This window comes from Nocardioides sp. GXQ0305 (genome assembly GCF_050880345.1).
Classification (GTDB): domain Bacteria; phylum Actinomycetota; class Actinomycetes; order Propionibacteriales; family Nocardioidaceae; genus Nocardioides.
In genome coordinates, this window is sequence record NZ_JBNYXG010000001.1 from 111,266 (window position 1) to 167,416 (window position 56,151).

Below are 56,151 nucleotides of genomic sequence, written 5' to 3' on the forward strand. Positions count from 1 at the left end.
TGCTGCTCTTTCTGGCCTTCGGGTCGCTGGTGCTGCCGGTCAAGGCGATCGTGATGAACGCGCTGTCGATCACCGCGTCGTTCGGCGTGGTCACCTGGATCTTCAGCGACGGCAACCTGGAGGGCCTGCTCGACTTCACCTCGCAGGGCTTCCTCGACCTCACCAACCCGATCCTGATGCTGGCCATCCTGTTCGGGCTGTCGATGGACTACGAGGTGTTCCTGCTCTCCCGGATCCGGGAGCAGTGGGACGCGACCCACGACAACGACCTCGCGGTCGCGACCGGCGTCCAGAAGACCGGCGGCATCATCACCTCGGCCGCGCTGCTGCTGATGGTGGTGATCGGGGCGTTCTCCTTCAGCGACGTGCTGTTCATGAAGATGATCGGCGTCGGCATGCTGGTCGCCATCGCGATCGACGCGACCGTGGTGCGGGCACTGCTGGTGCCGGCGACGATGAAGCTGCTGGGCGAGTGGAACTGGTGGGCCCCCGGCCCGCTCCGCCGTTGGTGGGAGCGCTACGGCTTCCGTGAGGAGGCGCGACCCGTCAGTCCAGCAGGTTCAGATGCGGGTGAGCCGTCACCAGTGCAGGTTCCCGAGCTGCAGAAGTGACGGCTCGGCGGGTGTCGAACCTGCACAAGTGACGGGTCGGCGATTCACACGGGTTCGCCCGACGGGGTGGCGGGCCGGAGCAGGACACCGGTGTGGGCCGGGAGCCGGAGCCGGTCGGCCACGACCGACCCGACGGCCAGGTCGGCGCCGGGAGTCGCGAACGCGACGGCGTAGGTCACCCCGTCGGCGAGCGGCAGCTCCACCGGCCGGTCGCCGAAGCACGCGGCGACCACCACGGCGTCGGGGCCGGCACCTCGCCGCACCAGGAGCCACCGGTCCTCCTCGTCGACCTCGGCCGACGTGGCCCGCAGGTCCGGGTCGGTGAGCGCGGGCAGCGTCCGGCGCAGCTCGGCCAGCGCGCGGTAGACGCCGAGCAGGGTCCGCCCGCGCCGGGACGCCGGCTCGGACCAGTCGAGCTTCGACGCCGCGAACGTCGCGGGGTCCTGCGGGTCGGGGACCTCCACGTCGCCCCAAGCCATCCGGGCGAACTCGCGCCGACGTCCCTCGGTGACGGCCCGGCCGAGCTCCTCCTCGGGGTGGTCGGTGAAGAACGCGAACGGCGTCGAGGCGCCCCACTCCTCGCCCATGAACAGCATCGGCGTGAACGGCGACGCCAGGGTGACCAGGGCCGCGACGGCCAGCTGGTCGTCGTCGAGCTGGGCCGTGAGCCGGTCGCCGCGTGCGCGGTTGCCGACCTGGTCGTGGTTCTGGTTCGCGACGACCAGCCGCCACCCGGGGGTGCGGGGGTCGAGCGGTGCGCCGTGGTCGCGGCCGCGGAACGACGACCAGGTGCCGTCGTGGAAGAAGCCATCCTCCAGCACCTTCCCCAGCGCGCCCAGCGGTTCGAAGTCCGCGTAGTAGCCGTCGGTCTCGCCGGTGAGCGCCACGTGGAGCGCGTGGTGGAAGTCGTCGCTCCACTGCGCGTCGACGCCGAGTCCGCCGGCCTCGCGCGGCGTGATCACGCGCGGGTCGTTCAGGTCGGACTCGGCGACCAGGAACAACGGCCTGCCGACGTACGCCGCCAGCGCGGCCACCTCGGTGGCCATCTCCTCGAGCAGGTGCGTCTCCGACTCGTCGACCAGCGCGTGCACGGCGTCGAGCCGGAGCCCGTCGGCGTGGAGGTCGGTGAACCAGCTCCGCACCGAGTCCAGGACCAGCCGCCGCACCTCGTGGCTCCCCTCGCGGTCCAGGTTGACCTGGTCGCCCCACGGGGTGTCGCCGTCGACGAGGTACGGGCCGAACCGCGGCAGGTAGTTGCCCGAGGGCCCGAGGTGGTTGTGGACCACGTCCTGGATCACGCCGAGCCCCCGGGCGTGGCAGGCGTCGACGAAGCGCTGGTACGCCGCGGGGCCGCCGTACGGCTCGTGGACCGCCGACCAGAGCACGCCGTCGTAGCCCCAGCCGTGCTCGCCGTTGAACGCGTTGACCGGCATCAGCTCGACGAACCCGACCCCGAGGTCGACCAGGTGGTCGAGCCGCTCGGTCGCGGCGTCGAGGGTGCCCTCGGGGGTGAAGGTCCCGACGTGGAGCTCGTAGATCGTCGCGCCGGCGAGCGGTCGGCCGCGCCAGTGCTGGTCGGTCCAGCCGAACGCGGCAGCGTCGAAGGTGACCGACCAGTCGTGGACGGACCAGGCCACCCGGCGCGCGCGGGGGTCGGGGAACGGGCCGTCGCCGTCGAGCAGGTAGCCGTAGCGGCAGTCCGGCTCGAGCGCCCGGGGCGGCAGCGGTCCGGCCGGCCGCCACCAGTCGTCCGGGCCGCGCGTCATCGCGACCACCCCACCGCCGTCGCCGTCGACGACGAGCCGCACCTGGTGCGGACGCGGGGCCCAGACGTCGTACGGTCCGCGTCGTCGTGGCTGCTCCGGCAGCGCCACCAGGAGCGCGACCGGGCCGTCGGGGAGCAGCTCGCCCACGGGGACGCGGCCGGTGCTGCGCACCACCCGTCCGGACAGCTCGTCACGCCAGCGACCCGCCGGCAGCGCCAGCTCGGTGTCGCCCCAGCCGCCGCGCCGGGCGAGGCCGCGGGGGAGCCGGGTCACGACCGTGACCGCGCCGCCGCGGTCGAAGGCCAGCACGTGGTCGGCCGCGTCGCCGCTCGCGTCGAGGGCGGCGTACGTCGTGAACAGCTCGGGCCGGTCGCGACGCAGCCGCAGCGCCTCGCGGACCAGGCGCAGCTTGGGGTGGTCCGGGCGGTCCTGGGCCACCAGCCGCCGCCGCTCGTCGAAGTCGACCGGGCGCCGGTTGTCGGGGTCGACCAGGCTGTCCTCGCGCAGCTCGGAGCCCTGGTAGACGTCGGGCACCCCGGGCATCGTGAGGCCGAGCAGCTTCGCGGAGAGCGCGTTGCTGCGGCCGGCGTCGCCGACCTCGAGGAGCACCTCGTCGAGCACCGCCCGCACCCGGTCGTTGTCGAACGCCGCGTCGACGGCGGCGTGCACCGCCTGCTCGTACGCCGGGTCGGGGTCGGTCCAGGTCGTGCGGTCGCCGGCCTCCCGCATCGCCTTCTCGGCGTACCCGTGGAGGCGATCCCGCAACGCGGGGTCCTCCGACCACGAGCCGATCACCGCCTGCCACAGCAGGTTGCCGAACCCGGCGTCCGGCAGCGGGGACAGCTCGAGCAGCCGGTCGAGGGCGTGCTCCCAGACCTCCGGGACCTCGGCCAGCACCGCGATCCGCGCCCGGACGTCCTCGGCCCGCTTGGTGTCGTGGGTCGAGGCGGCCGTCATGGCGTGGGGGCGCTCGGCCTGGCGGGTCGCCATCGCGGCGTGGAAATCGTCCGGCGCCACCGCGAACTCCGACGGGTCGCCGCCGACCTCGTTGAGCGAGGTGAGCCGGGCCCAGCGGTAGAAGGCGCAGTCCTCGACCCCCTTGGCCATCACCATGCCGCTGGTCTGCTGGAACCGCTGGGTGGCGCCGGCGGCGCCGTCGCCGAGCACCGGGGCGACCGCGTCGAGGACGCCGGTGAGGTCGGGCCGGTGGCGCCGGGCGGCGGCGAAGGCCTGCTCGAGGTGGTCGCGGCCCTCGGGCAGGTAGGAGCGGTAGACCGGGAAGCAGGCGAGCAGCTCCGCGACGGCGTCCACGAGCGCGTCCTCGGTGACCTCGCCGACGAGCGGCCGCAGCTCCCGGGCGATCCGGCGGGTCTCGGTCAGCAACGTCGTGTCCGCCACCGTGCGCTTGGTGCCGTGGATCAGCGCGGGCCAGTCGACGGTCTCCCCGCGGAGCCGGTCCTCGAGCGCGCCCAGCGGCGCCTCTCCGGCGGGGTCGGTCAGCACCCGGTCGACGAGTGCGAGGGCGTCGTACCCGGTCGTCCCGGCGGTCGCCCACGCGTCCGGGAGCCGCTCACCCGGCTCGAGGATCTTCTCGACCAGGACGTAGGCGCCGCCGGTGAGCTCGGCGAGGTCGTCGAGGTACTTCGCGGGGTCGCGCAGCCCGTCGGGATGGTCGATCCGCAGCCCGTCGACGAGGTCGTCGGCGAACCAGCGGGCCACCTCCTCGTGAGAGCGCGCGAACCACTCGGGGTCCTCGACCCGGATCGCCGCGAGCGTGCTGATCGAGAAGAACCGGCGGTAGTTGAGCTCGGCGTCCCCGCGACGCCAGGACACCAGCCGGTAGTGCTGCCGGGAGTGCACCGCGTCGGCGTCGGTCTCCTGGGGGCCGGCGGTCCCGGGCGCCAGCGGGAACCGCTGGTCGTGGTAGTGCAGCTCGCCGGCCAGGAGTCGCAGGTGGTGGATCGAGCCGTCGTCGCCGAGGTCGTCGTCGCCGACGACGGGCACCAGGATCCGGCCGTCGCCGGCCTCCCAGTCGATGTCGAAGGCGTCGGCGTACGACGACTCCGGGCCGTGGGTGAGCACGTGCCACCACCAGGCGTTCTCCCACGGTCGGGCGATCCCGACGTGGTTCGGGACGATGTCGACCAGCACGCCCATGCCGAGGCGCCGCGCCTCGCTCGACAGCGCCGCCAGGCCCGCGGCGCGGCCGCGGCTCGGGTCGATCGCCGAGTGGTCGGCGACGTCGTACCCGTGCTCGCTGCCCGACTCGCTGGCCAGCACCGGGGACAGGTAGACCCAGTCGACGCCCAGGTCGTGCAGGTAGGTCAGCGTGCGCGCGGCGTCGAGGAGGTCGAAGTCCTCGGTGACCTGGAGCCGGTAGGTGCTCGCTGGGATGCGCACGGGCGTCATCCTCGCAGCCGCTCCGCGCCGCCCTGGGCGAGCCCCGGTTCTGATACAGCCTGTTCCCGATCCGGGGGTGGAGTCTCCCGACGTTTTGGAACGCTCTGTTCCACTACGTCGTCGGAGTGGGGGTGCCTTTCCGGCACCTCCTGTTCCACATGCCGGGCCCGGCCGTGTCACCACTGCCTGCGGCGGCTCACCCGAGCAGCAGGTAGCCGGCAGCGAGGAGGGGGCCGGGAGCGCAGACCAGCGCGGTGGCCAGGGCGGACCGACGGCTCGCGGGTCGGGTGCCCAGCAGGACGGCGTGGATCGCGACGCCGATCGGCAGCGCGCACGCGACGGGCACGGCAGCCGCGAGCTGGGCGGAGCCCAGCAGCCCCGCCAGGAGGGCCAGACCGGCGACGGCCACCCAGCAGACGGCTGCGAACCCGACTGCCAGCAGCCACCGCCAGCCGGGGATCGCTGGCCGCCGGCCGCCCGGCAGCCCGGACACGACCACGAACACGCCGGTCGCGACCAGCGCCGCGCCGGCGCTCCACAGCCACCACATCGCGCGCCACCGTGCCGGGTCCTCCAGCGTGCCGCACGGAGCGAGCTGGCAGGCGGCTCCGCCGTAGAAGACCTCCGGCTGGTTCGGTGCGACGAGCCCGGCGGCCGCCGCGAGCGTCGCGCCGAGCGCCCAGGTCGACCAGCCGAGACGGCTCGCCATCAAGCGCCGTTGCCGGACTGCGCCTTGATCGACGCCGCGACCGAGTGGTCGGGCTCGACCTCGGGGGCGGTGTGCTGGCGCAGGACGACGACGCTGCGTCCGGCGAGCTCGACGACCGCGCCGGCGGGGTGGGGGCGGTCGTCGCCGACCGCGTCACCGGTGTCGATGACGACGTCCCAGGCGGCGGCGTACTCCTCGGAGGGGAGGGTGGCCGACACCGGCTCGGCGCCGGCGTTGAACCACAGCAGGAAGTGGTCGTCGGTGACCGGGTTGCCCGTGGGGTCGGTGCCGGGGATGCCGTGGCCGTTGAGGTACATGCCGAGCACGGCGCCGCCGTCGGCCTGCCAGTCCTCGCCCTCCATCGGGGTGGCGTCGACGTCCAGCCAGACGATGTCGTTGAGCCGCGTGCCGTCGCCCGTGCGCACCGTGGTGCCGGTGAAGAACCGCTTGCGGCGGAACGTCGGGTGCTCGGCACGCAGCCGGGCGACGGCGGCGGTGAACTCCACCAGCGGCTGGTCGACCTTGTCCCAGTGCACCCACGACAGCTCGGAGTCCTGGGCATAGGTGTTGTTGTTGCCCTGCTGTGTGCGGCCGAGCTCGTCGCCGTGGAGCAGCATCGGGACCCCCTGGCTCAGCAGCAGCGTGGTGATGAAGTTGCGCTGCGCCCGCGCCCGCAGCTCCAGCACCTCGGGGTCGTCGGTCGGTCCTTCCACGCCGTGGTTCCAGGAGCGGTTGTGGCTCTCGCCGTCGTTGCCGTCCTCGCCGTTCGCCTCGTTGTGCTTCTCGTTGTAGGAGACCAGGTCGCGCAGCGTGAAGCCGTCGTGGGCCGTCACGAAGTTGATCGAGGCGATCGGCCGCCGGCCGGAATGCTCGTAGTAGTCCGCGGAGCCGGCGAGCCGGGAGGCGAAGGTGCCGACCGACGGCTCGCCCCGCCAGAAGTCGCGGACGGTGTCGCGGTAGGCACCGTTCCACTCGGTCCACAGCGGCGGGAAGCCGCCGACCTGGTAGCCGCCGGGTCCGATGTCCCACGGCTCGGCGATCAGCTTCACCTGGCTCACGACGGGGTCCTGCTGCACCATCTCGAAGAACGTGGAGAGCTTGTCGACGTCGTAGAACTCGCGCGCCAGCGTGGCCGCGAGGTCGAACCGGAAGCCGTCGACGTGCATCTCGGTGACCCAGTACCGCAGCGAGTCCATGATGAGCTGGAGCGAGTGGGGCTGGCGCACGTTGAGGCTGTTGCCGGTGCCGGTGTAGTCCATGTAGTAGCGCTGGTCGTCCTCGACCAGCCGGTAGTAGGCCGGGTTGTCGATGCCCTTGAAGCTCAGCGTCGGGCCGAGGTGGTTGCCCTCCGCGGTGTGGTTGTAGACCACGTCGAGGATCACCTCGATGCCGGCCGCGTGCAGCGCCTTCACCATCGCCTTGAACTCCTGGACCTGCTGGCCCTCGCCGCTGGCGGCGTACGCCGAGTGCGGTGCGAAGAACGACAGCGTGTTGTAGCCCCAGTAGTTGCGCAGCCCCTTCTCGAGCAGCGTGGAGTCCTGGATGAACTGGTGGACCGGCATCAGCTCGATCGCGGTGACCCCGATCTTCTGCAGGTGCTCGATGACCGCGGGGTGCGCGAGGCCGGCGTAGGTCCCCCGGTACTGCTCGGGCACGTCCGGGTGCAGCTCGGTGAGTCCCTTGACGTGGGCCTCGTAGATGATCGACTCGTTGTACGGCGTGCGCGGGTGCCGGTCGCCCTCCCAGTCGAAGTAGGGGTTGATGACGACGCCGAGCGTCATGTGGGCCGCCGAGTCGTCGTCGTTGCGGCTGTCGGGGTCGCCGAACGTGTAGCCGAACAGCGACTGGTCCCAGTCGATCTCGCGGGTGGTCGCCTTGGCGTAGGGGTCGAGCAGCAGCTTGTTCGGGTTGCAGCGCAGCCCGCGCTCGGGTTCGTAGGCCCCGTGCACGCGGTAGCCGTAGCGCTGCCCGGGACCCACCTCCGGCAGGTAGCCGTGCCACACGTAGGCGTCGACCTCGGTCAGCTCGATCCGCTGCTCGGTGAAGCCGCCGCGCGGCCCGACCTCGAACAGGCACAGCTCGACCCGCTCCGCGACCTCGCTGAACAGCGCGAAGTTGGTGCCGCGGCCGTCGTACGTCGCGCCCAACGGGTAGGCATTGCCCGGCCAGACCTGCACGGGGGACCTCGTTCCTGGTCGTGGGGGAGTGCGCCTGCTCATGTTGGATCGATCAAAGCCTAACCGGGGGGTCACCGACCGTTCGCACTGAAGTGCTGCCAGTCCTTCAGGCTGGTCCAGTCGCCACCCCACTCCCAGCCGATGTCGGCGAACGCCTCGACCACCGGACCGTCGGGAGTGACCATGCCCGGCCGGACCCGGTCGCGGGCCAGGTAGGCCGAGGCCCGCTCCGGGACGACCAGCCCGTCGTTCGCGTAGGGGTTCTGGAAGGTGTTGACGTCGACGGCGAGCCCGTAGGCGTGCTGGGAGTACGACGTGCCGCCGGTGACCGCCCGGCACACGAAGCCGCCGGTGCCGTTGCCGTCGCCGGTCGGGGGCGCCTCCTCGTCGATCGACTCGACGATCACCACCTGCTCCATCGGGAACCGCGCCTCCCAGAGGCGCCGGAACACCGTGTCGAGGTCGTCGACGGCCGCGGCGTTGACCAGCACCTCGCCGGTGTGCCGCTCGGCGTCGAAGCCCCGGAACGTCAGCCGCAGCCAGGCCAGCTGGTCGCGGGCGACCGGGCAACCGGGCTCCCACGTCGACCGGTCGACGACCCGTCGGGGCGCCGGCGAGACGATGCGTGACGCGTAGCCCCGTCCGGGCAGCATCGGCACCGTGTCGCGGAGGGTGAAGGCGCGGCGGCGCAGCTCCGGCGGCGTCGGCCGCACCACGCCGTACCCGTCCGGACGCTCGGGCAGCTCGCGCTCGGACAGCCAGCGCGGCGGCGTGCTGCCGGCGCCGTACGCCGCCGCGTCGAGCGTGCCGTCGGTGCTCTCCGGTCCGGTGCCGCGGGGCGAGGGGGCGAGGGTCGCGCCCGGGGCACGGTCCTGGGGGCTGGGCTCCGGGCTGGGCTCCGGGCTGGGCTCCGGGCTGGGCTCCGAGGTGGACTCCGCGGTGGACGAGGGGGAGCGCGCCTCCCGCTCCACCGGGTCCGCGCACCCCGCGAGCACGGCGCCGAGCAGCACCACCCCAGCCGCGGCGGTCCGGGCAGCGCGCGGAGTCCTCACGGCTCCGACGCTACGTGGTCAGGCCGCCGGGAGCGTCACCGTGAACGTGGTGCCCACGCCGAGCTCGGAGGTGACCCCGATCCGACCGCCGTGCCGGGTGGCGATCCGGTGCACGATCGACAGGCCGAGACCGGTCCCCGGCCGGGCCAGGGCCTCCGGGTTGGTGGAGCGGAAGAAGTCGCTGAAGAGGTGGTGCTGGTCCTCGGTCGAGATGCCGATGCCGTCGTCGGAGCACTCGAAGACGACGTGCTGCCCGACCCGCGTGAGCGCGAGCCGCACCTCCCCGCCGGGCCGGCTGTACTTGACGGCGTTGCCGACCAGGTTGCTCACCAGGCGGCACAGCTCCTCCCGGTCGCCGGCCACCGCGAGCTCCGCCCCGTGGTCGCCCAGCGCGATCCGCGGCGCGTCGGCGCCCGAGGTGAGGTCGGCGTCCTCGACGACCTCGGCGAGGATCGGCGCGAGCGGGACCCGGGAGCGGGACGGCGGCAGCGCGGCCGTCTCCATCCGGCTCAGGAGGAGCAGGTCGTCGGCGAGAGAGCGGAGCCGCGCCGAGCTGCGCTCCATGGCGGTCAGCGACCTGCCCACCGGCTCGGTGAGGTCCGCCATCCCCCCGAGCAGCTCCAGGTGGCCGGTGATCACGCCGAGCGGGTTCTTCAGCTCGTGCGCGACGGTCGAGATCAGCCGAGACCGGTGCTCGTCGAGGCGGGTGAGCTCGGCGATCAGCTGCAGCTCGCGGTCGTGGGCCCGGGTGTTGAGGATCGCGCGCCCGAGGTCGTGCCCCACCTCGAGGGCGGCCACGCTCTCGCTCTGCGTCCAGCGCGCCTCGCCCACGCGACGCGCGATCAGCATCAGCCCCAGCGGCTCCGGGCCGGCCCCGATGGGGGCCAGCACCAGCGCACCGGCCCCGTGCTGGACGAGGTGCAGGGTGAGCTCGGCGCGGTGGTGGGCGTCGAGCCGGTCGTCGCCCCACACCTGGCCCGGCTCCGCGATCACGACCGTCTGGTCCCGCCAGGCCCGGCGGGCCGCGTCGGTGGCCGCCGTCAGCAGGCCGGCGGGGAGCCGCACCGGGGAGCCGGGGTCGAGGTCCGGCGGCGGGTCGGTGTGCACCAGCACGGCGAGGTCGTCGGCGCGGAACCCGTCGGCCAGCAGCTTCCGGGTCTCGGGGAGGAGCTCGCGGTAGCCGAGGCGGCGGGACGCGGTCCGGACCACCTCCTGCGCGGTGGTGGTCAGCCGGACCTGCTGGCTGAGCTCCTCGCGCTCGATCGCGGTGAGGACGGCCCGGACCACCAGGCGCAGGTCCTCGTCGAGCCGGCGCAGCTCGCCGGGGGTGGGCCGCCTGCCCGAGTGGGGCTCGTCGAGGTACATCAGGGCCCGCAGCTGGCCGCGGTCGTCGACGATCCGCGCCACGAGCACGTCGAGGGCACGCCACTGGTCCGGCGCGCCCGTGTCCTCGATCTCGGGGATCCAGCAGTACGCCCGCAGCTGCTCGACCGCCTCGCGCGTCAGCCACTCCTGGGCGACGAAGGTCCACTCGCCGTACTCCGCGCCGAGGCCGAGCGTGAGCGCCATCGCGGAGAACGGCGTGGCCCGGCGCAGCATCTCGTCGTCGGCGTCGTCGTTGCCGGCGATCGCGACGAACTCCAGCATGTCGTCGGGGCGCAGCACCTCGATCTCGCAGGTGCGGAAGTCGGTCCGCCGGCGGGCGTCCTCGGCGATCAGCCGCAGCGCCTTGCGGGCCCCGTCGTAGCCCCAGCCGTCGTCCCGGGCGCGTGCGTTCGACAGCGACGTGGACTCGGTCATGGCGCGCGCTCCCTCAAGATTCGTGCCGCAAGGGTCGCACGACGTCATGCTCCGCGTGGCCGTTTCCCTCGACTCGCCCCTCGTGGTGACTCGCGAGTAACATCGGGCCCATGGAGCGCACGATCTACGACGAGGACCACGAGGCCTTCCGCGGCTCGATCAGGGAGTTCCTCGAGCGCGAGGTGGTCCCCCACCTCGACGAGCACGCCGAGTCCCACGGCCTGCCCCGCGACTTCTGGCTCGCTGCGGGCAAGCAGGGCTTCCTCGGCCTCGAGGTCCCCGAGCAGTACGGCGGCATGGAGGCCCGCGACTACCGCTTCAACGCGGTGCTGACCGAGGAGCTCGCCAAGGTCAACATGACCCTGCCGAGCTGTGTCGGCATCCACGCCGACATCGTGGCGCCGTACCTCGTCCACCTGACCAGCGACGAGCAGAAGGAGCGCTGGCTGCCGCGGTTCTGCTCCGGCGAGCTGCTCACCGCCATCGGCATGACCGAGCCGTCGGGCGGATCCGACCTCGCCGCGCTCAGGACCACTGCGGTCCGCGACGGCGACGAGTGGGTCCTGAACGGGTCGAAGACCTTCATCACCAACGGCGGCTCGGCCGACCTCGTGGTGGTGGCAGCGCGGACCTCGCCGGAGAAGAAGGCCAAGGGGATCTCGCTGTTCGGCGTCGACACCTCCAGCGCCGGCTTCTCGGTCGGGCGGGTGCTCGACAAGGTCGGCCAGGACGAGTCCGACACCGCCGAGCTGGCCTTCGACGACGTGCGCGTCACTGATGACGACCTGATCGGCGAGCTCGACACCGGCTTCATCTCGATGATGCAGTTCCTGCCGCAGGAGCGGCTCGGCTCGGCGATCACGAACCTCGCCCACGCCGCGCAGATCCTCGACGAGACGATCGCCTACGCCCAGGAGCGCACGGCGTTCGGGCAACCGATCGGCTCGTTCCAGAACACCCAGTTCCTGCTCGCCGACCTCGTCACCCGGGTCGAGGTGACCCAGGCCTACGTCGACCAGTGCGTGCTGGCCCACACCCGCGGCGAGCTGACCGCTGTCGACGCCGCCAAGGCGAAGTGGTGGACCTCGCAGGTGCAGAACGACGTCCTCGACCACTGCGTCCAGGTCTACGGCGGCTACGGCTACATGAACGAGTACCGCGTCGCCCGTGCCTGGCGCGACGCCCGGGTCACCAAGATCTGGGCCGGCTCCAACGAGATCATGAAGATGCTGATCGGGCGCGATCTGGGATTGTAGCCGGCCGGCTGCGGTTTCCCCGGCCGGCCGGGGAAACCGGAGGTTCGTGACCGAAGCAACGGTCACGAACCCGCAGACTCGCCCGCGAGCCCCGAGGAGCAACGACCGCCGCAGGTGTGCCTCGCCTTGCTTGCGGGGCCTTCCGGGTCGCAGGACGATCGGGGCATGACCGCCGACCTCACGCCGGACGGCGTCGACGCCGGTCCGCACGCGGGCGAGCCGCACACCGGGATCGGCAACCGGCTCAACTGGCTGCGCGCGGGGGTGCTCGGCGCCAACGACGGCATCGTCAGCACCGCCGGCATCGTGATGGGGGTCGCCGGGGCGACCAGCGACTCGACCACGATCGCCATCGCCGGGATCGCCGGCCTGACCGCCGGCGCCCTCAGCATGGGAGCCGGGGAGTACGTGTCGGTCAGCACCCAGCGTGACTCCGAGGAGGGGCTGCTCGCCAGGGAACGACGGGAGCTGGCCGAGGCCCCCGAGGACGAGCTCGCGGAGCTCGCCGGCCTGTACGTCGAGCGCGGGCTCGACGAGGACCTCGCGCTGCAGGTCGCCCGCGAGCTGACCGAGCACGACGCCCTCGCCGCCCACGCGGAGGTCGAGCTCGGCATCGACCCCGACGAGCTCACCAGCCCGTGGCAGGCGGCCGGGGCGTCGATGCTGTCCTTCACGCTCGGCGCACTCCTGCCGCTGCTGACGATCACGCTGACCCCGCCCGCCGTACGGCTCTGGGTGACGGTCGTCGCGGTCGTCGTCGCGCTGGCCGCCACCGGCTGGACCAGCGCACGGCTGGGCTACGGCCGCACCACCCCCGCCGTCGTCCGCAACGTCGGTGGCGGCGCCTTCGCCATGGCCGTCACCTACCTGATCGGCTCCCTGCTCGGCACCACCGTCGGCTGAGGCGACAACTGCGGTACTCCAGTGACGAATGGCCCCTGACCCGCCGGTCGGAGGGGCCGTTCGTCACTGAACTACCGTCACCACCCATGCGGATGTTCGTCGCGCTCCGCCCACCGGAGGAGGCGGTCGAGGACCTCGACGAGTTCCTGGCGGTACGGCGGGAGAGCGGGGCGTTCCGGTGGACCCTGGCCGAGCAGGTCCACCTCACGCTCGCGTTCCTGGCCGAGGTGCCGGACCGGAAGCTCGACGACCTCGTGGAGCGGTTGGAGCGGGCCGCCCACCGGCGGACGCCGACCACCACCCGGATCGCCGGGGGCGGCGCCTTCCCGAACGCCGGCCGCGCCCGGGTGCTCTGGGCGGGGCTGCACCTCGACGAGGCGGGACGGACCGAGCTCGGCCGGATGGCCACCGGCGCTCGCGCTGCCGCGACCAAGGCCGGGGTGGCCGTGGACGGCCAGCGGTTCCGTCCGCACCTGACCGTCGCCCGGCTCGGCCGGCCGGCAGAGGTGTCGTCGTGGGTGCGGCTGCTGGACGCCTACAAGGGCCCGGAGTGGACCACGACGACGGTGTCGCTGGTCGCCTCGCACCTCGGTCAGGGCCCGCGCAACCGGCCCCGCCACGAGGTGGTCGAGGAGTTCCCTGTCGGATGAATCACCCGGCGCGCGGTGAGATGTCTGTCCGCACACCGGGATGTCCCCTAGGTTCGGCTGCGTGAGGATCGCAGTGGCCAGGGAGTCCAGGGACGGCGAGACCCGCGTGGCGATGGTGCCGGAGCTGGTCGGCAAGCTCACCGACCTGGGCTACGAGGTCGCCGTCGAGCCGGGGGCCGGCACCCATGCCCTCATCGCCGACGAGGAGTACGCCGAGGCCGGCGCCGTCCTCGACGAGGCGGCGCTGGCCGGCGCGACGCTGGTCGCGTCGGTGCAACCGCTCGACCTCGCGACCGCCCGGCGGCTCCCGGCCGGCACCTCGACCCTGTCCTTCCTCCCGACCCAGCTCGAGCCGGAGCTGGTCGCGGCCTACCGCGACGGCGGAGTCACGTCGTACTCGCTCGAGCTGGTGCCGCGCATCTCGCGTGCGCAGTCGATGGACGCGCTGTCGTCGCAGGCGCTGGTCTCGGGCTACCGGTGCGCGATCGTGGCCGCCGGGATGCTGCGCCGGTTCTTCCCGCTCAGCATGACCGCGGCCGGCACGGTCCAGCCCGCGCAGGTCGTCGTCCTCGGCGCCGGCGTCGCGGGCCTGCAGGCGATCGCCACCGCCCGCCGGCTGGGTGCGGTCGTCCAGGCCTACGACGTCCGCGCGGCCGCCGCCGAGGAGATCGCATCGATGGGGGCCAAGCCGATCGAGCTCGACCTCGAGACCCTGGAGGGGACGGGTGGGTACGCCCGCGAGATGACCGACGACCGGGCCGCGCGGCAGCGGGAGCTGATGACGCCGTACGTCGCGCGGGCGGACGCCCTCATCACCACCGCCGCGGTGCCCGGTCGGGCAGCACCCCTGCTGGTCACCCGCGCGATGGTCGAGCAGATGTCTCCAGGGTCGGTCGTCGTCGACCTGGCCGCGGAGTCGGGCGGCAACGTCGAGGGCTCCGAGCCCGGCGAGGTGGTCCGGATCGGCAACGCCCAGGTGTGGGGCGGCCGCAACGTGCCGAGCCAGATGCCGGGCCCGGCGTCCCGGCTGCTCGCCCAGAACGTCGTCAACCTGGTCACCCTGATGACCGCCCGCGACGACGAGGCGGGCACATCCTCGTTCGCCCCCGACCCCGACGACGAGATCGTCGCCGGCGCCTGCGTCACCCGCGACGGGGCGATCCTGCACGAGCCCACGCGCCTGGCGGTGGAAGGAGAACGCGTCCATGAGTGAGCCCATCGTCTGGCTGACGATCTTCGTGCTCAGCGTCTTCGTCGGCATCGAGGTGATCTCGAAGGTCTCCTCGACGCTGCACACCCCGCTGATGTCGGGCGCCAACGCGATCCACGGGGTGATCCTGCTCGGCGCGATCATCGTCACCGCGCACGCCCACGGGGTGGCCCTGGTCGTCGGCCTGGTCGCGATCGTGCTGGCCGCGGTCAACATGGTGGGCGGGTTCGTCGTCACCGACCGGATGCTGCAGATGTTCACGCGGAGGAAGCCGCCCAAGAGCGCCAGCGAGAGCGGAGCCGCCGCGTGATCCCCACCTGGGCGCAGCTGACCTACCTGGTCTGCGCGGTCGCGTTCATCCTGGCCCTGAAGGGGCTCTCCGGCCCGCGCACAGCCCGCGCCGGCAATCTCATCGGCGCGGCCGCGGCCGTGGTCGCGTGCGCGCTGCCGTTCTTCTACCTGGAGCAGATGGACAACGTCCCGCTGATCCTGGCCGCGATCGCGGTCGGGACGGTCGGCGGCGTCTACGGCGCGCGTCGGGTGCAGATGACCCAGATGCCCCAGATGGTGGCGCTGTTCAACGGGGTCGGCGGCGGCGCCGCGGCGCTGGTGGCCCTGCTCGAGCTCGAGGTGGTGGTGGCCGAGGGCGCCGCGGCCGACGTGGGCTGGTTCGTCCTGGTGGCCACCGCGTTCACCGTCGCCGTGGGCTCGGTCTCGTTCGCCGGGTCGGTCGTCACCTTCGCCAAGCTCCAGGAGCTGATGACCTCGCGCCCGGTGGTGTTCCCGGGCCTCCCCGTCGCCTTCGGGGCGTTGCTGCTCGCGGCGGTGGGGCTGTCGGCGTACCTCGTGGTGGAGCCGGCGATGTGGGCGGGCATCCTGCTCGGCCTGGTCGGCCTGGGCTTCGGGCTGCTGCTGGTGCTGCCGGTCGGCGGCGCCGACGTACCGATCGTGATCTCGCTGCTCAACGCGTTCACCGGACTGACGGTCGCCGCCGGCGGCTACGTGCTGTCCAACACCCTGCTGCTCGTCGCCGGCACCCTCGTCGGCGCTGCCGGAACCTTCCTCACCCTGCTGATGGCCCGGGCGATGGGCCGCTCGGTCGCCAACATCCTGTTCGGGGCGCTCAAGGGCGGGTCGACGCTCGGCGGCGGCGAGGCGTCAGACCGGCCGGTGCGCTCGGCGGGCCCCGAGGACGCCGCGATCATGCTGGGGTACGCCGACCGCGTCATCATCGTCCCCGGCTACGGCCTGGCGGTCGCCCAGGCCCAGCACTCGCTGCGCGAGCTGGTCGACGTCCTCGGCGAGCGTGACGTCCAGGTCGACTACGCGATCCACCCGGTCGCCGGCCGGATGCCCGGCCACATGAACGTGCTCCTCGCCGAGGCGCAGGTGCCCTACGAGCAGCTGCGCGAGATGGACGACATCAACGCCGACTTCAAGGACGCCGACGTCGTGCTCGTCGTCGGGGCCAACGACGTGGTCAACCCCGCCGCCAAGACCACCCCCGGAGCCCCGATCTACGGGATGCCGATCCTCAACGCCGACCAGGCCAAGCAGATCGTGTTCATGAAGCGCTCGATGCGTCCCGGCTTCGCCGGCATCGAGAACGAGCTGCTCTTCGACGAGAAGACCACGCTGCTCTTCGGCGACGCCAAGGAGACGATGGGCAAGCTGCTCAGCGCCGTGAAGACGCTCTAGGCTCGCCGATTCTCCTGCGGCCGTGTCGGGACCAGCCCATACTTCCTGTGGACGAGGTCCGGACATGGGGAGGACCGAGTGTCACGGGAGACACCGACCAGCAGCGTGACGTCGCGCCTGCCGGTCCTGCGCAGGAGCCACCGGGTGGCGCTCCTGCTGGTCGTCGTGCTCGGCTCGTCGTGGGCGCTGCTCCGCGCCGCCGACACCGCGAGCGGGGTTCCCGTCGCCTGGCCGGCCGCCGGCCTGCTGACCGGGCTGCTCGTCGTCGTCGACCGGAGCAGCCGGACCGGGGTCGCCGCCCTCGCCGGCGCGCTGATCGTGGTCGCGCACCTGCTGGTCGGCGACGCCGCCCTGGTCGCCCTCGGCTCCGCGGTCTCGTCGGTGCTCGGCTCGTGGGTCGCCTGGCGACGGCTCCGCCAGGGGCTGGGGTCACGACCGGTCGGCCTCGTGGAGGAGGGCGACGTCTCGCGGCTGATCGCCGCCGCCACGCTGGGCTCGGCCGTCGCGGCGGCCGGTGTCGCCGGCACGCTGTTCCTCGCCGACGTCGGCAACCCCCTCCTGGCCGCGATCGCCACCTTCGGCACGCACGCGGCGGCCCAGCTGATGCTGCTGCCGCTGTTCCTCGAGGGGCCGGAGTTCGCGCCGTACGCACCGCGCAACGAGCGGCTGGCGCAGGTGGTCCTCGTCCTGGGCACGACCATCGTGATCTTCGGCCTCACCGCCGCGCCGCCGCTGGTCTTCGCCGTGATGCCGATGTTCGGGTGGTTGGCGTTCCGGGGCACGCTGCGCGAGGCCAGCCTGCTGCTGCTCGGGGTCGGCGTGATCGCCACCGTCGTCACCACGCTCCAGCTCGGCCCGGTGTACGCGCTCGGCGGCCGCTACGACCTCCCCGCCGAGCTGGTGGTCGGCTACCTCCAGCTCTTCCTGATCGACTGCGCCCTCATCCTGCTGCCGCTGTCGGTGATGACCACCCAGCAGCGGATGTCCGCCGCCCGCGCGCAGGCTCGCCAGCAGACCCTGGAGCGCCTGGTCGACTCGGCCACCGGCTCGGCGGTGCTGTCGGTCGGGAGCGACGGCCAGGTAGTGGTCTTCAACCCCGGCGCCGAGGCGATGTTCGGACGCTCGGCCACCGACGTGGTGGGCGGGCCCGCCGACCTGCTCTTCAGCGACGCCGAGCTGGGCCGGCACGCCGGCCGGCTCGGCTCCCTTCCGGTGTTCGCCGACCTGTGCGCCTCGTCGGTGGCCGCCGAGGAGGACCGCCACCTCTGGCAGGTACGCCGCCCCGACGGTGACGTCCGGGCCCTGTCGCTGGTGGTCACCGAGGTGCTGGACGAGCTGGGCGCACGGTCCGGCTACCTCTGCGTCGCCGACGACGTCACCGAGCGCGAGGCCGCTCACGCGGCGCTGGTCGCCGCCCTCGACCGCGAGCGCGCCGCCGTCGAGCGGCTCCAGGAGCTCGAGCAGGTCAAGGCCGACTTCGTGGCGACCGTGAGCCACGAGCTGCGCACGCCGCTCACGAGCATGATCGGCTACGTCGAGCTGCTCGAGGACGGTGCCGTGGGTGAGCTCGCCGCCGAGCAGCGGGCGGTGGTCAACCGGCTCGAGCGCAACGGCCGCCGGCTGCTCCTGCTCGTCGAGGACCTGCTGCTGCTCTCGCAGATCGAGGCGCGCGAGATGCGGTTCCAGCCGGTGGAGTGCGACCTGCGCGACGCCGCGCGGGCGGCGTACGACGCACTGGGGCCGTTGCTGGCGACCCGCCACCTCGACACCGTGCTGCGCTTGCCCGACGAGCCGGTCCGGCACGAGGGCGACCCCGAGCAGGTGGAGCGGCTGGTCCTGAACCTGATCGGCAACGGGGTGAAGTTCACCCCCGACGGCGGCCGCGTGGAGCTGGTCGTGCGGGAGCTCTGCGACCAGGTCGAGGTGGTCGTCCTCGACACCGGCATGGGCATCCCGGCCGACGAGCAGGACCAGCTGTTCACGCGCTTCTTCCGCGCGTCGACCGCGACGGCCCAGGCGATCCAGGGCACCGGTCTGGGGCTGACGATCGTGCAGGCGATCGTCGAGCGGCACGGCGGCCGGATCGCGGTCTCCTCCAGCGAGGGGGTGGGGACGACGGTCTCGGTCAGCCTCCCGAAGCGGGTGGCCGCCGAGGTCGGTCAGTCGGCGACGCCGTAGAGGCGGTCGCCGGCGTCACCGAGGCCCGGCACGATGTAGCCCTTGTCGTTGAGCTTCTCGTCCATCGCGCCGGTCACCACGGTCACCGGGACGGCGAGGTCGGCGAGCTCCTCCTCGACCCGCGCGATGCCCTCGGGCGCCGCGAGCAGGCACAGCGCGGTGATGTCGTTGGCGCCGCGGTCGGTGAGGAACCGGATCGCGGCGGCCAGCGTGCCGCCCGTCGCGAGCATCGGGTCGAGGACGTAGCACTGCCGGCCGGACAGGTCGTCGGGCAGCCGCTCGGCGTACGTCGACGCCTCCAGGGTCTCCTCGTTGCGGACCATGCCGAGGAAGCCGACCTCGGCCGTCGGCAGCAGCCGCATCATGCCGTCGAGCATCCCGAGGCCCGCCCGCAGGATCGGCACCACCAGCGGCTTGGGGCGCGCCAGCTTGACGCCGGTGGTCGGCGCGACGGGCGTGGTGATCTCCTTCGGCGACACCCGCACGTCGCGCGTGGCCTCGTAGGCCAGCAGCGTCACCAGCTCGTCGGCCAGCCGCCGGAACGTCGGCGAGTCGGTCGACTCGTCGCGCAGGTAGGTCAGCTTGTGGGCGATGAGGGGGTGGTCGGCGACGTGCGTGCGCATGCCGCGGAGCCTATCGCTGGGGGCATCTCCGACCGCGGGAAGGCACTGGACCGTCCCTCGCCGCCTCTGTCACTCTGGATCCGACCGACGACGCGGGGCCCGGGAAGGAGATCCGTGATGGCCGACCAGCTGGACGGGGTCGACTTCGCCCTGGCCGCGTTCCGCGAGGAAGGGGTCTGGCAGCTCCAGGAGCTCGCCCACGACGTGCTCGCCGACGTCGACACGCTCTCCCACGCGCTGCGCCGGTTCCCCGGTGACGGCGGGGCGCTCGGCATGGTCGCGATCGACGAGGACTTCTTCCTGGTGGTGCGCGTCGCCGGAGCCTCGACCCGGGTGCTCCTGTCCGACATCACCGCGGCCGACGAGTGGGAGCTGGCGGCGTCGGCGGTCGACCACCTCGGCCTCCCCCCGCCGGAGGACGACGACGCCCAGGTGCCGGCCGGCGACCTCGACCTGCTCGGTGACCTCGGGATGCCGGCCATGGACATGGGCGTGCTGCTCGACGACTTCGACCTGTACCCGGACGAGATGCTCTCCGACGTGGCCCGCCGGATCGGCTTCGGCGCGCTCTTCGACGAGCACGTCGGCCTGGCCTCGGCCTGAGCGTGACGCCGTACGCCCCGCCCGATTGGGGGGCGGCCATGGAGGCGGCCCTGGACGAGGCGCGCGCCGCGCTGGCCACCGGTGACGTCCCGATCGGCGCGGTCGTCGTCGACGCCTCCGGATCGGTCGTCGGCGTCGGCCGCAACGTGCGGGAGGCGCAGTCCGACCCGACGGGGCACGCCGAGGTCGTGGCCCTGCGCGCCGCGGCCGCCCGCCTCGAGGGGTGGCGGCTCGAGGGCTGCACCCTGGTGGTCACCCTCGAGCCGTGCACCATGTGCGCGGGCGCGGCGGTACTGGCCCGGGTCGACCGGCTGGTCTTCGGCGCCTTCGACCCCAAGGCCGGAGCCGTCGGGTCGCTGTGGGACGTCGTCCGTGACCGGCGCCTCAACCACCGGCCCGAGGTGGTCGGCGGCGTCCGTGCCGAGGAGTCGACCGCCCTGCTCGAGGAGTTCTTCGCCGGTCACCGGTGAATCCGGTGCGCCGGTGCGGTCGGCACCGCCATGAGCACCCTGGACCTGCGCCCTGCCGTCCGCGCGACCGCTGCGGTGGTCGCCGCCGTGCCCGAGGACACCCTCGACCGGACGACGCCCTGCCCGGACTGGTCGGTCGCCGACCTGCTCGACCACCTCGGCGGCCTGGCGGTCGCGTTCACCATGTCCGCGCGCAAGCAGCCGCTCGGGATGACCAGCGGCCCGGAGGTCGACGGCTCGCGCCTCGAGGACGGCTGGCGCGACCGGATCGCCGCGGCCCTCCACGAGCTCGGCGACGCGTGGGCGACCACGCCCGGCGCGTTCGAGGGACGTACCGAGGCCGGACCGATCGAGATGGAGGCCGGCGAGGCCGCCCTGGTCGGGCTGAACGAGGTCGTCGTCCACGGCTGGGACCTGGCGTCCGCCACCGGCACGCCGTACGCCGCCGACCCGGCCGCGGTCGCCACCTGCCGCGCGTTCGTCGAGTCGTTCGACGCTCCCGGCGCGAACGACGGCAGCGGGCTGTTCGGGCCGCGGGTGTCGATCGCCGACGACGCCTCCGACCTCGAGCGGCTGCTCGCCGCCGTCGGTCGGCGCCCCGACTGGACCCCCTGATCCACGAGGTGCGGACGATTTCGGGGGCCCCGGCGCCCTCCGGTAGCCTTCCCGGCGGTGGCGTGTCCGAGCGGCCTAAGGAGAACGCCTCGAAAGCGTTTGTGGGCGCAAGTCCACCGAGGGTTCAAATCCCTCCGCCACCGCCAGCCATGTGATGTCTCAGGACATCCCGGACAGCCGGACCTGCGGATGCAGGTCCGGCTGTCGGCTTTTCGGGGCTCTCTCGGTTGGTCGTTGCTCCGGACTGGCCAGCGCGCCCCCGCGTCTGTATCGTCGCAGGCTTGATTCCGAGGATTCGGTCTCGACCCGTGCCTGAGGGAGGGCGCGGGACGACGGGGGTGAGCACGACGGGGGACTGAGCTGGGAGGGAACCCTTGTCGATGCAGTACCCACCTGTCCTCATCGCCGCGTCGCGGCCACGCCTGCGGCCCCGCGAGGGGCCTCCAACTCCGTCCGGGGAGCTGCTTCCGCGGAACCGATAGCGGCAGCCCGGTGGATACACATGCCCTGCAGCGCAGCTGGGACCGGGTGACCACGCACGGGGAACAGGTGGCGCTGTACTTCTACTCGCACCTCTTCGTGTCGCACCCCGAGGTTCGGTCGATGTTCCCGATCTCGATGGTCGGGCAGCGCGACAAGTTCGTCAGCGCCCTCGGTCGGATCGTCAGCAACGCGCACCAGATGGGCAGCGACGAGGCCTTCCTCCAGCACCTGGGCCGCGACCACCGCAAGTACGCCGTCGTCTCGGAGCACTACGACGCGGTCGGCGCCTCGCTCTGCGCGACCCTCAAGCACTTCCTGGGGTCCGACTGGGACGAGGAGCTCGCCCTGCACTGGACGGCGGCCTACCAGGTGATCGCCCGGATCATGGTCGAGGCGGCGGAGACGTCGTCGGAGTCCAGCCCGGACTGGTGGGACGCCGACGTGGTCTCGATCGAGCGCCGGACCATGGACCTGACGCAGCTGCGCCTCCAGCCCAGCCGCCCGGTCCCCTACGCCCCCGGCCAGTCGTTGTCGATGGAGGTTCCGCAGCGGCCCCGGCAGTGGCGGTACTTCAGCCCGGCCAACGCGCCTCGCGCGGACGGCTCGATCGACCTGCACGTGCAGCAGATCGACGGAGGCCAGGTGAGCCCCGCGGTGGTGCGCTCGCTGAAGGTGGGCGACTCCGTGAAGCTCGGCGCCCCGGTGGGCGACCGGCTCACCCGACAGCCCCGGGACGACCGGGACCTGTTGATGGTCGCCGGGGGCACCGGCCTCGCCCCCCTCCTCGCCGTCATCGAGCAGATCGACCACGAGTGGCAGCACTCGCGCACCGCCCCCCGGGTCCACCTGCTCCACGGCGTCCGGATGCCCTGGCACCTCTACGACCGTCCCAGGCTGCGCGAGCTCGCCCGGGAGCGGCTGTGGTTCGAGTACACCGAGGTCGTCTCCGACGACCCGTCGTACCCCGGCACGCGAGGGAAGGTCGGTGCCGTCGCCGCCCGACAGGCGCTCTTCGAGCGCACCGCCATGGTGTGCGGCGGACCGCAGATGGTCGCGCACACCCTGCAGCGGCTCGCCGCCTCCGGCATGCCGCCCGAGCACGTCAAGTACGAGCACTTCTACTACCCGGCGGACGACCACACGTCCGCAGAGCCAGAGCTGACCAGGTCAGGAGACATCAGGTGACCACCACCCCCCACCCCCACGATTCCGCACGCCACCAGACCCCCCAGTCGATCCGGGAGGAGACCTTCCAGCGCCGGATGCTGGGAGGCCTCGACCAGGAGCAGGTGTACGCCTACCTCGACGAGCTGGCCGACCAGGTGCAGGCCACCGAGCGGGAGCTCGGCGGCTCTCGGGCCGAGAACCAGCGCCTCCAGGGCGAGCTCCAGCGAGTGCAGGGCGAGCTGGACGAGTACGAGCAGGTCGGTGACCGCGTGAACGAGCAGGTCGTCGAGCTGTTCAGCCAGGCCCAGCTCGTGGCCGAGCAGATGGTCGAGGACACCAGCCGGGACGCCCGCGAGCGCATCGGCCAGGCCCGCGCGCACGAGCGCAAGATCGTCGAGGAGGCCCTCGACACCGCCGGGCAGCAGGTCAGCTCGTACGCGCGGTCGGCCCAGGCCCAGATGCGGTCGATCGTGGACTCGTTCGCATCGGAGATCGACCGGGTCGGGGCCTCCCCGCCCTCCGACGACCCGGGCGCCGAGGCGGCGTCCCCGCTCCGGAGCGACCCGCTGTTCGACGAGTGGAAGGACCCCCGCGCCCCCTCGAACGGGCACGGTCCGGACTCCTCCGGCTCGCGCTGACCACGCCGACCCCCCGCGGCACACCCCCCGAAGGAATGACATGTTGACGCGAGACGAGAACTGCCCTGCCCACAACGGCCGGGCGGGACCCGCGCAGAGGATCGCCAGCCGGCCCACCCCCGGCACCGCCCCCGGCGCTGCGGTGGACCGGGACGAGGCCGTGGAGTTCCTCGAGCTCTTCCACGCCGAGAACCCCCACGTCGGCCCCCTGCAGCCGCGGATCGACGAGGTGATGTGGGAGATCGACGCGACCGGGAGCTACTGGCACACCACCGAGGAGCTGGCGTTCGGCGCCCGCGCCGCCTGGCGCAACAACGCGCGGTGCATCGGTCGGCTGTACTGGCGCAGCCTGCAGGTGCGCGACCTGCGCAAGGTCTCCGACGCCGAGGGCGTGGCAGGGCACTGCTTCGCGCACCTGCAGGCCGCCCACAACGGAGGCAGGATCCGGCCGCTGATCAGCGTGTTCGCCCCCGAGACGCCCTCCAGGCCCGCCCCCAGGATCTGGAGCGAGCAGCTGATCCGGTACGCCGGGTACGAGCAGCCGGGCGGTCGGGTCCTCGGCGACCCGCGCTACCGGGACTTCACCGAGACCATGCTCCGGCACGGGTGGCAACCGCCCGAGCCGCGCGGGGCCTTCGACGTGCTCCCGCTCGTCGTCGAGACCGCCGAGGAGGGCGCGCGGATGTTCCCGGTCCCCGGGCCCGCCGTGCACGAGGTCCCGCTCGAGCACCCCGACCTGGCCTGGTTCGCCGACCTGGGCCTGCGGTGGCACGCCGTTCCGGTCATCAGCAACAACCGGCTGGTCATCGGGGGCGTCTCCTACCCCTGCGCACCGTTCAACGGGTGGTACATGGGCACCGAGATCGGTGCCCGCAACCTGGGCGACCGGGACCGCTACGACCTGGTCCCCGAGGTCGCCCGCCGGATGGGGCTGGACACCTCGGACGAGGCGACCCTCTGGCGTGACCAGGCCCTGGTCGAGCTCAACCGCGCCGTGCTGCACTCGTTCCGTGCCAACGAGGTGACCATCACCGACCACCACACCGAGTCCCGCAGGTTCCTCACCCACCTGGAGCGCGAGGAGGAGACCGGTCGCAGCTGCCCGGCCGACTGGAGCTGGATCGTGCCGCCGATGTCGGGGTCGCAGACCCCGGTGTTCCACCGGTACTACGACGACGAGGGCCGGACGCCGAACTTCTTCTCCGACGACGACGCGGTCGGTCGCGCCCTGCGCGGTGGTCCGCCGGCGTTCACCGCACCCTGACCGACCACGCACGTCGGTGAGGAGGCGGCGACGGGCGACCCGCTGCGCCGGAGTCCCCGGGGTGGCGTCGACACGGCAGGATGGCCCCATGACCGTACGCAGTGAGCGGGACGGGCCGGTCACGGTCGTGACCATCGACCGGCCGGAGCGACGCAACGCCGTCGACCGCCGTACGGCCGACGACCTGGCCGATGCCTTCGAGGCCTTCGACGAGGACGACACCCAGCTGGCCGCCGTGCTCGCCGGGGCTGGTGGCACCTTCTGCGCCGGGGCCGACCTGACGGCGATGGACAACCGGGTGGAGCCCGACGGACCCGGGCCGATGGGACCGACCCGGATGCGGCTGTCCAAGCCGGTCGTCGCCGCGATCGAGGGGTACGCCGTCGCCGGTGGGCTGGAGCTGGCGATCTGGTGCGACCTGCGGGTGGCGGCCTCGGACGCGCGGCTCGGTGTGTTCTGCCGGCGCTGGGGGGTGCCGCTGATCGACGGCGGGACCGTCCGGCTGCCCCGGCTCCTCGGGACCGGTCGAGCCCTCGACCTGGTGCTCACCGGCCGCGAGGTCGGCGCCGAGGAGGCCCTCCGGATCGGCCTGGTCGACCGGGTGGTCGAGCCCGGCGGTGCCCGGGAGGCAGCCCTCGAGCTGGCCCGCGGGCTGTCCACGCTGCCGCAGCAGTGCCTGCGCAACGACCGGATGTCCCTGCTCGCCGGCGAGGGGCGCCGCGTCGAGGACGCGATGCGCAACGAGCTGCGGCTCGGGCTGGCGTCGCTCGCCGGCGGGGCGGCCGACGGCGCGGCGCGCTTCGCAGCGGGGGCGGGTCGCCACGGTGCGGCCGATCCGGGGGAGTCCCGATGAGCATCCGCGTCTTCCTCCTCGACGACCACGAGGTGGTCCGGCGGGGCCTGCGTCAGCTGCTCGAGGACGCCGACATCGAGGTCGTGGGCGAGTCGGGGCTGGCGGCCGAGGCGACCAGCCGGATCCCGGCCCTGCGTCCCGACGTCGCGGTGCTCGACGCCCGGCTGCCCGACGGCAGCGGTATCGACGTGTGCCGTGACGTCCGGTCCGTCGACCCGACGATCAGGGCCCTGATCCTCACGTCGTACGACGACGACGAGGCGCTGTTCGCGGCGATCCTCGCTGGGGCGTCCGGCTACGTGCTCAAGCAGATCGGCGGGCACGACCTCGTCGACACCATCCACCGGGTGGCCGCCGGGCAGTCCCTGATCGATCCGGCGCTGACTGCCCGGGTCCTCGAGCGGGTCCGTCACGGCGAGCAGGCGCCGGCCGAGCTGGCCGCGCTGACCGACCGGGAGCGCGAGATCCTCGGCCTGATCGCCGAGGGCCTCACCAACCGCCAGATCGGCGAGCAGCTGTTCCTCGCCGAGAAGACGGTCAAGAACTACGTCTCCAGCATCCTCGCCAAGCTCGGCCTCGAACGCCGGACCCAGGCCGCCGTGCTCGCCTCCCGGTTGCTGCGCCACGACTGAGGGGTGCGGGACCTTGGTCCCGGCGGGTTCGGACCCTCGCCCCTGACCGGCGACCCGCGCGCCGCAGGAGTCTGGGAGTGCCACCACGAGGCGGCACCAGACGAGGAGGAACCATGAACACCACCACTCACGCCGGACAGGTCGCGGTGTCCGGCCCTGACACGCCCGTCGTGAGCACGCCTGCCCGCCAGGCCCTCGCCGCGCTGCGGATCGCCTTCGGGCTGACGTTCCTGTGGGCGTTCTTCGACAAGCTGCTGGCCCTCGGCTTCGCCACCGGGCGCAGCGTGGACCCGGAGACCGGCGCGGAGACCCTGGACCGCTTCGGGGACGCCGCGTGGATCAACGGCGGCAGCCCGACCGAGGGGTTCCTGACCTTCGGCACCAAGGGTCCCTTCGCGGACTTCTACCAGTCGTTCGCCGGCGCGGCCTGGGCCGACTGGCTGTTCATGATCGGCCTGCTCGGTGTCGGTGTCACCCTGACCCTGGGCATCGGGATGCGCGTGGGCACCGCCTCGGGCGCCGCGCTCTACGTCCTGATGTGGACGGCCTACCTCCCGCCGGACAACAACCCGGTGCTCGACGACCACATCCTGGGCGCGATCAGCATGATCGTCCTCGCCCTCACCGCAGCGGGCACCACGTGGGGCCTCGGCCAGTGGTGGAACCGGACGACCCTGGTGCGCGGCAACCACTGGCTGCGCTGACGGCCTCCCGGTCACGACCGGGACGACACGACGCCTCCGCCTTCCGCGGGGGCGTCGGTGTGCTCAGCCCAGGGGCACCCGCCACGCGAAGCGGGTGCCGCCGCCGTCGGCAGGGCCGAGCGCCAGCTCCCCGCCGAGGTCGACCGCGCGCCGGCGGGCGTTGGCCAGCCCGCTCTCGTTGCGCACGCCCGGGAGGCCGTCGCCGTCGTCGATGACGCACAGCTCGAGGAAGCCGGACCCCGTCACGAGCTCGACGACCGCGAGGGACGCGCCGGCGTGACGAGCGACGTTGCTGAGTGCCTCGCGGAGCACTGCCAGCAGCTCCCCGGCCATCCGCTCGTCGACCACGGTGTCGACCGGCCCGCGACTGCGGACCACCGGGACGAAGCCGAGCGGCTCGGCGTACTCGTCCGCCAGCGTCCGGACCCCCGACATCACGCCCTCGGTCCGGGTCGCCCGGAGCTGGAAGATGGTCGACCGGATATCGCGGATCGTGTCGTCGAGATCGGCCACCGCCTGGTCCAGCCGGTCGCCGACGAGGTCGTCGGTGACCTTGCCCCGCAGTCCCTGCAGCTGGAGCCCGGTGGCGAAGAGGCGCTGGATGACCACGTCGTGCAGGTCGCGGGCGATCCGGTCGCGGTCGCTCACGACCGCGAGCTCGGCCCGGTCGGTGACCGCCTGCAGCCGGTCGAGGGCCAGCGCCGCCTGGGTCGCGAACGCGGCGAGCAGCTCGCGCTCCTCGTGGGGTGACGGCTCCCCGAGCGGGTCGCGCGGCCGGAGCGCGGCGAGCGCCGCTCGTGGGACCAGCCGCGTCGGCAGCGGGACCACGACCACCGTGGGATCACTGGAGAGCGTCGTCCCCTGCTCGTTGCGCACGGCGGCGCCGACGCTGGCGGCCGCCGCGTCCAGCGCTGCCCTGAGGCGTTCGCCGTGGCGACCGTCGAGCGCCCGCACGTGGGGCCGGCCGTCGTCCAGCGACACCAGGGCCACCGGGTCGTCGCCGCCGAAGCCACTGCGCGCAGCGATCACGACCTGCTGCTGGGCCGCCTCCGGGCCGAGCCCCGGCTGCAGCACCTCCGCGAGTCGTGCCGTTGCCGCCAGCCACCGGCGCTGCCGCTCGCTGCGCGAGAAGGTCCGCGCGTTCTCGATCACGAAGCCGGCCGCGTTGGCCAGCGCCTGGACCAGCTCCTCGTCACGACTCGTGAAGGGCTCGCCGTCGGACTTCTCGGTGAGGTAGAGGTTGCCGAACACGGTCCCGCGCACCCGGACCGGGACCCCCAGGAACGTCGTCATCGGCGGGTGGTGCGCCGGGAAGCCGACGGACGCCGGGTGCTCGTGGAGGTCGGCCAGGCGCAGCGGGCGGGGGTCGTCGACGAGGACCCCGAGGATGCCGCGGCCGCGGGGCAGGTCGCCGATCTGCCGGCGGAGCGGCGCGCCGATGCCGTGGTGAACGAAGTCCGCCAGCTCAGGTCCGGCGCCGAGCACGCCGAGGGCACCGTATGCAGCGCCCGTGAGGGTGCACGCCGAACGCACGATCCGGTCGAGCACGTGGTGCAGGTCGAGATCGGAGCCGACTGCCATGACCGCGTCGAGCAGGGCGCGGTCGTCGGGTGAGAGGGCGCCCGCGGGTCCGGCTCCGTCGTCAGCGGTCACCCTGTCATGGTCGCACCGCGGGAGCCGACCGCGCGTCCGGTCAGCTCGTCCCACCGGAGGGCGACGAACAGCCAGCGCTGCCCCCCGGCCCACGGCCCGGGGTCGCGGAAGGCGTGGATGCGGCGCAGCTCGGCGCTGTCGCCCACCAGCGAGCCGGTGCCGGTCGCGACGACGCTCCAGCCGCTCCGGTTCTGCAGGTCGACGCTGTCGATCTCGAGCGCCAGGCGGTTGCCGTCGGCGTGGATCCCGAGCGCGCTGTAGGGGGTGGTCCGGATGACGAGGGCGTCGTCGTCGAGGACCGAGTAGTTGACCGGCACGATGCGGGGTCCCTCGGCGGTGCACACCGCGACGCGACCCACCTCGTGCTCACGCAGCCTGGTCAGGCACGTCTCGTACGACAGCTCGGCGGGAATGGTCATGGCGGGCTCCTCTCGGGACGGCTCCAGTCTCCGTCGCGGGGGACGACGGAGCACGGGTCGAAGGTCCCGTGTGAGGATGGCCGGGTGACCTGGTTCGCCTCGCCCGACGACGCCTCGACGCGGTTGCGCGAGGCCGGCTACCTCGCCGACCCGGCGCTCGCGACGACCGCGTTCCTCGCCGGGAGGATCGAGAAGCCGCTGCTGGTCGAGGGCCCGGCGGGTGTCGGCAAGACCGAGCTGGCGAAGGCGGTCGCCCGGGCGACGGGCGCCGGGCTGGTGCGGCTGCAGTGCTACGAGGGACTCGACGAGGCGCGGGCCCTCTACGAGTGGAACTACAAGAAGCAGCTCCTCTCCATCCAGGCAACGGCCGCGACGGCACAGGCTTCCGGCACCGCCCCTTCGGCCCAGGACATCCTGGACCACCAGATCTTCACCGAGGAGTTCCTGCTGACCCGGCCGCTGCTCACCGCGATCCGCCGCGAGCAGCCGACGGTGCTGCTGGTCGACGAGGTGGACAAGACCGACGTCGAGGTCGAGGGTCTGCTGCTGGAGGTGCTGTCGGACTTCCAGGTGACGATCCCCGAGCTCGGCACCGTCGCCGCCGTACGCCGGCCCTACGCCGTGCTCACCTCCAACGCCAGTCGCGAGCTGTCCGAGGCGCTGAAGCGGCGCTGCCTCTACCTCCACGTCGACTACCCGGACTCCGAGCGCGAGCGGGAGATCGTCACCGGTCAGGTGCCCGACCTGGACCGCCGGATCGCCGAGCGGCTGGTCGACACCGTGGGCCGGCTGCGCGAGCTCGAGCTGCGCAAGGCGCCCTCGATCGCCGAGTCGGTCGACTGGGCACGCACGCTCGTCGCGCTCGAGGTCGGCACGCTCGACGACGAGACCATCGCCCGCACCCTGGGCGCGGTGCTCAAGCACGCCTCCGACACCGAGCGGGCCGTCAAGGAGCTCGGCCTCGCCAGATGACCGGCGCCGGGAGCGGGCTGGTCGCCCGTCACGTCGACTTCCTGGAGGCACTCCGGGCGGCCGGCGTCCCGGTGTCGCTCGCCGAGGACCTCGATGCGGTGGCCGCGCTGTCGGTGCTCCCGTGGGACGACCGGGCGACCGTCCGCGACGCGTACGCCGCCACGCTGGTCAAGAGGCAGGTCCAGCGGCCGACGTTCGACGCGCTCTTCGACCTGTGGTTCCCACGGCTCGTCGGCCGACCGGCGTCCGCACCGGCCGACTCCGGTGGCCCGGAAGGCGTGAAGGACGGGCCGGCCGAGCTCGTCGACCTCCGGGACCGGCTCGCCGACACGCTGGCGTCCGGTGGCGAGAGCGACCTCGCCGACCTGGCGGTCGAGGCGGTCGAACGGTTCGGCGAGATGCCGGGGCGGGCGCCCGGGCTGTCGGGCTGGTCGGCGTACACCACGCTCCGGCGGGTCTCGCCGGACGAGGTCGTCGACCGGGTCGTGGCCGGGCTGCTCGCACGCGGCCGCACCGACGACGAGGCTCGCCGGGCTGCGGCGCGGCGGGTCGGTCGGTTCACCGCGCTGGTCGAGGCCGATGCCCGGCGTCGCATCGCCGAGGAGAAGGGCCCGGGCCACCTTGCCGACGTGGCGGTCCGACCCACCATCGACCGGCTCGACTTCACCTCCGCCCGGGCCGACGACCTCGCCCGGATGCGGCGCGAGATCCAGCCGCTCGCCCGCCGGCTCGCGACCCGGCTCACGCGCGAGCAGCACGCCCGTCGCCGGGGACCGCTCGACGTCCGGCGGACGCTCCGCGCCTCGCTGTCCTCCGGCGGCGTCCCGCTCACCACCCACCACCGGCCGCGCCGTCCCCGTCGCAGCGAGCTGGTCGTGCTGTGCGACGTCAGCGGGTCGGTGGCCGGCTTCGCGTCGTTCACCCTGCTGCTGGTCTTCGCGCTGCGGGAGCAGTTCGGGAAGGTCCGGGCGTTCACCTTCGTCGACCGGGTGCACGAGGTGACCCACCACTTCCGCCAGGGTGCCGACCCGGAACGGGTGCTGGCCGACCTCGCGGCGAGCAGCGCCCACGCGGCGCGCTTCGGGCGGACCGACTACGGGCGGGCCTTCACCGAGCTCCTCGCCGACCATGCCGACGCGCTCGGGCCCAGGACCTCGCTGCTGGTGCTCGGCGATGCCCGCTCCAACTACAGCGACCTGGCGCTGCCGGCGTTGCGGGCGCTGACCGGGTCGGTGCGCCACGCGTGGTGGCTCAACCCCGAGCACCCGCGGCACTGGGACACGGGGGACTCCGCGGCCGGGCCGTACCGCGAGATCGTGCCGATGGTCGAGTGCCGCAACCTGACCCAGCTCGGGGAGTTCGTGCACGACCTGGTGTGACGACATAACCCACCGTTGACAACGCTCGTTGTCCGACCAGCGACGGACGGAGGAGCGCTGTGACGACGAGGCCGTGGACCATCCTGGTGGCCGGAGCGTTGGGGCTGCTGACCGCACTGGGCGGGGCGTCACCGGCCGGCGCGCTCGACGAGCAGCGGCCCGGGGGCGACGTACGACGGGCGGTCTTCGTCGGCAACAACTGGGACGGGACCGCCACGGTGCTGGCACCGGGCTCGTTCGGGCAGCTGGGCCGGATCGACATCGTCCCGGACCGCGAGGAGCGGATGCGGGAGATCATGACCCACCCCGACCGGCTGGCCTACTTCCTCGCCATCCGTGAGGCGATCGGCGAGGGCCACCACCAGTACGTCGACGACATGTACACCTCCGACGACGGCCGGCTGCTCATCGTGTCGCGTCCGTCGTTCGCCGACGTCGTCGCGATCCGGCTCCGGACCGGGCGGGTCGCCTGGCGGTTCCCCGTGGACGGCTACCGCTCCGACCACATGGCCGTCTCGCCCGACGGCCGGCGCGTCGTCGTGAGCGCCTCGACGGCCGACGTGGTCCACGTGCTGCGGGTCAGCGACGGCACCGAGGTCGGCAGCTTCCCCTCGGGCGGATCGCCCCACGAGAGCGTGTTCATCGACGACGGGCGCACGATCCTGCACGCCAGCATCGGCTACGTCTACACCCCTCTCGACCGCGGTGCCGCCGACCCGGCCAAGGGCGAGCGGGTCTTCCAGCTGGTCGACGCGAAGACCCTCGAGGTGGTGCGCCGCTACGACCTGCGCGCCAAGCTCGACCGGCGGGGCCTCGAGGGCCGCAGCACCGCCGTCCGGCCGATGACGCTGTCCCCCGACGAGAAGGTCGTCTACTTCCAGCTCAGCTTCTTCCACGGGTACGCCGCGATGAACCTGCGCACCGGAAGGCTGCTCGGGTTCACCCGGCTGCCCAACCTGATCCAGGGGACACCGCGTGAGCAGTACCTCCTCGACTCCGCCCACCACGGCATCGCGATGGCCCCCGGCGGCAGGAGGATCTGCGTCGCCGGGACGATGTCGGACTACGCCGCCGTCGTCGACGCCCGCACCGGGACCCCCGACCGGCTCCTCGTGAAACAGGACGGCAAGCCCTACTGGGTCACCCAGAGCACCGACGGCCGGTACTGCTACGTCTCGTGGAGCGGCACCGACGAGGTCTCGCGGATCTCCTACCGGACTGGTCGGATCGACCGGACGGTCCCGGTGGGCGACCACCCGCAGCGCATCCGCAACGGCTTCGTGCGGGAGGCGCTGGTTCCGGGGCTGCCCGACCACACGCCGCCCGACGACATCCAGGACCCGGTCGACACCACTCCCTGACCGCCCGGGGGAGAGGGCTGTTCGGGGGACGGCCGCCCCCGGGTGGGACGGATCCCCGTCGGTAGACTGCGATACCGCCGCCCCAGCTCCCCGCGAGGTGACACGTGTCGTTCGACGTCCACGACCTCGACACGTTCGTGCTCGTGGGCAGTGCCGTCACCCTGCTGGCCATCCTGGCGGTCCGGGTCTCCTCCCGCGCGGGCCTCCCGAGCCTGCTGATCTACCTGCTGATGGGCGTCGTCCTCGGCGAGGCCGGGCTCGGCATCCCCTTCGAGGACGCCCAGCTCGCCCACGCACTCGGCTTCGCCGCCCTCGCGATCATCCTCGCCGAGGGTGGTCTCACCACCGCGTGGGACGAGTTCCGCCCGTCCATGGGGCTGGGAGTCTCGCTCGCCACCGTCGGGGTCGCCGTGTCGATCGCGGTCGTGGCCCTCGGTGCCCACTACCTGCTGGGGCTGCCGTGGGAGCTCGCCGTGCTGCTCGGCGCGGTCACCTCGCCCACCGACGCCGCCGCGGTGTTCTCGGTGCTGCGGGTGGTGCCGCTGCCGCGCCGGCTCAGCGGAGCACTGGAGGCCGAGTCGGGCCTGAACGACGCCCCCACCGTCGTCCTCGTCACGCTGGTCTCCACCGGCGCCTTCCACGACCACGGCCCCTTCGGGGCCGCCGGGATCGTGGCGTGGGAGCTCTTCGCCGGCACGCTGTCCGGCCTGGCCCTGGGCTTCGGGGGCGCCTGGGTGATGCGGCGCGCCGCCCTGCCCTCGTCGGGCCTCTACCCGATCGCGGTGCTCTGCCTGGCCCTGCTGGCGTACGGCGCCGCCACCGCGGCCCACGCCTCCGGCTTCGCAGCGGTGTACGTCGCCGGGCTGGTCCTCGGCAACAGCGAGCTGCCCCACCGGGTCGCGACCCGCTCGTTCGCGGAGGGCGTCGCCTGGCTGGCCCAGATCGGCCTGTTCGTGATGCTGGGCCTCCTCCTCTCGCCCAGCCGGATCACGCTCGGCACGGTGGGCCTCGCCGTGGCGGCCGGCCTGATCCTGACCTTCGTCGCCCGCCCGGTGTCGGTGCTGGTCAGCTCGCTCTCGGCGAGGCTGACGTGGAACGAGCGCGCCTTCCTGTCCTGGGCCGGGCTGCGCGGCGCGGTCCCGATCGTGCTCACCACCATCCCCCTCGCCGAGGGGGTGGACGGCTCGGGGCGGCTGTTCGACCTGGTGTTCGTGATGGTCGTCCTCTACACCCTGCTCACCGGCCCCACGCTGCCCGCCGCCGCGCGGGTCCTGCGGGTCGCCCGACGCTCCGAGCCGCGCGGCCTCGACGTGGAGGCGGCACCGCTGGACCGGGTCGCGGCCGACCTGCTCCAGGTGAGCATCAGCTCCCGGTCGCGTCTGCACGGCGTCGAGGTGGGCGAGCTGCGGCTCCCGGTCGGGGCGTCGGTGGCCATGGTGATCCGGGACGGCGAGACCCTGGTGCCCGAACGTCGTACCGTGCTCCGCCACGGCGACGACCTGCTCATCGTCACGCCCCGCAAGCTCCGCGAGGAGACCGAGCAGCGGCTCCGCCGGGTCTCCGAGGGCGGCCGGCTCGCCCAGTGGCTCGACCGGCCACGCTGAGGGGGCGCAGCCGCGTCAGCGGGCGAGCCGGGGCGGGCCGCAGACCGTGGCGTCGTCGCGGGCGGTGACCGACTCCCGTCCGGGTCGCAGGTCGTCGAAGCCGTCTCCGACCACCACCAGCACGCCCGGGGCCGGCTCCGGACGCTCGACGACGTCGACCTTGCCGAGGTGGCTGGCGACCAGCCGGACGGCGGGGTTGTCCGGGTCCTCGGTCCAGATCTCCACCCGCTCGACCCGGCGCTTGCCGGGTGTGTTGCCCTCCGAGCCCTCGTGGAAGCCCGACTCGACCAGGAGGTCCATGGTCAGGCCCGCGAGCCCGACCCGCTTGCCGCCGTTCCACACGCTCACCGTGACGTCGCGGCGCTTCACCTGGTCGCCCTTGGCGAACTCCCGGTCGACGCAGACGGGCGGGCGCGAGTCCTCCGGAAAGGGCTCGCTGATCGCGGACCACCCCCACAGCCCGGCGACCACCAGCACGAGGCCGAGCGCGCCCAACGTCACGAGCGACCTCACGCGGGAGTCCATCAGCCCCCCACCGGATGGACCCGGGCATGCAGCACCGATCGCTGCTGGAGAGCCGCCCGGAGCGCGCGGTGGAGACCGTCCTCGAGGTAGTACTCGCCCTGCCACTCCACGACGTGGGCGAACAGGTCGCCGTAGAACGTGGAGTCCTCGTCGAGGAGGGCGTCGAGCTGGAGCGTGTCCTTCGTCGTCACCAGCTCGTCGAGCCGCACCTGGCGCGGGGGCACCGCAGCCCACCCCCGGGACGAGAGCCCGTGGTCGGGGTACGGGCGACCCTGCCCGACGCGCTTGAAGATCACGGGGGCAGCATAACGAGGGCGTTCGCGCCGACCCCGGGCTGCGGAGCAGTCGCGGGCGCGGTCTCCGGGCGGTCACCGGGCGACCTGCAGCTCGGTGACCTCGCCGTCCGCCGTGACCAGCCGGGCCCGCCCGGGGGGTCCGGGCCGGGGCGCGACCCGGCCGACGAGCGGACCCTCGTCCGGGTTGCCCGGCAGCAGCAGGGTCGGCGCCGCGAGGTCGCGCAGCGCCCGCAGGTCGGGCTCGTGGAGCGCCCGCGCTGCTCCCGCGGTCCGGCGGGCCACGACCAGCCGCAGCCCGACGTCGGCCGCATGGGGCAGCAGCGGGAGCAACGGCTCCAGCGGCGAGCGACCACCGGCGACGAGGAGCTCGTGGTCGTCGACCACGACGTGCAGCTCGGCGCCGGTCCACCACGTCCGGGCGCGCAGCTCGTCCGCCGTGACGTCCGGCCCGGGGAGCCGGCCGCGGAGGTGCTCGGCGAGCTCGCGGAGGGCGGGTGCCGCCGAGGTCGCCGACACGTGGTGGCCGAGCAGGTGGTCGGCCGGGACCGCGTCGAGGAGCCCGCGTCGGGGGTCCAGGACGACCAGCTGCGCCCGGGAGGGGGTCCGGGTGCGGACCACCTCGCGGAGCAGGGTGCGCAACGACGTGGTGCGGCCGGACGCCCGGTCGCCGAGCACGAGCAGCAGCGGCTCGGCCGCGGGGTCCAGCGCGATCGCCCGCCGGTCGTCGGCGCCCAGCACCAGGCAGTCCGCCCCCTCGGCGAGGGCGCGGACGTCGTCGAGGCGGACCTCGGCCGGCAGCCTCCCGACCGGCGGGACGATCGGCCCGGGCCAGGCCGCGGACACCCTCCCGACCAGTTCGTCGAGCCCGGCGGCGGCGGTGGAGTGGTCTCCGACGCCGTCGAGTCGGGGGAGGGCGGTCAGCAGGTGGTGGCCGGTCCCGGTGAGCCCGCGACCGGGCCGTCCCACCGGGACCCCGCGGGCGGCGCGGCGGTCGACCTCGGAGTCGAGCGGGTCACCCAGCCGCAGCTCGACCCGGGTGCCGAGCAGGTCCCGCGTCGCGGCCCGCAGGTCACCCCAGCGGCCCGTCGCGACCACCAGGTGCACGCCCAGCGCGAGACCCCGTGAGGCCAGCCGCTGGAGCGCCGACTCGAGGTCGTCGTGGTCGGCCCGCAGCTCCGACCACCCGTCGACGACCAGGAACACCTCACCGTGACCGTCGCCCTCGTCGCCGTGACGCAGCAGTCGGCGGTAGGCCGCGACGTCGGGGACCGCGTGGTCGCGCCACCAGTCCTCACGCCGGTCGAGCAGCCCGCAGACGTGGGCGACCACCCGGCGTACGACCTCGGGCTCGCCGCGGGACGCCACGGCGGCCACGTGGGGGAGGCGGCCGAGTGGGGCGAGCCCGCCTCCTGCCAGGTCGAGCACCAGCACCTGCGCCTCGCGGGGCGTGTGGGTGAGGGCGAGGCCGCTGACGAGGGTCTGCAGCAGGGTGGTGCGGCCGCTGCGCGGCGATCCGACCACCGCGACGTGACCGGCTGAGCCGCCGAGGTCGACGACGAGCGGGTCGCGACGCTGGTCGCGCGGCCGGTCGACGACACCGATCGGGATCAGGAGCGGGGCGGGGCGCCGGTCGGTCGCGACCAGCCCCAGCCGCGGGTCGCACGCGAGGGACCCGACCAGGTCGCCGAGGGTGTCCGGCTGGTCGAGCGGCGGCACCCACACCGCTCGCGCCGGGGCACCGTGACCGGCCAGCCGGTCGACGACGACGTCGAGGACGGGCGGCCCACCGGCCTCCGGGGCCGCCAGCGCGGGCGCCGGTGGTCGCGTCGGTGCCAGGGTGAACGGCACGACGGGGCACGGTTCCGCGGTCGCGGCTGCGTCGACCGGCCCCGAGACGTACGCCGCGTGGAACCGGACCGGCGTGCCGGGTCCGGTGCGGAGGTACCCGCTGCCGGGGTGCGGCGGCAGCTCTGCGGCGTCGGGGACGCCCAGCACGGCGCGTGACTCGGCGGCGCTGAAGGTCCGCAGCCCGACCCGGTAGGACAGGTGGGACTCCAGCCCGCGCAGCCGCCCCTCCTCCAGCCGCTGCGAGGCCAGCAGCAGGTGGACGCCGAGCGAGCGGCCCAGTCTCCCGATCGCCTGGAAGGTCTCGAGGAACTCGGGCCGGGCGGTGAGCATCTCGGCGAACTCGTCGACCACCACGAGCAGGCGAGGCAGCTCCGCGCCCGCTTCGGGTCCGCGCCCGGGGTCGTGGACGGACGCGAGCCCCGCCGACCGGAGCACCTCCTGGCGACGGACCAGCTCGCCGCCGAGGGCGTCCTGCATCCGGTCGACGAGGGTGAGGTCGTCGGCGAGGTTGGTGACGCACGCGGCGACGTGGGGCAGCCGGCTCAGCCCCGTGAACGTCGCGCCGCCCTTGAAGTCGACGAGCACGAGGTTGAGCCGGTCGGGTGGGTGGCTGAGCGCCAGGCCCAGGACAAGGGTGCGGAGCAGCTCGGACTTGCCCGAGCCGGTCGCGCCCACCACCAGGCCGTGGGGCCCCACGCCCCCGCGTGCGGACTCCTCGAGGTCGAGGTGGACCGGTGCGCCGGCCTCCGTGACGCCAACCGGCGTGCGCAGCCGCGGGGGGCCCGGTCCCGCCCGCCAGACGACGGAGGGTTCGATCGCCTGCGGGTCCGGGATCCCGAGCAGGGTGGGCACGTCGGTGGTTGCGGCGCCGCCGGCCCGGCCCGGTCGCGGCCGCCGCCCGAGCACGCGGCGGGCCAGCGCCTCCGCGGTCGCGACGCTGCAGGTGTCGGCGCGGCCGGTGACGGACTCCCCGCCTTCGCCGACCGTGGTCACGGTGCCGTCGGCCCCGACGGTGATCCGGACCTCGGCCCGGGCACCGCCGCCGACGTGGACGACCGTCACGTCGCCGGCCCAGCCCGGAAGGGGTGGGTCGCCGTCGACGACCAGCAGCAGGTGGCGCCCGTCGGCTGCCTCGCTCGTCACCCCGTCGGGTCCGGTCAGGTGGGGCAGCCACTTGAGCCAGTCCCAGTCGAGGACGCTCCGGTCGTCGGCGGTCACCACCACGGCCAGCTGGTCGGGTGGGTGGCAGGCGGCGGCCTGCGCGACCAGGGCCCGGACCAGCGACCGGGCGACGGGGAGGTCGCCCTCGACGAGGACCCGGCCGGGTCGGCCGAGGTCGAGCGTGAGCGGGAGTTCGGCCACCCGGTGGTGGGCGGCGAGCAGCCGTCCCAGCGCGTCGAGGGCGGCCGGGTCGGGTTCGTCGCTGCTGGAGGTGGGCGTCGGCTCGAGCGGTACGGCGGCCGGCCGGTCGCCCACGCCGTACCGGACGACGAGGTGCTCGGGGTGGTCCCGCGCCCGGACCGCGACCCGGCCGCGGGCGACGAGGTGGGGGAGGGCCGAGGGAGCCGGGTGGTCGTTCTCCAGGCGGCTCCGCTGCTCGGCCGCCGCACGCCGGGCCCGGGCCCGGACGTCGGCGAGGTGGCGCAGGTAGCGCCGACGAGCAGCGCAGCGGTGGGAGCCGCGGCGGACCCGCTGCCGGTCGAGCTGCACCAGCACGAAGCCGAGCGTTCCGAGCAGGAAGGCGCCCGCCGCGAGGAGGCTGCGGTGGCCGGACGCACCCGACTGGGTGGCCATGGTCGCGACCAGCGCGACCGAGCCCAGGCTGCCGAGCATCGGCAGGGCGCTGGTGAGGACGCCGGCCGCACCCTCGTCGCTCTCCAGGGCCGGGGGCGCGTCGACGGGGATCGTGGCCCCGGACGTCGCGGACGCTGTCACCGTTCCTCCTCGGGTCGGGGTGGTCCAGCTCGGGGCCGAGGCTAGGTCGGCGGGGTGACGGTCGGGGCGGGTCCGGTGGTGGCCTGTGGAAAACGCGCGGGCCGGTTCCGACGGGCTCCCGGCCCGGATAGGACTGGGGCAGCCCGGGCGTGCGTCCCGGGGGAGGAGGCGGAGATGCCGCACGAGATGGGGATGGGCGCCGGCACCCTCGGTCGCGGTGCCGACCTGGTCGGGGCCGCCCGCCACGACTTCGACCGGCTGAGCACCGAGCTCGACCACGAGATCGACCAGCTCCGCCCGCGTTGGCAGGGCGCGGGCGGTCGCGCGTTCTTCGTCCTGAAGGACGCCTGGCACGACCGGCAGCGCCGGGTCGTCGCCGCCCTCGACGACCTGGCTGCGGCGCTGCGCGACACCGAGCGCGACCTGCTCGCCACCGACGAGACGCAGGCGGTCGGCTTCCACCACGACCTCAGCCGCCTCGGTGGCTGAGCGACACCGAGAGGAGCAGTGACATGGAGATGCACGACATCCGGGTGTCCCACGAGGGGCTCGACCGCGCGGCCGAGGGGCTGCACGCCGCCGTACGCCGGATCGACGAGCGGCTCGACCGGCTCGAGGGCGAGCTGGCCCCGCTGCGCGCCGACTGGACCGGCGAGGCGCAGCAGGCCTACGAGGTCGCACGGCGGCGGTGGGAGCAGGCCATGCGGGAGATGCGCGACGTCCTCGACGCGACCGGCCGCACCGTGGTCGAGTCCAACGGCGCCTACCGGGCGGCCGACCTGCGCGGCGCGGCGGCCTTCGGCGGCTGACCCGCGATGACCGGTGGCCCCGACACGCTCCGGGTCAGCGTGGTCGGTGGCCACGACCGGGTCGACCTCGTGGTCCCGGCGGCGGTGACCGTCGCCGAGCTGCTCCCCGAGCTCTTGCTCCGGCTCGGCGACGGAGACCTGCTCCCGGGTCCCGCCGACGCGCGACTGGCGGTCCTCGGCGGGCCTCCCCTCGAGGCGGGTGACGCACTCGCGGCGCAGGGGGTGGGCGACGGCGCCGTGCTGACCGTGACGGCGGCGGTCGACCACGTCGAGCCCCCGGCCGGGGTCGACGACGACCTCACCACGGTGGTCGCCGACACCGTCGCGACCGTCCCGCGCCCGGACGACGCGGTCGCGAGGTGGTCCGCGTCGGCCGTGGCGACCGCCCTGCTCGGGCTCGGGGCGGCCGGCGTGGCGGTGCTCGCCACTCCGGCGGCGGCCGCCGTGTCGGGCGTGGTGTGCGTGGTGCTGCTCCTGACTGTCCTGGCGGCCGGTCGTCCGCCGGAGTCACCGGTCGTCGCGACCACGGCCGGGTGGTTGGCGGTGGCCCACGCCGGCGCCGCGGGGCTGACCCTCGGGTGCGTGGGGGCAGGGTCGGCGTGGGTCGTCGCCGGGAGCGCGGCGGCGCTGGCCGGTGGCCGTCGGGGCAGGCCGCTGTGGGCGGCGGCCCTGGCGGGAGCGGTGCTCGCCGCGGCCGGCGCGGCCGCCGCGTTGACGACGGTGCCCCTTGCCGTCGTGCTGACGGCGGCGGTGGTGCTCGTGGTCGTGACCGGCGACCTGCACCCGTGGCTCGCCGCGTCCCTGGCCGGGCTCGTCCCGCCCCCGCTCGGCGAGGACCCGCCGAGCGCTCCCGACCGGGACGCGGTCGCGCTCGCCGTCCGCCGGGCCCACGAGCTGCTGCTCGTGGGCGGCCTGGCCACCGGTCTGCTGCTCACGGCCCTCGGGCTGGTCGTGGCCGGTCGCGGTCACTGGGGTGTCGCCCTCGTCCTGGTCTGTGCCGCGGTCGTGGCCCTCCGGTCGCGCCGGCAGCGCATCGGCACGGCGGGGCTGGTCGGCCGGCTCGGCGGGACGGTGCCGTTGCTCCCGGCGGCGCTCGCCGTCTGGTGGCAGTGGCCCGAGTGGCGGCTCGCGGCCCTGGCCATCGTCACGGGCGCCGGCCTGCTCGGCCTCGCCGCCGTCGCGCGGCCCGGCCCCCTGCGCAGTGCCCGCGCCGGCCGGCTCGCCGAGCTGGCCGAGGCGGTCGCCCTGGTCGCCCTGCCCCCGCTGCTGCTCGCGGCGACCGGACTGCTCGACCTGGTGGAGGAGCTCGTCGGATGACCAGCCGTCGGGACCTGCTCGAGGCCCAGGCGTTCGTACGCCGTCGACTGCTGACCGTGCTGGTGGCCGGTGCACCCGGCGGCCACGAGCCCGACCACGCGACCACCGGGCGCTGGCTCCTCGGAGGAGCCGTCGTCGGCGCCCTGCTGGTGATCGTCGTGGCCGGGCTCGCCCTGGTCCGGTGATCCCCCACGCCTCAGACGCGTGTTGCCACGGTCAGGAGGTACTCCTTCTCGAAGCGGGCGTCCTCAGGCGTTCCCAGGTTCCAGGTGTCGCAGAACGCGTCGAGGTCGGCGTCGAACTCGGCGGCCCGACCCTCCTTCTCGGCGTTCGCCCGCACAGCGCGGGTGGGGCCGTAGTAGGCCTTGAAGTGCTCGCCGTACTCGCGGGGGTGCCGGAAGGCCGTGATCTCGAGGTTGCCCCGGGTCACCGAGTCGATCCGGACCCGGTTGCCGAGCAGTCCGCGGAGGTGCTCCTCGCTCCCCCAGAGCGGCGGCGGCAGCGCCCCCGGGGGCGGCGGCGGTGCGTACGGCTTCATCATCGCGAACAGCGCGCCGAGCATGCCCTCGGGCGTCCAGCTCAGCAGGCCGATGGTGCCGCCCGGCCGGCAGACGCGCACCACCTCGTCGGCAGCGGCCTGGTGGTGCGGCGCGAACATCACGCCGATCGACGACATCACGACGTCGTACGACGCGTCCGGGAACGGCAGGTTCTCGGCGTCGGCCGGCACCCAGTCGATGTCGAGCCCCCCGGCCGCCTGCTTCCCCGCGTCCAGCAGCTCCGGCGTGAGGTCACTGGCGGTCACGTGCGCTCCGCGTTCGGCGGCGGGGACGGACGCGTTGCCCGTGCCGGCGGCCACGTCGAGCACCCTGGCGCCCGCCGTGATCCCGCACGCGTCGACCAGTCGTGGGCCGAGTGGCAGCAGGAACGTGTCCACCATCCGCGGGTAGTCGCCGGTGGCCCACATCGCGGCATGCTTCGACTTGAGCTCCTGGTCGGTGATCGTGGTCATTGGTTGTCTCCCTCGTTGCGCTTCATGCCGTCAGCCTCGCGCCGCCGGCGGCCCTCGCGCATCGGGAGAACTCCCGATGAGCTCCCTACGGGGGGATACTCGTTCCCGATGGGGGAGCGGAACGGCGACCTAGCGACGGGCGCGCGGGCGATGGAGCTGGCCGAGTGGTCCGAGGCACGCGCGGCGTACGAACGTGCCCTCGCCGCCGACCCCGGCCCGGCCGAGGCCGGGGCCGCCCTCGAGGGCCTGGGCCAGGCGCTGTGGTTCCTCGGCGAGGTGGCCGAGGGCATCGCGGCGCGGGAGGCCGCGTTCCAGGCCTACGCCGATGCCGGCTCCCCCGACGACGCCTCACGCGTCGCGGTCTGGGTCTCGCACCAGCACTACGTCGTCGGGCGGACGTCGGCGGCGCGCGGCTGGCTGGCCCGGGCGGACCGGGCGCTCGCGCAGGTGCCCGAGTGCGCCGGGCACGGGTGGGTGGCCGTGGAGCGCGCCCGGCACGCGGTCGACGTCGACGAGCAGGCGGCGCACTGTCGCCGGGCCGTCGACGTCGCGCGCCGTACGGGGCGCTCCGACCTCGAGGTCTTCGCGCTCAGCCTGCTCGGCCGGGCGGAGTCCGCGGCCGGGAGGCGTGAGGAGGGGATGCGGCTGCTGGAGGAGGCGATGGCGGCGGCCTCCGCGGGCGTCGTGCACAACCTCCACACCCTGGCCGAGGCCTACTGCAACCTGGTCGTGGCGGCCACCCACGCCGGGGAGTGGGAGCGCGCGGCGGAGTGGTGCGAGCGCGTGGAGGAGTTCGCCACCATCCACCACGCGGCGCCGCTGTGGGGGTCGTGCCGGTCGCTGCACGCGGACGTCCTGCTCGCGCGCGGACACTGGCCGGAGGCGGAGGCGGCGCTGACCGAGGCCCTGGAGACCGCGGGCTCCTACATCCCGGAGCTGGGGGCGCCGGCGGTGGCGTCGCTCGCCGAGCTCCGGGTCGAGCAGGGCCGGCTCGACGAGGCCGAGCGCCTCCTGGCCGGACGCGAGGAGAACCCCGCGGCGCTGCGGGCGCTCGCCCTGCTGCGGATCGCCGACGGCCGGCCGGGCACGGCGGCGGAGCTGCTGACCCGTGGTCTGCGGTCGGTCGGTGGCGACGTGATGCGGTCCGCCCAGCTCTCCGCGGCCCTCGTGGACGCGTGGCTCGCCTGCGACGACCTCGCCCGGGCGGCCGGTGCGGCGGACGAGCTGGCCGCGCTGGCGCAGGCGACCGGAGTCCGGCTGGTGCGAGCGCGGAGCGCGCTGGCGGCGGCGCGGGTGGCGCTCGGAGCCCGTCCCCCCGACCCGGGGACGGCGGCCGAGCAGGCCCGCGAGGCGCTGGCGGAGTTCGGGGCGCTCGCCATGCCCCTCGACGCGGGGCTGGCCCGGCTGGAGCTCGCGCGGGCGGTCGCCGCCTCCAGCCCGGACCTCGCCGTCGAGGAGGCCCGGGCCGCCTTCGCGATCTTCCGCAGCCTCGGTGCGCAGACGGCGTGCGGACGGGCGACGACGGTGCTCCAGCAGCTCGACGGTGCCACGCCGACGCGGGCCGGAGCGGAGCCGGCCGGGCTGCTCGGTCGACCGCTCACCGCCCGCGAGCAGGAGGTGCTCGACCTCGTGGCGCAGGGGCTCACCAACGGTGCCATCGCCCGACGCCTGGTGATCTCGGAGAAGACCGCAGGCCACCACGTCAGCCACATCCTGGCCAAGCTGGGGGCCCGCAACCGTACGGAGGCAGCGGCGCTCGCGGGCCGCGCCGTACGTCGATGAGTCGGGTGTGCCTCTCACTCGAGTCCCGCGGGGGCTGCGACTACCTGACCCGCCGACCGCTCGGAACCTGCAGGGCATGCGCGGTCGCGGTCGCGGGCACTGGACACCGACCCTGCAACGTCCGGTCGACCCTCGCCGGTGCTCACCGAGCCTGCAGATGCAGCGGCCCAGCGGGCCCAGATCCGACATTCTGGTCGGGTCGGGCCTTGACATCATCTCGCTCCTGGATTACAAGAAACCTATAACCATTGATATAGGTCACGAGCCTCTTCGGCTCACTCGACAGAGAACCAGGAGGACACCATGTTGCTGCGCACCGCCGACCCGTTCCGTGACTTCGACCGCCTGACCCAGCCGCAGCTCGGCACCACGCGCCGTCCTGCCGCGATGCCGATGGATGCCTGGCGTGAGGGTGACCGGTTCGTGATCGAGTTCGACCTCCCCGGCATCTCGAAGGACACCATCGACCTGGACGTCGAGCGGAACGTGCTCACGGTCCGCGCCGAGCGCGTCGCCCGCAACGGCGACTGGGAGATGCTGGCCAGCGAGCGGCCCCGCGGCACGTTCAGCCGGCAGCTCGTGCTGGGCGACAACCTCGACCTGGACCGCATCGAGGCGTCGTACGACGGCGGGGTGCTGCGGTTGGTCGTGCCGGTCGCCGAGAGGGCCAAGCCTCGTCGGATCGAGATCGGGAGCGGCCAGGAGCCCGTGCAGGGCAGGACCGAGAACCAGTCGATCGACGCCTGAACCGCTCGGCCTCGACCGCCGCGCGGTCAGCGTCCCGGGCGACACACGGTGGCGAAGATCTCTCGGGCTTCGACGGGGGTCGTCACCATCGCGATCGGGACCAGGACACGGCCAGGTCGCGGACGAGTCGGAACGAGTGCAGAGGAGGTGATGAGCCCACCGGAACCAGCTGACGACCAGTGCCTCAGACGGACGGCGAGCCACGGGCCACCGTGGGAGGGTCACCGCACGGCGTGCACACATGCACCGACGTCGAACCCTCGAAGCAGGCGCAGCTGATGCGCGGGCTCGTGGCTCGTCGTTCCCATCGCCACGCGGCCGGGACGGAGCGCACACGCTGCCGCCCCGTCCCGGCGCCGCACCCGCCACCGACGAACCACCCGACGGAGCACACCATGTACCCCTCGCGGGAGGCCCGCGAACTCGCCATCCTGCTGCGCATCAGCCGCGAGCTCGACATCTGCGGTGACGTCACCGCGACCGTGGACAACCCCTCCGAGATCCTCGCCTGGGCAGCGAGCCTGACCCGGCCCCGCGTGCATGCGTGGCGGGCTCAGGACTCGGGGCACCGGTTCATCCAGGTCGACGCCGACCACGGTCGCGCCCCTCTCCGCGGCCACGTCGCGGCCGTCCTGGACTGCGGGCAGCACGAGGAGTTCTGGACCGAATGCGGCCTGGACGACCTCGAGCCCGGCGACACCCGCGAGCTGCACATGGTCGACCTCTCCCGGGCCTGGGAGGCCATGCCGATCACCGCCGGCGACGCTGGTGCTCCGCCACCCCAGCCACCGTCATCCGGCGCGGCGTGACCTCGGCACGGAACAGGCCGGCTCGACCAGGTGGCAGGGAACCACAGGTGCGCCGGCCGCTCCGAGGTGGGCGGGCGCGACGAGATGACGGGCCAGCCAGAATTCAGCACGAGAAGTCCCAACGTGGTTCTCCCTGGGAGGTGAGACCGGTGGACGCATCAGCGGAGTCGGGGGAGCTCTCGGTGCGTCAGGCTCGTGAGCTCTTCGGCGTCACAGCCAGCGCGGACGCAGCCCAGGTGGCGCGCGCCTACCGCCGTCGAGCGCGTCACCTGCACCCCGATCTCAATGGCGCTCCGGACGCCACCGAACAGTTCTGGGCCCTGCAGGCCGCGTATCGGGTGGCGTTGGCTGCGGCCCGACGCGACGACGATCCACCGGCCTCCCCCCAGGTCACGGTGGGCAGCCCGACCGTCGGGCACGTCCCCCCTCTCGTGCGCGACCCGGTGACGGTCACCGCACGGCCAGGGCGCCGAGGTGTCGCCTGGCTGGCCGCGGGCCCGGTTCGGGTGCAACCGCCCCGGGAGCCCCCCCCCGAGGCCGCCCGACAGTCACACGACCGGGCCCGCCACGACCAGCTGAACGACCGCGAGATCCCGCAGCGGCTGCCCACCGGACAGCGGGACCGGTCGCGCGTCCACGGCGAGGTCGAGCCAGCAGACAGGGCAGGAGACCAGGGAGGAGACGAGGAGAGGAGTCCGAGATGGGAGAGGTGTACCTGTGCACCCGAGCCCGGCCCGATGCCGTCGACATCGACGTGGTCGGGGCGTTGACGTCGCGCACTGCCCGACAGGTGCGAGCCGCCCTGAGCCCCTATCGCTCGATGGTGAGCCGCCTGCGGCTCCGCGGGTGTACCGATGTCGACCTCGACGGTGTGTTCGCCCTCCATGCAGCGAAGATGGAGGCGCGGGAGGCCGGCGGCGAGATCCAGCTGCTCGAGGTTCCGCCGCTCATCGAGCGGTACCTGCACCACCACGACGGCGCCCATCTGCTGGCCCCACCTCACCTGCCCGAGGACGGCGCTTCCACCCGTGCTGAGGACGAGCGTGCGGACCCCCGCAGGGAGTAGCACGAGGGCGACGACGTCGACATCCGTGTCGACGAGGGGGTGGCGGCACGGGTTGGTGGTCAGCGCTCTCGCAGGTCAGGCCGTGCGCCAGGTGGCGGAGGATGCGGGATTCGAACCCGCGAGGGCTGTTAACCCAACCCGCTTTCCAAGCGAGCGCCATAGGCCACTAGGCGAATCCTCCGCGGAGGAGAGTACCCGCCGCCCGCGGAGCCGGTGAAATCGTCCGAGGTCGAGTTGGTGGCGGTGCCCGGGCCCACCTAGACTCGCGGGCAACCCCCCGCGTGGCGGCACCTTGCCGAACTCCCCCAGGGCCGGAAGGCAGCAAGGGTAAGCGAGCTCTGCCGGGTGCGCGGGGGGCCTCTTCACGTCCCGGTGCCCGAGCCCGCGAGGGCAGCGACAGGACGGGAGACCGAGGAGGGCTCGGCGTCGGACCGAGCGCAGCGAGGTCAGGCGCGACCAGTCTCGAAATCCCCGATCGCATGACTGGACGGGCGCCTCGTACCGGGACCTGTCGGCTGTCACACCGCATGGTTAGGGTTCACTCGTGGAGTCCCCGCTCGCCCTCTACCGGCGCTACCGCCCCGAGACGTTCGCCGACGTCATCGGCCAGGACCACGTGACCACCCCGCTGCGGGCCGCGCTGGCGCACAACCGGGTCAACCACGCCTACCTGTTCTCCGGGCCGCGGGGGTGCGGCAAGACGACGTCCGCGCGGATCCTGGCCCGGGCCCTCAACTGCGAGCAGGCGCCGACGGCCGACCCGTGCGGCGAGTGCGAGAGCTGTCGCGACCTGGCGCGCGGCGGCCCCGGATCGATCGACGTCATCGAGATCGACGCGGCCTCCCACGGCGGCGTCGACGACGCCCGTGACCTGCGTGAGAAGGCGTTCTTCGCGCCGGTCAGGAGTCCCTACAAGGTCTACATCATCGACGAGGCCCACATGGTCACCACGCAGGGCTTCAACGCCCTGCTCAAGCTCGTCGAGGAGCCCCCGCCCCATCTGCGCTTCGTGTTCGCGACGACCGAGCCCGACAAGGTGATCCCGACGATCCGCTCGCGGACCCACCACTACCCCTTCCGGCTGATCCCGCCGCGGCTGCTGTCCAGCTACCTGGCCGACCTGTGCGAGCGCGAGGGCGTCGCGATCGAGCCGGCGGCGCTGCCGCTCGTCGTACGCGCGGGGGCCGGGTCGGCCCGCGACTCGCTCTCGGTGCTCGACCAGCTGCTCGGCGGCGCCGGCCCCGAGGGGATCACCCACGACCTGGCCGTCGGCCTGCTCGGCTACACCCCGGGCTCGCTGCTCGACGACGTCGTCGAGGCGTTCGCTGCCGGCGACGGGGGCGCCGTGTTCGGGGTGGTCGACCGGGTGATCGAGACCGGCCAGGACCCCCGTCGCTTCACCGAGGACCTGCTCCGCCGCCTGCGCGACCTGGTCGTCGTGGCCGCCGTGCCCGATGCCCCCGCCACCGGGCTGATCGACGTGTCCGCCGACCAGGCCGACCGGCTGGTCCAGCAGGCCAACCACTTCGGCCCCGCCGAGCTCAGCCGCGCCGCCGACCTCGTGGCCGCGGGCCTCACCGAGATGCGCGGCGCCACCGCACCCCGGCTGCTGCTCGAGCTGGTCTGTGCACGGGTGCTGCTGCCGGGCTCCGACCCCTCCGCCACCGGCCTGATGGCGCGCGTCGACCGGCTGGAGAAGCGCGCCTCGATCGCGGGCGGCGCCCCCAGCCCGGCCCCGGTCCGCGAGGACCCCGCACCGCCGACGCCCGCCCACCCGGTCGCCGCGACGCCCGAGCCGGCGGTCGAGGCACGGCCCGAGCCCGAGGCGAGCATCCCCGACCCGGACCCGAGTCCCACCGTGCCCGACCCCGCCCCGGTGCCGGAGCCCACCCCCACTCCCGAGCCGGTCGCGCCTCCCGAGCCGGCTCCGTCCCCGGAACCGGTGCCCGACCCCCAGCCCGACCCCCCGCCTGACCCCGCGCCGAGCGGCACGTTGTCGCTCGTCGACGTCCGCCGGCTGTGGCCCGACATCGTCGAGGCCACCAAGCTGCGTCGCCGCGTCGCCTGGATGCACCTCACCCAGAACTCCCAGGTGGTCGGCGTCGACGGCTCGACGCTGACCCTCGGGTTCACCAACGCGGGGGCGCGCGAGTCCTTCGTCAACGGGGGCTGCGACGAGATCCTGCGGCAGGCCGCGATCGACATCGCCGGCGTCGACTGGCGAGTCGAGACGATCGTCGACCCCGGGGCGACCGGGGGTGGCGGCTCACCCGCAGCGGCGTCGCCCGAACCCCCGCCGTCTGCGCCGGCCCCGCCCGAGCCACCTGCCGACGAGGTGGCGGACGACGCGGTCGCCTCGCCCGCTCCACCCACGCCGGACGTCTCGACCGCCGCCCGCGAGGCGATCCGCACGACCCGCCCGGCCGGGCCGACCGACCCGTCGGACGCCACCGACGACTCCTCGCCGTCCGACCCGGACGCCGACGCCCACCGTGACGACCCCGACGCCGACACCACCGGGCTCGCGGGCGCCGAGCTGCTCCAGCGCGAGCTCGGTGCCGAGGTGATCGAGGAGATCCGGCACCAGTGACCAGCGACCGACCGAAGACCCAGCCCCAGGAGAGGCGGCCCACCCCATGACCCAGAACCCCTTCGACACCCCCGGCGACAACCCGCTCGGCGGTGGCGGCTTCGACCTCAACGCCCTGATGCAGCAGGCCCAGCAGATGCAGGAGCAGCTCGAGCAGGCCCAGCAGCGGCTCGCCGACACCGTCGTCGACGGCACCGTCGCAGGCGGGGCGGTGACCGTCCGCGTCAACGGCGTCGGCGAGCTGGTCGGGGTCGACATCAAGGCGGGCGGCTTCGACGGCAGCGACGCCGACGACCTGTCCGACCTCGGCGACATGATCGTCGCCGCCTACCGCGACGCGAAGGCCCAGGCCGATGCGCAGGCCGCCGAGGCGCTCGGTCCGCTCGCGGGCGGGGGCGGCGGGGTCCCCGGGCTGGGCTTCTAGGGGTCTCGTTGTACGAAGGGATCGTCCAGGACCTCATCGACGAGCTGGGTCGGCTGCCCGGGGTGGGGCCCAAGAGCGCGCAGCGGATCGCGTTCCACCTCCTGCAGGCCGACCCGGGCGACGTACGCCGGCTGGCCGACGTGCTGGTCGAGGTCAAGGCGCGCGTGAAGTTCTGCACCACCTGCTTCAACGTCGCCGAGGCCGACCAGTGCCGGATCTGCAGCGACCCGCGCCGCGACCCGGCGGTGCTCTGCGTCGTCGAGGAGTACAAGGACGTCGTCGCCATCGAGCGCACCCGCGAGTTCCGGGGCCGCTACCACGTGCTCGGCGGGGCGATCTCGCCCATCGACGGCATCGGCCCCGAACAGCTCCGGATCAAGGAGCTGATGCAGCGGCTGGCCGACGGCACCGTCACCGAGGTGATCCTCGCGACCGATCCCAACCTCGAGGGCGAGGCCACTGCGACGTACATCACCCGGATGCTCAAGGACTTCGGGTTGCGCGTGACGCGGCTGGCGAGTGGACTGCCCGTGGGAGGGGACCTCGAGTACGCCGACGAGGTCACTCTCGGCCGAGCATTCGCAGGGAGGCGCAGTGCCGATGACTGAAGGGCCGATGACCGAGACCACCGAGATCGAGGGCGGCTTCGCCCAGCAGATCGCCGACCAGGTCGAGTCGTTCCTGCTCGCGCTGCGGGCCGTGGCGCGGGAGGCCGACGGGGGCCGCGCGATCTCGCTGCTGCTGCTGGAGATCTCCCAGATCCTGCTCGCCGGCGCCAGGCTCGGCGCCCAGCAGGACTTCACCCCCCGCACCGAGTACCAGCCCGACGTCGGCCCGGAGGCCGACATCGACGAGATGCGGCTGGCCCTCGCCGAGCTGCTCGGGAACGTCGACACCTACAGCTTCGTGTTCGACCCCTACCTGCCCGAGGTGGTCGAGAGCCAGCTCTCCGACGACCTCACCTCGATCGCGACCGACCTCGAGAACGGACTGCGCCACTACCGCAGCGGCAACGTCGCCGAGGCGCTCTGGTGGTGGCAGTTCTCCTACGTGTCCAGCTGGGGCAACCTGGCGGGTGCCGCGCTCAACGCGCTGCTGTCGGTGGTCTCCCACGACCGGCTCGACGCCGACATCGAGTCCGAGCAGGAGCAGATCGAGGCGGCCGAGGCCGTGCTGGACGTCGATCCGAGCTAGCCACTCCCCGCCGCTAGACTCGGGGGCTGGTCCCGCACCCGAGCGCAGGAGATGTACCGGTGGGCATTGTCGTGCAGAAGTACGGCGGCTCCTCCCTCGCCGACGCCTCGAGCGTCAAGCGGGTGGCACGGCGGATCGTCGAGAGCAGGCGCCAGGGCCACGACGTGGTCGTGGCCGTGTCGGCCATGGGTGACTCGACCGACGAGCTGCTCGACCTCGCCAACGAGGTGAGCCCGCTGCCGCCGGCCCGCGAGCTCGACATGCTGCTCACCGCGGGCGAGCGGATCTCGATGGCCCTGGTCGCCATGGCGATCTCCGACCTCGGCTTCACGGCACGGTCCTTCACCGGCTCCCAGGCCGGGGTCATCACCGACTCGGTGCACGGCCGCGCGAAGATCATCGACGTCACCCCGGGCCGGATCTCCACGGCGCTCGACGAGGGCCACGTCGTGATCGTGGCGGGCTTCCAGGGGGTCAGCCAGGACACCAAGGAGATCACGACGCTGGGTCGCGGCGGCACCGACACCACCGCGGTCGCGCTCGCGGCCGCCCTGCACGCCGACCACTGCGAGATCTACACCGACGTCGACGGCGTGTTCACCGCCGACCCCCGGATCGTCCCGAGCGCCCGCAAGCTGGACCGGGTCTCCTACGAGGAGATGCTCGAGCTCGCGGCGTGCGGCGCCAAGATCCTCCACCTGCGGTGCGTCGAGTACGCCCGCCGCTACGACATCCCGATCCACGTACGGTCCTCGTTCAGCCAGCTCGAGGGCACGTGGGTCGTCCCCGACGCAGCAGCCGACCTCCCGGAGGCAGAAGACATGGAACAGGCCATCATCGCGGGCGTCGCCCACGACCGGAGCGAGGCCAAGATCACCGTCGTCGGGGTGCCTGACAAGGTCGGCGAGGCGGCCCGGATCTTCGAGGCGTTGGCGGACGCCCAGATCAACCTCGACATGATCGTCCAGAACATCTCGGCGGCGGCCACCAGCCTCACCGACATCTCCTTCACGCTGCCGCGCGCCGACGGTCAGACGGCCATGAAGGCCCTCGCCGGGCTGCGTGACGAGATCGGGTTCGCCTCGCTCCTCTACGACGACAAGATCGGCAAGATCTCGCTGATCGGTGCCGGCATGCGCTCCCACCCCGGGGTCAGTGCCAAGTTCTTCTCCGCGATCGCGGCCGCGGGCGTCAACATCCAGATGATCTCCACCTCCGAGATCCGGATCTCGGTGATCGTCGACGAGGGCCTCGTGGACGCGGCCGTCGCCGCCGCCCACTCGGCGTTCGACCTCGACTCCGACGAGGTCGAGGCCGTCGTCTACGGCGGGAGCGGCCGATGAGCGGCGTTCGGCTCGGCGTCGTCGGCGCCACCGGCCAGGTGGGCGTCGCGATGCGACAGATCCTCGAGGAGCGGGCGTTCCCGATCGACCAGATCCGCTTCTTCGCCTCGGCCCGCTCGGCCGGCACCGTCCTGCCGTACGCGGGACGGGAGGTCCAGGTCGAGGACGCCGCCACCGCCGACCCGTCCGGGCTCGACATCGCGCTGTTCTCGGCGGGAGCCACCACGTCGCGGGCGCTCGCGCCGCGGTTCGCCGAGGCCGGGGCGACCGTCGTCGACAACTCATCGGCGTTCCGGATGGACCCCGACGTCCCGCTCGTGGTCTCCGAGGTCAACCCCGGCGCGATCACCGAAGCCCGCAAGGGGATCATCGCCAACCCGAACTGCACCACGATGGCCGCGATGCCGGTGCTCAAGCCGCTCCACGACGAGGCCGGGCTGGTCCGGCTGATCGCGTCGACCTACCAGGCGGTCTCCGGCTCCGGCGTCGCCGGTGTCGAGGAGCTGGCGAGCCAGGTCGCGACCGCGGGCGACAAGGCCCGCGAGCTCGCCTACGACGGCGAGGCCGTCGCGTTCCCGGCGCCCGGGAAGTACGCCCGCACCATCGCCTACAACGTGCTGCCGATGGCCGGCTCGATCGTCGACGACGGGCTCGAGGAGACCGACGAGGAGCAGAAGCTGCGCAACGAGTCCCGCAAGATCCTCGACATCCCCGAGCTCGCCGTCTCCGGCATCTGTGTCCGGGTCCCGGTCTTCACGGGCCACTCGCTGGCCGTCAACGCCGAGTTCGCCCGGTCGATGCCGGTCGCGCGGGCCCGCGAGCTGCTGGCCTCGGCGCCGGGGGTCGAGCTGAGCGACATCCCCACGCCCCTGCAGGCCGCCGGCAGGGACCCGTCGTACGTCGGCCGGCTCCGCCACGACCCGGGCGTGCCCGACGAGCGGGGCCTGGCGCTGTTCATCAGCAACGACAACCTGCGCAAGGGCGCTGCGCTCAACACCGTGCAGATCGCCGAGCTGGTCGCCGCCCGCTGACGGGTCAGCGGTGCATCTCGCGCCCGCCGGGCTCGACCATCGCGGTCGACACCCGGTGCGCGACGACGTAGGCGACCATCGCGACCCCCGGCACGACGACGACCATCCACCACGCGAACAGCTCGTCGGCCAGGAACAGCATCAGCACGACCGCCACCAGGCCCATCGCCAGGAAGCTGGTGCTGCCGCCCTCGGCGACGCCGAACGCCCGCAGCAGCACCCCGCCCAGCCACCCCGCGGTCACGAGCACGGCCAGCAGCAGGAGGAACCCGGCGTCGCCGCAGCTGGAGGTGCCGCGGACCACCTCGCACGCTCCCTGCGAGGCCCACACCAGCCCGACCGTGAGCGCACCGACCAGGAGCCCGGTCGTCAGCGCGGCGGGGACGGCGCCGAGCTGCGGCAGCACGGGGCGGCGAGGCCTGCGGCGTACCGGCTCGGTCGTGGTGCCCGTCTCGACGGCGGCCGGCGCCTCCCCGGTGAAGACCCGGGTGCCGCCCGGGGGCGCCGCCGCCGGCTCTGGGGCGGCGGGTGGCGCCGGCCGGGCTGCGGCCGGCTCCGTGGGCTCGTCGTGCCTGGCCTCGGGCCCCGCGACCGGTGTGACGGGCTCGGCCGGCGCGGCGGGTTCCGGGTCGGGGCGCCTCTTGCGGCGGAACCCGAACGACGGCAGCTCCAGGGACGGGCCGTCGGGATCGTCCTTCTCCGCCATGCGCGCAGTGTGCCACGGGTGCCGCTCCCCCCGACCAACGGTCGAGTTGGGCTTCCCTCGCGGTTGAGTTGGGCTTGCCTCGCGGTTGAGCTGGGCCGCGGTCCGGCCGGGACGGCTGTTGAGACCCACGGGGGCGGGACAGGACGACGTCGACGACTGGTCGGGGTGACAGGATTTGAACCTGCGGCCTCCTCGTCCCGAACGAGGCGCGCTACCAAGCTGCGCCACACCCCGAACGCGCCGGGAACGACCCCGGCGCGAGCAGCGCCACCATACCCGAGCGCCGTCGGCCCCCACGAATCGCCCCGGACCCGAAGCGACGCGTCTCGAGGGAAGCCCAACTCGACCCCGAGGGAAGCCCAACTCGACCCCGAGGGAAGCCCAACTCAACCTCGGGAGGTGAGGGTGAGCAGGGTGGCCTCGGGGCGGCACCACAGCCGCACGGGGGCGTACGGCGAGGTGCCGAGCCCGGCGGAGACATGCAGCCAGGTCGACCCCGGCTGGCCCGGTTGTGAGTCGGCGGGGTGGCGGTGCAGCCCGGCGACCCGCGCGGGTTCGAGGTCGCAGTTGGTCGTCAGCGCGCGGCCGCCCGGGAGGCACACCTGGCCACCGTGGGTGTGGCCGGCGAGGACCGCGTCGTAGCCGTCGCGGGCGAACTGGTCCAGCACCCGGAGGTACGGCGCGTGCGTGACGCCGAGCCGGACGTCGGCCGTCGGGTCGGCGAGGCCGGCCACGTCGTCGAGCCGGTCGTACTCGAGGTGCGGGTCGTCGACGCCGGCGAAGGCGAAGGTCGTGCCGTTGACGGCGAACGCCGCCCGCTCGTTGCTCAGGTCGATCCAGCCGGCCTCGTCGTAGGCCGCCTTCATCTCCCGCCACGCGAGCTGCTCGCTGGTGGTGTTGCGTCGCCCGTCGTCGGGCAGCAGGTAGCGCAGCGGGTTCTTGAGGACGGGCGCGTAGTAGTCGTTGGAGCCCAGCACGAACACGCCGGGGACGTCCAGCAGACCGCCGAGGGCCTCGAGCACCGCGGGGAGCGCGTCGCGGTGGGCGAGGTTGTCGCCGGTGTTGACGACCAGGTCCGGGCGCAGGCCGGCCAGGCTGCTGACCCACTCACGCTTGCGGTGCTGGCCGGGGGTGAGGTGCAGGTCGCTGAGGTGCAGCACGCGCAGCGGCGCATGGCCCGGCGGCAGGAGCGGGACGGAGACCTCGCGCAGCTCGAACCGCCTGGTCTCGGCGACGGCGTGGCCGGTGACGGCCAGCCCCGCCACGGTGCCGGCGGCGAGCAGCCCGGTCACGCCCCTGGTACGCATGCGGCCCAGACTCCCACAGCCGCTCGGCTGCCAGAATGTCGGTATGAGTGACCTGAAGGACCGGCTCCGCGCCGACCTCACCACGGCCATGAAGGCACGCGACGAGCTGCGTTCCGGCACCCTGCGGATGCTGCTGTCCGCCGTCACCACCGCCGAGGTCGCGGGCAAGGCGGCCCGCGAGCTCAGCGACGACGAGGTCGTCGGCGTGCTCTCCACCGAGGCCAAGAAGCGACGCGAGGCCGCGACGGCCTTCGACGAGGGTGGCCGGGTCGAGATGGCCGAGCGGGAACGCGCCGAGGCCGCGGTGATCGCCGACTACCTGCCCGAGCAGCTGACCGAGGAGGAGGTGGTCGGGATCGTGACCGCAGCCGTCGACCGCCTCGGCGCCCGCGACGAGGGCATGCGGGCGATGGGCAAGGTCATGGGCGTCGTGCAGCCCCAAGTCCGTGGCCGGGCCGACGGCGCCGCGGTCGCCGCCGAGGTACGTCGCCAGCTGGGCGGCGACTGAAGGTGCGCGTCAGCGCCGTCTCGAAGGGCTCCTGAGCCGGCGTCAGCCGCGTTCGCCGTCCGGCTCGCCGCCGTTGCCACCGGGGCGCGGGCCGGGGCCGCCACCGTTGCCACCGCCACCGCCACCGCCGCCATCGTTGTCGCCACCACCTGGCTTGTTCGGCTGGGGGGCGGGGACGTAGCCGGTCGAGGGGGAGAGCGACACGACCGTGCCGGCGGGCGCGACGGCGCCGGAGCCCGGGTCGGAGTACGCGACGGTGCCCTCCGGGTACTCGGAGTAGGCCTCGGGCTGGACGAGCACGTTGAAGCCGGCCTCCTCCAGGACCCGGCGGGCGCTGGGGATCGGGAGGCCCGCCACGCTGGGCACGGTGGTCTCGGCACCGCCGAGCGCGCTCAGGTCCGGCGCGGTGAACGTCTCGTCGGGCAGCCACTGCTCCACGTCACCCATGACCTGTCCCCAGATGGGTCCGGCCAGGCCGGAGCCCGACGCCGAGCTGATGTAGCGCCCACCGACGGTCAGACCCTCCAGCCCGATCGGCTGGCCGAGCGAGTTGGCGCCGGCCAGCATGGTCGCCGTGGAGAGGTTCGGGGTGTAGCCGTTGAACCACACCGCCCGCGCGCTCTGGGTGGTACCGGTCTTGCCGGCGTCCTGCTGGGTGATGGTGATGTTCTGGCCGAACCCGCCGGGCTCGAGCACGCCCTTGAGGATGTCGTTGACCGTGTCGGCGACCGCAGTGGTCAGCACCTGCGTGCACTGGGAGTCGTACTCCTTGAGCAGGTTGCCGTTGGCGTCCTCGATCGCCGTCACCGGGCGCGAGTCGCAGTGCTGGCCGCGGGCCGCGAACGTGGCGTAGGCCTCGGCCATCTCCAGCGGGCTGACGTCGACGACACCGAGCGTGAACGACGGGACCCGCTCGTTGTCCGGGTCGGTCAGGTCGACGCCCATGTTCTTGGCCAGCTCGTAGGGCTTGCACAGGCCCGTCAGCTGCTCGAGGTTGGCGAAGAACGTGTTCACCGAGTTCTGGGTACCGGTGTAGAGGTTGTAGGTGCCGC

At 73.5% G+C, this 56,151-nt stretch carries 51 protein-coding genes, 3 tRNA genes, 1 other RNA gene and 1 pseudogene (2 of these 56 only partly in view); 39 read left to right on the forward strand and 17 right to left on the reverse strand.

Annotation, left to right across the window (positions count from 1 at the left end; genetic code table 11):
- A protein-coding gene (locus tag ACQ1X7_RS00520) for an MMPL family transporter (RefSeq protein WP_432476190.1) crosses the window boundary here: on the forward strand, window positions 1-611 show its 3' end. The gene continues 1,591 nt to the left of window position 1, outside the view; only the last 611 of its 2,202 coding nucleotides appear in the window; its start codon lies off the left edge, out of view; its stop codon occupies window positions 609-611.
- 44 nt (window positions 612-655) lie between these two features.
- Here ACQ1X7_RS00520 and treY read toward each other — a convergent pair whose 3' ends face one another.
- From treY to ACQ1X7_RS00545, 5 genes are all read right to left on the reverse strand, one after another.
- On the reverse strand, window positions 656-4,777 hold the full coding sequence (treY, locus tag ACQ1X7_RS00525; RefSeq protein WP_432476191.1) for a malto-oligosyltrehalose synthase: 4,122 nt from the start codon (window positions 4,775-4,777) through the stop codon (window positions 656-658).
- A gap of 196 nt (window positions 4,778-4,973) precedes the next feature.
- A complete protein-coding gene (locus tag ACQ1X7_RS00530) occupies window positions 4,974-5,486 on the reverse strand; it encodes a hypothetical protein (protein ID WP_432476192.1) in 513 nt (170 codons plus the stop codon).
- Complete coding sequence (gene glgX, locus ACQ1X7_RS00535; RefSeq protein ID WP_432476193.1) at window positions 5,486-7,663, reverse strand: glycogen debranching protein GlgX; 2,178 nt, start codon at window positions 7,661-7,663, stop codon at window positions 5,486-5,488. Before glgX ends, ACQ1X7_RS00530 begins: the two co-directional genes overlap by 1 nt.
- Before the next feature lie 71 nt (window positions 7,664-7,734).
- The gene (locus tag ACQ1X7_RS00540) at window positions 7,735-8,715 is read right to left on the reverse strand and encodes a M15 family metallopeptidase (protein ID WP_432476194.1); all 981 of its coding nucleotides are present in this window, start codon (window positions 8,713-8,715) and stop codon (window positions 7,735-7,737) included.
- Between the two features lie 18 nt (window positions 8,716-8,733).
- A complete protein-coding gene (locus ACQ1X7_RS00545) occupies window positions 8,734-10,515 on the reverse strand; it encodes a sensor histidine kinase (protein ID WP_432476195.1) in 1,782 nt (593 codons plus the stop codon).
- Between the two features lie 110 nt (window positions 10,516-10,625).
- Here ACQ1X7_RS00545 and ACQ1X7_RS00550 point away from each other — a divergent pair, with 110 nt between their 5' ends.
- The 7 genes from ACQ1X7_RS00550 to ACQ1X7_RS00580 all read left to right on the forward strand — a co-directional run bounded on the left by ACQ1X7_RS00550 (window position 10,626) and on the right by ACQ1X7_RS00580 (window position 18,410).
- On the forward strand, window positions 10,626-11,771 hold the full coding sequence (locus tag ACQ1X7_RS00550; protein WP_432476196.1) for an acyl-CoA dehydrogenase family protein: 1,146 nt from the start codon (window positions 10,626-10,628) through the stop codon (window positions 11,769-11,771).
- Between the two features lie 165 nt (window positions 11,772-11,936).
- Window positions 11,937-12,674: a VIT1/CCC1 transporter family protein gene (locus ACQ1X7_RS00555; protein ID WP_432476197.1), complete on the forward strand. Its 738-nt coding sequence runs from the start codon at window positions 11,937-11,939 to the stop codon at window positions 12,672-12,674.
- A gap of 86 nt (window positions 12,675-12,760) precedes the next feature.
- A complete protein-coding gene (gene thpR / locus ACQ1X7_RS00560; RefSeq protein ID WP_432476198.1) occupies window positions 12,761-13,324 on the forward strand; it encodes an RNA 2',3'-cyclic phosphodiesterase in 564 nt (187 codons plus the stop codon).
- Between the two features lie 61 nt (window positions 13,325-13,385).
- Window positions 13,386-14,537: an NAD(P) transhydrogenase subunit alpha gene (locus tag ACQ1X7_RS00565; RefSeq protein ID WP_432476199.1), complete on the forward strand. Its 1,152-nt coding sequence runs from the start codon at window positions 13,386-13,388 to the stop codon at window positions 14,535-14,537.
- Window positions 14,530-14,844 (forward strand): NAD(P) transhydrogenase subunit alpha, encoded by a 315-nt coding sequence (locus ACQ1X7_RS00570; RefSeq protein WP_432476200.1) that lies wholly within the window; start codon window positions 14,530-14,532, stop codon window positions 14,842-14,844. Before ACQ1X7_RS00565 ends, ACQ1X7_RS00570 begins: the two co-directional genes overlap by 8 nt.
- Window positions 14,841-16,232, forward strand: coding sequence for an NAD(P)(+) transhydrogenase (Re/Si-specific) subunit beta (locus ACQ1X7_RS00575; RefSeq protein ID WP_432476201.1), 1,392 nt, complete (start codon window positions 14,841-14,843; stop codon window positions 16,230-16,232). The genes ACQ1X7_RS00570 and ACQ1X7_RS00575 overlap by 4 nt, the downstream gene beginning before the upstream one ends.
- Window positions 16,233-16,376: 144 nt before the next feature.
- A complete protein-coding gene (locus tag ACQ1X7_RS00580; protein ID WP_432476202.1) occupies window positions 16,377-18,410 on the forward strand; it encodes an ATP-binding protein in 2,034 nt (677 codons plus the stop codon).
- On the opposite strand, the gene upp is transcribed toward ACQ1X7_RS00580, so the two are convergent.
- Window positions 18,392-19,033: a uracil phosphoribosyltransferase gene (gene upp / locus ACQ1X7_RS00585; protein ID WP_432476203.1), complete on the reverse strand. Its 642-nt coding sequence runs from the start codon at window positions 19,031-19,033 to the stop codon at window positions 18,392-18,394. The genes ACQ1X7_RS00580 and upp overlap by 19 nt on opposite strands.
- A 117-nt stretch (window positions 19,034-19,150) precedes the next feature.
- Here upp and ACQ1X7_RS00590 point away from each other — a divergent pair, with 117 nt between their 5' ends.
- From ACQ1X7_RS00590 to ACQ1X7_RS00635, 10 genes are all read left to right on the forward strand, one after another.
- Entirely contained in the window at window positions 19,151-19,636 is a 486-nt protein-coding gene (locus tag ACQ1X7_RS00590; RefSeq protein ID WP_432476204.1) for a tRNA adenosine deaminase-associated protein, read from the forward strand.
- Window positions 19,637-19,638: 2 nt separating this feature from the next.
- Window positions 19,639-20,106 (forward strand): nucleoside deaminase, encoded by a 468-nt coding sequence (locus ACQ1X7_RS00595; RefSeq protein ID WP_432476205.1) that lies wholly within the window; start codon window positions 19,639-19,641, stop codon window positions 20,104-20,106.
- 30 nt (window positions 20,107-20,136) lie between these two features.
- Complete coding sequence (locus ACQ1X7_RS00600) at window positions 20,137-20,721, forward strand: TIGR03086 family metal-binding protein (protein ID WP_432476206.1); 585 nt, start codon at window positions 20,137-20,139, stop codon at window positions 20,719-20,721.
- A gap of 56 nt (window positions 20,722-20,777) precedes the next feature.
- Window positions 20,778-20,867, forward strand: a tRNA-Ser gene (locus ACQ1X7_RS00605).
- A 346-nt stretch (window positions 20,868-21,213) separates the two neighbouring features.
- Complete coding sequence (locus ACQ1X7_RS00610) at window positions 21,214-22,389, forward strand: globin domain-containing protein (protein WP_432476207.1); 1,176 nt, start codon at window positions 21,214-21,216, stop codon at window positions 22,387-22,389.
- Window positions 22,386-23,009: a DivIVA domain-containing protein gene (locus ACQ1X7_RS00615; RefSeq protein ID WP_432476208.1), complete on the forward strand. Its 624-nt coding sequence runs from the start codon at window positions 22,386-22,388 to the stop codon at window positions 23,007-23,009. The genes ACQ1X7_RS00610 and ACQ1X7_RS00615 overlap by 4 nt, the downstream gene beginning before the upstream one ends.
- 40 nt (window positions 23,010-23,049) lie before the next feature.
- Window positions 23,050-24,273, forward strand: a complete 1,224-nt coding sequence (locus ACQ1X7_RS00620; RefSeq protein ID WP_432476209.1) for a nitric oxide synthase oxygenase — start codon at window positions 23,050-23,052, stop codon at window positions 24,271-24,273.
- Between the two features lie 88 nt (window positions 24,274-24,361).
- On the forward strand, window positions 24,362-25,126 hold the full coding sequence (locus ACQ1X7_RS00625) for a crotonase/enoyl-CoA hydratase family protein (protein WP_432476210.1): 765 nt from the start codon (window positions 24,362-24,364) through the stop codon (window positions 25,124-25,126).
- Window positions 25,123-25,758 carry a response regulator gene (locus ACQ1X7_RS00630; RefSeq protein WP_432476211.1) on the forward strand — a complete coding sequence of 212 codons (636 nt, stop codon included), beginning with the start codon at window positions 25,123-25,125 and terminating at the stop codon, window positions 25,756-25,758. The genes ACQ1X7_RS00625 and ACQ1X7_RS00630 overlap by 4 nt, the downstream gene beginning before the upstream one ends.
- A gap of 113 nt (window positions 25,759-25,871) precedes the next feature.
- Window positions 25,872-26,462, forward strand: coding sequence for a hypothetical protein (locus ACQ1X7_RS00635; protein WP_432476212.1), 591 nt, complete (start codon window positions 25,872-25,874; stop codon window positions 26,460-26,462).
- 63 nt (window positions 26,463-26,525) lie between these two features.
- Here the strand turns inward: ACQ1X7_RS00635 and ACQ1X7_RS00640 are convergent, their stop codons facing one another.
- On the reverse strand, window positions 26,526-28,115 hold the full coding sequence (locus ACQ1X7_RS00640; protein ID WP_432476213.1) for a GAF domain-containing protein: 1,590 nt from the start codon (window positions 28,113-28,115) through the stop codon (window positions 26,526-26,528).
- A complete protein-coding gene (locus ACQ1X7_RS00645; RefSeq protein WP_432476214.1) occupies window positions 28,112-28,534 on the reverse strand; it encodes a pyridoxamine 5'-phosphate oxidase family protein in 423 nt (140 codons plus the stop codon). Before ACQ1X7_RS00645 ends, ACQ1X7_RS00640 begins: the two co-directional genes overlap by 4 nt.
- An 84-nt stretch (window positions 28,535-28,618) precedes the next feature.
- Here ACQ1X7_RS00645 and ACQ1X7_RS00650 point away from each other — a divergent pair, with 84 nt between their 5' ends.
- The 4 genes from ACQ1X7_RS00650 to ACQ1X7_RS00665 all read left to right on the forward strand — a co-directional run bounded on the left by ACQ1X7_RS00650 (window position 28,619) and on the right by ACQ1X7_RS00665 (window position 33,850).
- Window positions 28,619-29,506 carry an AAA family ATPase gene (locus tag ACQ1X7_RS00650; protein WP_432476215.1) on the forward strand — a complete coding sequence of 296 codons (888 nt, stop codon included), beginning with the start codon at window positions 28,619-28,621 and terminating at the stop codon, window positions 29,504-29,506.
- The gene (locus ACQ1X7_RS00655) at window positions 29,503-30,885 is read left to right on the forward strand and encodes a vWA domain-containing protein (protein ID WP_432476216.1); all 1,383 of its coding nucleotides are present in this window, start codon (window positions 29,503-29,505) and stop codon (window positions 30,883-30,885) included. The genes ACQ1X7_RS00650 and ACQ1X7_RS00655 overlap by 4 nt, the downstream gene beginning before the upstream one ends.
- A 59-nt stretch (window positions 30,886-30,944) precedes the next feature.
- Window positions 30,945-32,246 carry a YncE family protein gene (locus tag ACQ1X7_RS00660; RefSeq protein WP_432476217.1) on the forward strand — a complete coding sequence of 434 codons (1,302 nt, stop codon included), beginning with the start codon at window positions 30,945-30,947 and terminating at the stop codon, window positions 32,244-32,246.
- 104 nt (window positions 32,247-32,350) lie between these two features.
- Window positions 32,351-33,850, forward strand: a complete 1,500-nt coding sequence (locus ACQ1X7_RS00665; protein WP_432476218.1) for a potassium/proton antiporter — start codon at window positions 32,351-32,353, stop codon at window positions 33,848-33,850.
- A 15-nt stretch (window positions 33,851-33,865) separates the two neighbouring features.
- Here the strand turns inward: ACQ1X7_RS00665 and ACQ1X7_RS00670 are convergent, their stop codons facing one another.
- The 3 genes from ACQ1X7_RS00670 to eccCb form a co-directional block, all read right to left on the reverse strand.
- Window positions 33,866-34,363: a LytR C-terminal domain-containing protein gene (locus tag ACQ1X7_RS00670; protein WP_432476219.1), complete on the reverse strand. Its 498-nt coding sequence runs from the start codon at window positions 34,361-34,363 to the stop codon at window positions 33,866-33,868.
- An 11-nt stretch (window positions 34,364-34,374) separates the two neighbouring features.
- On the reverse strand, window positions 34,375-34,671 hold the full coding sequence (locus ACQ1X7_RS00675) for a type II toxin-antitoxin system VapB family antitoxin (protein WP_432476220.1): 297 nt from the start codon (window positions 34,669-34,671) through the stop codon (window positions 34,375-34,377).
- Window positions 34,672-34,743: 72 nt separating this feature from the next.
- Entirely contained in the window at window positions 34,744-38,454 is a 3,711-nt protein-coding gene (eccCb, locus tag ACQ1X7_RS00680; RefSeq protein WP_432476221.1) for a type VII secretion protein EccCb, read from the reverse strand.
- 174 nt (window positions 38,455-38,628) lie between these two features.
- On the opposite strand from eccCb, the gene ACQ1X7_RS00685 reads away from it, so the two are divergent.
- The 4 genes from ACQ1X7_RS00685 to ACQ1X7_RS00700 are packed head-to-tail and all read left to right on the forward strand — an operon-like array spanning window position 38,629 to window position 40,765.
- A complete protein-coding gene (locus tag ACQ1X7_RS00685) occupies window positions 38,629-38,943 on the forward strand; it encodes a WXG100 family type VII secretion target (RefSeq protein WP_432476222.1) in 315 nt (104 codons plus the stop codon).
- A gap of 23 nt (window positions 38,944-38,966) precedes the next feature.
- Window positions 38,967-39,263, forward strand: coding sequence for a WXG100 family type VII secretion target (locus tag ACQ1X7_RS00690; RefSeq protein WP_432476223.1), 297 nt, complete (start codon window positions 38,967-38,969; stop codon window positions 39,261-39,263).
- 6 nt (window positions 39,264-39,269) lie between these two features.
- Window positions 39,270-40,580 carry an EsaB/YukD family protein gene (locus ACQ1X7_RS00695; protein ID WP_432476224.1) on the forward strand — a complete coding sequence of 437 codons (1,311 nt, stop codon included), beginning with the start codon at window positions 39,270-39,272 and terminating at the stop codon, window positions 40,578-40,580.
- Window positions 40,577-40,765, forward strand: coding sequence for a hypothetical protein (locus ACQ1X7_RS00700; protein ID WP_432476225.1), 189 nt, complete (start codon window positions 40,577-40,579; stop codon window positions 40,763-40,765). Before ACQ1X7_RS00695 ends, ACQ1X7_RS00700 begins: the two co-directional genes overlap by 4 nt.
- Before the next feature lie 11 nt (window positions 40,766-40,776).
- Here the strand turns inward: ACQ1X7_RS00700 and ACQ1X7_RS00705 are convergent, their stop codons facing one another.
- Window positions 40,777-41,592, reverse strand: coding sequence for a class I SAM-dependent methyltransferase (locus ACQ1X7_RS00705; RefSeq protein WP_432476226.1), 816 nt, complete (start codon window positions 41,590-41,592; stop codon window positions 40,777-40,779).
- 108 nt (window positions 41,593-41,700) lie between these two features.
- Here ACQ1X7_RS00705 and ACQ1X7_RS00710 point away from each other — a divergent pair, with 108 nt between their 5' ends.
- The 5 genes from ACQ1X7_RS00710 to ACQ1X7_RS00730 all read left to right on the forward strand — a co-directional run bounded on the left by ACQ1X7_RS00710 (window position 41,701) and on the right by ACQ1X7_RS00730 (window position 45,996).
- The gene (locus tag ACQ1X7_RS00710; RefSeq protein ID WP_432476227.1) at window positions 41,701-43,374 is read left to right on the forward strand and encodes a LuxR C-terminal-related transcriptional regulator; all 1,674 of its coding nucleotides are present in this window, start codon (window positions 41,701-41,703) and stop codon (window positions 43,372-43,374) included.
- 303 nt (window positions 43,375-43,677) lie between these two features.
- A complete protein-coding gene (locus ACQ1X7_RS00715) occupies window positions 43,678-44,121 on the forward strand; it encodes an Hsp20/alpha crystallin family protein (RefSeq protein ID WP_432476228.1) in 444 nt (147 codons plus the stop codon).
- A 395-nt stretch (window positions 44,122-44,516) separates the two neighbouring features.
- On the forward strand, window positions 44,517-44,930 hold the full coding sequence (locus ACQ1X7_RS00720; RefSeq protein WP_432476229.1) for a hypothetical protein: 414 nt from the start codon (window positions 44,517-44,519) through the stop codon (window positions 44,928-44,930).
- A 182-nt stretch (window positions 44,931-45,112) separates the two neighbouring features.
- Window positions 45,113-45,700: a DnaJ domain-containing protein gene (locus tag ACQ1X7_RS00725; protein WP_432477011.1), complete on the forward strand. Its 588-nt coding sequence runs from the start codon at window positions 45,113-45,115 to the stop codon at window positions 45,698-45,700.
- On the forward strand, window positions 45,631-45,996 hold the full coding sequence (locus tag ACQ1X7_RS00730) for an STAS domain-containing protein (protein WP_432477020.1): 366 nt from the start codon (window positions 45,631-45,633) through the stop codon (window positions 45,994-45,996). The genes ACQ1X7_RS00725 and ACQ1X7_RS00730 overlap by 70 nt, the downstream gene beginning before the upstream one ends.
- Before the next feature lie 92 nt (window positions 45,997-46,088).
- Here ACQ1X7_RS00730 and ACQ1X7_RS00735 read toward each other — a convergent pair.
- Window positions 46,089-46,177 (reverse strand) — tRNA-Ser (locus ACQ1X7_RS00735).
- A 90-nt stretch (window positions 46,178-46,267) separates the two neighbouring features.
- On the opposite strand from ACQ1X7_RS00735, the gene ffs reads away from it, so the two are divergent.
- The 7 genes and pseudogenes from ffs to ACQ1X7_RS00770 all read left to right on the forward strand — a co-directional run bounded on the left by ffs (window position 46,268) and on the right by ACQ1X7_RS00770 (window position 52,578).
- Window positions 46,268-46,358, forward strand: an RNA gene (gene ffs, locus ACQ1X7_RS00740) — signal recognition particle sRNA small type.
- A gap of 182 nt (window positions 46,359-46,540) precedes the next feature.
- Window positions 46,541-48,130: pseudogene (locus tag ACQ1X7_RS00745) on the forward strand (DNA polymerase III subunit gamma and tau); the annotation flags it as partial.
- Window positions 48,131-48,632: 502 nt separating this feature from the next.
- Window positions 48,633-49,010, forward strand: a complete 378-nt coding sequence (locus tag ACQ1X7_RS00750) for a YbaB/EbfC family nucleoid-associated protein (protein ID WP_432476230.1) — start codon at window positions 48,633-48,635, stop codon at window positions 49,008-49,010.
- Between the two features lie 8 nt (window positions 49,011-49,018).
- On the forward strand, window positions 49,019-49,618 hold the full coding sequence (gene recR, locus ACQ1X7_RS00755; protein ID WP_432476231.1) for a recombination mediator RecR: 600 nt from the start codon (window positions 49,019-49,021) through the stop codon (window positions 49,616-49,618).
- Entirely contained in the window at window positions 49,611-50,204 is a 594-nt protein-coding gene (locus ACQ1X7_RS00760; RefSeq protein ID WP_432476232.1) for a DUF5063 domain-containing protein, read from the forward strand. The genes recR and ACQ1X7_RS00760 overlap by 8 nt, the downstream gene beginning before the upstream one ends.
- Window positions 50,205-50,263: 59 nt before the next feature.
- Window positions 50,264-51,547, forward strand: a complete 1,284-nt coding sequence (locus ACQ1X7_RS00765) for an aspartate kinase (RefSeq protein WP_432476233.1) — start codon at window positions 50,264-50,266, stop codon at window positions 51,545-51,547.
- Complete coding sequence (locus ACQ1X7_RS00770; protein ID WP_432476234.1) at window positions 51,544-52,578, forward strand: aspartate-semialdehyde dehydrogenase; 1,035 nt, start codon at window positions 51,544-51,546, stop codon at window positions 52,576-52,578. Before ACQ1X7_RS00765 ends, ACQ1X7_RS00770 begins: the two co-directional genes overlap by 4 nt.
- Window positions 52,579-52,582: 4 nt before the next feature.
- Here ACQ1X7_RS00770 and ACQ1X7_RS00775 read toward each other — a convergent pair whose 3' ends face one another.
- From ACQ1X7_RS00775 to ACQ1X7_RS00785, 3 genes are all read right to left on the reverse strand, one after another.
- Window positions 52,583-53,284, reverse strand: coding sequence for a hypothetical protein (locus ACQ1X7_RS00775; protein WP_432476235.1), 702 nt, complete (start codon window positions 53,282-53,284; stop codon window positions 52,583-52,585).
- Between the two features lie 157 nt (window positions 53,285-53,441).
- Window positions 53,442-53,518: transfer RNA gene (locus ACQ1X7_RS00780), tRNA-Pro, on the reverse strand.
- A 152-nt stretch (window positions 53,519-53,670) separates the two neighbouring features.
- On the reverse strand, window positions 53,671-54,591 hold the full coding sequence (locus tag ACQ1X7_RS00785) for a metallophosphoesterase (RefSeq protein WP_432476236.1): 921 nt from the start codon (window positions 54,589-54,591) through the stop codon (window positions 53,671-53,673).
- A gap of 43 nt (window positions 54,592-54,634) precedes the next feature.
- Here ACQ1X7_RS00785 and ACQ1X7_RS00790 point away from each other — a divergent pair, with 43 nt between their 5' ends.
- On the forward strand, window positions 54,635-55,099 hold the full coding sequence (locus ACQ1X7_RS00790) for a GatB/YqeY domain-containing protein (protein WP_432476237.1): 465 nt from the start codon (window positions 54,635-54,637) through the stop codon (window positions 55,097-55,099).
- A 42-nt stretch (window positions 55,100-55,141) separates the two neighbouring features.
- Here ACQ1X7_RS00790 and ACQ1X7_RS00795 read toward each other — a convergent pair whose 3' ends face one another.
- Window positions 55,142-56,151: the 3' end of a penicillin-binding protein gene (locus tag ACQ1X7_RS00795; protein WP_432476238.1), read on the reverse strand. Its footprint extends 1,405 nt past the window's final position; only the last 1,010 of its 2,415 coding nucleotides appear in the window; its start codon lies beyond the right edge, outside the window; it ends in the stop codon at window positions 55,142-55,144.

Coding starts and splice junctions, on each gene's coding strand:
- ACQ1X7_RS00645 (WP_432476214.1), bottom strand. CDS start 28,534: ATGACCATTCCCGCCGAGCTGTCGTACGAGACGTGCCTGACCAGGCTG.
- ACQ1X7_RS00720 (WP_432476229.1), top strand. CDS start 44,517: ATGTACCCCTCGCGGGAGGCCCGCGAACTCGCCATCCTGCTGCGCATC.
- ACQ1X7_RS00760 (WP_432476232.1), top strand. CDS start 49,611: ATGACTGAAGGGCCGATGACCGAGACCACCGAGATCGAGGGCGGCTTC.
- ACQ1X7_RS00600 (WP_432476206.1), top strand. CDS start 20,137: ATGAGCACCCTGGACCTGCGCCCTGCCGTCCGCGCGACCGCTGCGGTG.
- ACQ1X7_RS00775 (WP_432476235.1), bottom strand. CDS start 53,284: ATGGCGGAGAAGGACGATCCCGACGGCCCGTCCCTGGAGCTGCCGTCG.
- ACQ1X7_RS00690 (WP_432476223.1), top strand. CDS start 38,967: ATGGAGATGCACGACATCCGGGTGTCCCACGAGGGGCTCGACCGCGCG.
- ACQ1X7_RS00750 (WP_432476230.1), top strand. CDS start 48,633: ATGACCCAGAACCCCTTCGACACCCCCGGCGACAACCCGCTCGGCGGT.
- ACQ1X7_RS00730 (WP_432477020.1), top strand. CDS start 45,631: ATGGGAGAGGTGTACCTGTGCACCCGAGCCCGGCCCGATGCCGTCGAC.
- ACQ1X7_RS00530 (WP_432476192.1), bottom strand. CDS start 5,486: ATGGCGAGCCGTCTCGGCTGGTCGACCTGGGCGCTCGGCGCGACGCTC.
- ACQ1X7_RS00770 (WP_432476234.1), top strand. CDS start 51,544: ATGAGCGGCGTTCGGCTCGGCGTCGTCGGCGCCACCGGCCAGGTGGGC.
- ACQ1X7_RS00620 (WP_432476209.1), top strand. CDS start 23,050: ATGTTGACGCGAGACGAGAACTGCCCTGCCCACAACGGCCGGGCGGGA.
- upp (WP_432476203.1), bottom strand. CDS start 19,033: ATGCGCACGCACGTCGCCGACCACCCCCTCATCGCCCACAAGCTGACC.
- ACQ1X7_RS00785 (WP_432476236.1), bottom strand. CDS start 54,591: ATGCGTACCAGGGGCGTGACCGGGCTGCTCGCCGCCGGCACCGTGGCG.
- ACQ1X7_RS00700 (WP_432476225.1), top strand. CDS start 40,577: ATGACCAGCCGTCGGGACCTGCTCGAGGCCCAGGCGTTCGTACGCCGT.
- ACQ1X7_RS00570 (WP_432476200.1), top strand. CDS start 14,530: ATGAGTGAGCCCATCGTCTGGCTGACGATCTTCGTGCTCAGCGTCTTC.
- ACQ1X7_RS00625 (WP_432476210.1), top strand. CDS start 24,362: ATGACCGTACGCAGTGAGCGGGACGGGCCGGTCACGGTCGTGACCATC.
- ACQ1X7_RS00550 (WP_432476196.1), top strand. CDS start 10,626: ATGGAGCGCACGATCTACGACGAGGACCACGAGGCCTTCCGCGGCTCG.
- ACQ1X7_RS00705 (WP_432476226.1), bottom strand. CDS start 41,592: ATGACCACGATCACCGACCAGGAGCTCAAGTCGAAGCATGCCGCGATG.
- ACQ1X7_RS00715 (WP_432476228.1), top strand. CDS start 43,678: ATGTTGCTGCGCACCGCCGACCCGTTCCGTGACTTCGACCGCCTGACC.
- ACQ1X7_RS00695 (WP_432476224.1), top strand. CDS start 39,270: ATGACCGGTGGCCCCGACACGCTCCGGGTCAGCGTGGTCGGTGGCCAC.
- ACQ1X7_RS00655 (WP_432476216.1), top strand. CDS start 29,503: ATGACCGGCGCCGGGAGCGGGCTGGTCGCCCGTCACGTCGACTTCCTG.
- ACQ1X7_RS00545 (WP_432476195.1), bottom strand. CDS start 10,515: ATGACCGAGTCCACGTCGCTGTCGAACGCACGCGCCCGGGACGACGGC.
- thpR (WP_432476198.1), top strand. CDS start 12,761: ATGCGGATGTTCGTCGCGCTCCGCCCACCGGAGGAGGCGGTCGAGGAC.
- ACQ1X7_RS00635 (WP_432476212.1), top strand. CDS start 25,872: ATGAACACCACCACTCACGCCGGACAGGTCGCGGTGTCCGGCCCTGAC.
- ACQ1X7_RS00685 (WP_432476222.1), top strand. CDS start 38,629: ATGCCGCACGAGATGGGGATGGGCGCCGGCACCCTCGGTCGCGGTGCC.
- ACQ1X7_RS00790 (WP_432476237.1), top strand. CDS start 54,635: ATGAGTGACCTGAAGGACCGGCTCCGCGCCGACCTCACCACGGCCATG.
- ACQ1X7_RS00630 (WP_432476211.1), top strand. CDS start 25,123: ATGAGCATCCGCGTCTTCCTCCTCGACGACCACGAGGTGGTCCGGCGG.
- ACQ1X7_RS00555 (WP_432476197.1), top strand. CDS start 11,937: ATGACCGCCGACCTCACGCCGGACGGCGTCGACGCCGGTCCGCACGCG.
- ACQ1X7_RS00590 (WP_432476204.1), top strand. CDS start 19,151: ATGGCCGACCAGCTGGACGGGGTCGACTTCGCCCTGGCCGCGTTCCGC.
- ACQ1X7_RS00710 (WP_432476227.1), top strand. CDS start 41,701: ATGGGGGAGCGGAACGGCGACCTAGCGACGGGCGCGCGGGCGATGGAG.